Genomic DNA, 57,671 nt, shown 5'->3' on the forward strand with positions numbered 1-57,671 from the left:
CGCCGCGAGCGCCCCGCCCACGCCGCTGGGCGTCGGTGACCGTCTCTTCCCGCACCTGGGGAACCCGGGCTACGACGTGGCGTCGTACGACCTGGCCTTCACCTACACCGGCTCCAACCGCAAGCCGCTCCGGGCCGTGACCACGATCGACGCCTGGACCACCGAGGCGCTGGAGCGCGTGAACCTCGACTTCGCGCACGGCGAGGTGGAGTCCGTCGAGGTCGACGGCGAGCCCGCCGAGTTCGCCGCCGCCGGGGAGGACCTGGTGGTCACGCCGCGGGACCCGCTGGGGAAGGGCGACTGGACGCGGATCACCGTGCGGCACACCAGCGACCCCGTCTACGACGAGGGCCGCGAGGGCGGCTGGGTACGCACCGGGGACGGCCTGGCCATGGCCAACCAGGCCGACGTCGCCCACCTGGTCTTCCCGTGCAACGACCACCCCTCCGACAAGGCCATGTTCACCATCCGGGTCTCCGCCCCCGACGGCTACACGGCCGTCGCCAACGGGCTGCAGACCGGCGTGGACCGCGCGCGCGGGACGACGACCTGGACGTATCGCACCCGCCACCCCATGGCCACCGAGCTGGCGCAGGTCTCCATCGGCCGCTCCACCGTGCTGCACCGCACCGGCCCGCACGACCTGCCCGTCCGCGACGTCGTGCCCACCGCCCACCGCAAAGAGCTCGAACCGTGGCTGGAGAAGACGCCCGGGCAGATCGAGTGGATGGAGGGAAAGGTCGGGCGCTACCCGTTCGAGACGTACGGCGTGCTCATGGCCGACGCGACGACCGGCTTCGAGCTGGAGACGCAGACCCTCTCCCTCTTCGAGCGGCGGCTGTTCACCGAGCCCGCCTACCCCCGGTGGTACGTCGAGTCGATCATGGTGCATGAGCTGGCCCACCAGTGGTTCGGCGACAGCGTCACCCCGCGCACCTGGTCCGACCTGTGGCTCAACGAAGGACATGCCACCTGGTACGAGGCCCTCTACGCGGAGGAGAAGGCCGGCCGGCCGCTCCAGGCGCGGATGAAGGCCGCCTACGGCGCCTCCGACCGCTGGCGCGCGAGCGGCGGGCCCCCGGCCGCCCCGAAGGTGCCCGACCCCGGCAGCAAGATCAGCATCTTCCGTCCGAACGTCTACGACGGCGCCGCGCTCGTCCTGTACGCGCTGCGCCAGGAGATCGGCCGACCGGCGTTCGAGCGCCTGGAGCGGGCCTGGGTCACCCGGTACCAGGACGGCACGGCCGGCACCGACGACTTCGTGCGGCTGGCGTCGGAGATCTCCGGACGCGATCTGCGCGCCTTCCTGGAGGACTGGCTGTACGCCGAGAAGACGCCGCCGATGCCCGGACACCCGGACTGGAAGCCGGCCGCGCCGACGGCGGCCGGGAAATAGCCGGGGAATAACGCGGTGACGAGACGGGGCGTGCCGTGCGACCATCTTCAGGCGGACACGGCGCGGGCCGGGAATTCACCGGGGTACCCGTACGTTGTGACCAGTGACAAAAACCCCCATCGACGTAAGGATCCAATGACCTCCTCTTCTTCCCCTTCCCAGGACAACAAGCGCCTCGCGCACAGCTACCCCGAAGGTCTTCGGGCCGATGCCCTGATGGAAGAGGACGTCGCCTGGAGCCACGAGATCGACGGAGAGCGGGACGGCGACCAGTTCGACCGCTCCGAGCGCGCGGCTCTGCGCCGCGTCGTGGGCCTCTCCACCGAGCTCGAGGACGTCACCGAGGTCGAGTACCGACAGCTCCGCCTGGAGCGGGTCGTGCTCGTCGGGGTGTGGACCACGGGAACCCTGCAGGACGCGGAGAACTCCCTCGCGGAGCTCGCCGCCCTGGCCGAGACGGCCGGCGCCCTCGTCCTCGACGGTGTCTACCAGCGCCGTGACAAGCCGGACCCGGCCACCTTCATCGGTTCCGGCAAGGCCCTGGAGCTGCGCGACATCGTCATCGAGTCCGGCGCGGACACGGTGATCTGCGACGGTGAGCTCAGCCCCGGCCAGCTCATCGCCCTGGAGGACGTCGTCAAGGTCAAGGTCATCGACCGTACGGCCCTGATCCTCGACATCTTCGCCCAGCACGCCAAGTCCCGAGAGGGCAAGGCGCAGGTCGCGCTCGCGCAGATGCAGTACATGCTGCCGCGGCTGCGCGGCTGGGGTCAGTCGCTGTCCCGGCAGATGGGCGGCGGCAAGGGCGGCGGCCTCGCCACCCGTGGTCCCGGTGAGACCAAGATCGAGACGGACCGGCGGCGGATCCGCGAGAAGATGGCGAAGATGCGCCGGGAGATCGCGGAGATGAAGACCGGCCGCGACATCAAGCGCCAGGAGCGCAAGCGCCACAAGGTGCCGTCCGTGGCCATCGCGGGCTACACCAACGCCGGAAAGTCCTCGCTGCTCAACCGCCTCACGGGCGCCGGTGTCCTGGTCGAGAACGCCCTGTTCGCGACCCTGGACCCGACCGTCCGCCGGGCCGAGACCCCGAGCGGCCGGCTCTACACGCTGGCCGACACGGTCGGTTTCGTCCGGCATCTGCCCCACCACCTGGTCGAGGCGTTCCGCTCCACCATGGAGGAGGTCGGCGAGTCCGACCTGATCCTGCACGTGGTCGACGGTTCGCACCCGAACCCGGAGGAGCAGCTGGCGGCCGTGCGCGAGGTGATCCGGGACGTCGGCGCCACCGACGTACCCGAGATCGTCGTGATCAACAAGGCCGACGCGGCCGATCCGCTCACGCTCCAGCGGCTGATGCGGATCGAGAAGCACTCCATCGCCGTCTCGGCCCGTACCGGCCAGGGCATCGACGAGCTGCTCGCGCTGATCGACAGCGAGCTGCCCCGGCCCTCGGTCGAGATCGAGGCGCTGGTGCCGTACACCCACGGCAAGCTGGTCGCCCGTGCGCACGACGAGGGCGAGGTGATCTCCGAGGAGCACACCGCGGAGGGCACCCTGCTCAAGGTGCGGGTGCACGAGGAACTGGCGGCGGAACTCACGCCGTACGTTCCGGCGACGGTCGCCTGACCGGCGCAGGACGACGACAGACGAAAAGGCCCGCCTCCCCACCAGGGGAGGCGGGCCTTTCGCGTACCGCCCGGCGCCGCTACTGGGCGGCGTACTTCTCGCTCACCTCGTTGAACACACCCTCCGCGACCTCACCGAGGCGCGGGCCGGCCAGCCAGCCGCCGGTGATCGGGCCGATGGAGGTGTTGGACACCAGCGCCGGCTTGCCGTCCGAGCCCTTGGCGACCCAGCCGCCGCCGGAGGAACCGCCGGTCATGGTGCAGCCGATGCGGTACATCGTCGGGTCCTCGGCGGTCAGCGACAGCCGGCCGGGCTTGTCCTCGCACTGGTGCATCGTCTGGCCGTCGAACGGCGCGGCCGCCGGGTAGCCGGTCGCCGTGATGCTGTCCACGTCCGGCACCGCCGGGGCGTCGAAGTCGACGGGAAGCGCCGAACCGACCGTCTCCTCAAGGGACTTGCCGGTGCCGCCCTCCTCCGGCGTCACATGGATGACCGCGAAGTCGTACGAGGCACCGTCACCGCCGGTCGCGCCGCCCTGCTCGATCCACTGGTCGGAGGTCTGCACCCAGTCGCCCCACCAGACGCCGTACGGAGCGACCTGCTCCTTCGTGGCCTTCTCCAGCTCCGCCGCCGACAGACCGGAGTCGTTGTACGACGGCACGAACGCGATGTTGCGGTACCAGCCGCCGCTCTTGCCGGCGTGCACACAGTGGCCCGCCGTCCACACCATGTTGGACTTGCCGGGGTTGGCCGGGTCCTTCACGACCGTCGCCGAGCAGACCATCGTGCCCTGCGGGCCGTCGAAGAAGACCTTGCCCGCCTCGGGCACGCTCTCGTGGTACGGCGTCGAGACGGCCTGCGCCTCCACCGGTTCCGGCGTCGGGTCGGTCACGCCCTGGTCGTCGGAGATGTCGCTCTCGTCGACCTCCTGGTCCGGCTCCTCGGCGTCCCGCATCCGGTCCGGGTCCCACAGGTCCTGGATGATCGGGTTGACGAAGTCCTCGGCCTCGCGCAGCCAGTCGTCCTTGTTCCAGTCCTTCCAGGCGCCGTTGCGCCACTTGTCTATGTCGATCCCGTGCTCCTTCAGACGCTCCTTGAGGTCGTCCGGAAGCTTGATCTTGTCGTCGCCCGCCACGGCACTGGCCGACGGGTCGCCGTTCGCCGCCTCGTCGCCCGACTCGCAGGCGGTGGCGGTCAGCGTGAGCGCCGACACCAGCGCGACGGCGGCCAGAGCGGGGGAGGGCCCGCGCCGTGCGCTCCTCCCCTTGCGAGCGGTGAACGACGGCCGGATGGATCGCATGTGCTGACTCCCCCTGGTGTGGACGAACGTGGCGCAGCAGTCAGGACGCCGCGCATGCACGGCGTCCTGGAACGGCACCCCACACTATGCGGTCGCTGTGGGGGACTTCCGACGGAACGGCAACGGTTCGGATACAAGGCGTGTGACCTGGGCGGCTGTTGGGGCCGGGCCGTCTTCGGGGGAGGGCCGGCAGGCGGGCGGGGACGGGGATCTCGGGCCAACCCGTAACCCGTCCGCCGGTGTGCGGTTGGTAGCGGTGGGCGGGCGATTCGAACGGTGCCGGGGGAGCAGAACCAACGACCCCATGACCGCGCATCGGCGAGCCCGCCCCTGAACTCGGCCCACCCACAGGCGAGTACGAGTACCGGGTGGGGCGGGTGCCATGGAGCCAGGGGTGCCACACCGGGCGGCGGCCGGGGAGCGCGAGCGGACGTCTCGGCTCCGGACAGCGGGAGGACGGAGAACCGTGACCGTGACCGAGGAGACTCCGCGCAGCCGGACGGCGCGCGAATCGGCGGCGCGCACCTACGCGCACGCGCTGCCGATCGTCCCCGTACGCGCACGCGGACTGACCATCGAGGGCGCCGACGGCCGCCGCTACCTGGACTGCCTCTCGGGCTCCGGCACACTGCCCCTCGGCCACAACCATCCCGTCGTCCTCGAAGCCATCCGCCGGGTGCTCGACTCGGGCGCACCCCTGCAGGTCCCCGACCTGAGCACCCCGGTCGAGGAGGACTTCGTCGCCGAACTCCTGCGCACCCTGCCACCGGGCCTCGCCGACCACGCCCGCGTGCGGTTCTGCGGCCCCTCCAGGGCGAGCGCCTTGGCGGACGCCCACCGACTCGTGCGCGCGGCGACCGGTGGCGCCGAACTGCTCAACCTCGGCCCTACGCGGACCGGTGCCGCGTCGGCGCGGACGGGACCGGCGGACATGGCAGCGCATGACCCGGAAATGGCCTCCCGCTGGCCGCGGACGAGCCACCCGGCCGGGGTGATCGTCCCCTCCGTCCTGGACGACGACCGGGTCACCCCGACCCCCGACACCTGGACACGACACGTCCGCCGGCTCACCACTGCTCATGCCGTGCCCCTGATCGCCGACGAGACCGAGACCGGAGTCGGCCGCACCGGCACCTTCTGGGGCGTCGAGCACAGCGGCATCACCCCCGATGTGATGGTCCTGTCCAAGGCCATCGGCGGCAGCCTGCCCCTCTCCCTGGTCGTCCACCACACCGACCTCCACCCCGGCGCCCCCACAAGCACCGTTCGCGGCAACCAACTGGCGATGGCCGCCGGCAGGGCCACCCTCGCCTACGTCCGCGAGAACCACCTGGCCGAACGCGCGGCCACGCTGGGCCGACGGCTCCTGACTCAACTGGGCGAGGTCGCCCGGCACTTCCCGTTCATCGGTGACGTCCGGGGGCGGGGACTGCTGTTGGGGATCGGGTTCGTCGCGGTGGGTGCGGGGGCCGGAGCGAGGGATGAGGCGGGGGCGGGTGATGTGCCGGGGAGCGGGACGGGGACGGAGGTGAGGACGGGGGCGAAGGCGAGTACGGGGACGGAGGTGAGGACGGGGACGATGGCGAGTACGGGGGTGGAGGCGGGTACGGGGGCGAGGGCGGGTAAGGGGGCGAGGGATGTGCCTTGGACGGCAGCCGGGCCGGACGCCTCCGACCCCCGTCCTCCGGCCCAGCCCCTCCGCACCGCCGCCTCCGAACTCGCCGCCTCCGTTCAGCGCGAGTGTCTGCGCCGAGGTCTGATCGTCGGTCTCACCGGCAGCGACCTGAGCATCGTCCGACTGCTCCCGCCTCTCACCATCAGCGACGAGCAGGCAGCGGCCGTCATCGACCGGCTCTCCGACGCGGTGGAGGCGGCGGCCGGCGCCCACGCGCCGGCGTAACCCCGCTGCGCACCGGACGTCGTGCCCCCACCCCACCCAGGCATCCCCTCCGAGGTACCTCCGTGAACACCACACCCACCCCAGACTGCGCCTCCCGCCCCGCAACGCCGACCCCCCCCCCCTTTGGCGCCCACCCCCACCCCCTCAACGGCGCCTTCCACCGCCGAGCCCCCTCCCGCCCCGCAAGCCCCGACCGTCCCACGCCAGAACAGCCGGCCCCCCGAGACCACGACCCCGCGCCCCACGGCCCATGGCCGCCCCGATCCCCTGGAGCACCCCGACCCCCACGTCGCCGCCGAGGCCGCCGCCACCGAGAACCTCCTCCGCTGCTGGGTCCGCGAGGCTCGCCTCCCCGCACCGACGGACGACGTACTCCGCATCCCCCTCCCCGCCAGCGGCATCACCCTGCTGGCACCCGTGCTCTACTGGTCGCCGACCGGCTGGCACCGCTTCGGCCCACCGTGCCTCGCCGACGCCGACGCCGACGCCGACGCCGACGCCGACGCCGACGCAGGTGCCCCCGCCGACGCCGGCGCCCCTGACCGCGCCCCCACCCCCACCCCCACGGTCGACGCAGTCACCCTCGCCGCCCTCCTCGCCCGAGAGACCCACCGCACCCTCGGCACAACCGAACCGCCCCACGGATCGACGGTCGGCGAAGCCACCGACCTGGTCGCCCGCGTCGCCGACTCCGTCCGCCGAACCGCCACCTTCATCAGCGACCGCCGCGCACGCCCCACCGACGGCCCCGACCTCTTCCTCGCAGCCGAGCAGGCGCTTGTGCTGGGCCACCCCCTGCACCCCACCCCCAAGAGCCGCGAGGGACTCACGGAGTCCGAGGCGCACCTGTACTCACCGGAGTTGCGCGGCTCCTTCCGCCTCCACTGGATCGCCGTGTCCCCGTATCTCCTGGCCTCCGACTCGGCGTGGACGGAACGCGGCCGACCCGTCCCCGCCGCACAGCTCACCACCCGTCTCGCCGGCCCGGAACTGCCCCTGCCCGACGGTCATGCCGCACTCCCCCTGCACCCCTGGCAGATGCGGGAGATCCGCAACCGCCCGGCCGTCACGCCCCTGTTCGACGCCGGCCTCCTCACGGACCTCGGCCCGCACGGCGACCCATGGCAACCCACCTCCTCCGTTCGAACCGTTCACCGCACGGCCGCTCCAGCCATGCTCAAGCTGTCGCTGGCCCTGCGGATCACCAACTCCCGCCGGGAGAACCTGCGCAAGGAACTCCACCGGGGCGTCGAGGTCCACCGCCTGCTCCGCAGCGGCCTCGCCCGTCGATGGCAGGCAGTCCACCCCCACTTCGACATCGTCCGCGACCCGGCCTGGCTCGCCGTGGACGGGCCGGACGGCAACCCCGTGCCCGGTCTCGACGTGGTGATCCGCCACAACCCCTTCACCCCGTCGGACGACGTGACATGCGTCGCCGGACTGGTCGCTCCCCGCCCTTGGACGCGGACCCGCGCCGAGGACGGCGGGCCGGGGGCAGGTAACCCGGCCGCGGCCCGGTCGCGGCTCGCCGAGTTGGTCACCCGCCTCGCCGCCCGCACCGGCCGCCCCCGCGCCGCGGTCGCCGCCGAGTGGTTCCTGCGCTACCTCGAACAGGTCGTCCGGCCGGTCCTCTGGCTGGACGCAGAGGCGGGGATCGCGCTGGAGGCCCACCAGCAGAACACGCTGCTCCTGCTGGACGCCGACGGCTGGCCCGCGGGCGGCCGCTACCGCGACAACCAGGGCTACTACTTCCGCGAGTCCCGTCGCGACGAGCTCGACGCCCAGCTCCCCGGCATCGGTCAGCACAGCGACACCTTCGTCTCCGACGACGTCACCGACGAGCGCTTCGCCTACTACCTCGCCATCAACCAGGTGCTCGGTCTCGTGGGCGCGTTCGGATCGCAGCGGCTCGCGGACGAACGGCTGCTGCTCGCCGCGTTCCGCCGCTTCCTGGAGAACGTCGCCACCGGACCTGCCAGGCTGCGCACCTCCCTGCCGGCCCGGCTGCTCGACTCACCCGTGCTGCGCTGCAAGGGCAACCTGCTCACCCGGCTGCACGGCCTCGACGAGCTCGTCGGCCCGGTGGACACCCAGTCGGTCTACGTCACCATCGCCAACCCCCTTCGCTCCTGAGGTCTCCGTCGCCCACTGCCGCCATCAACTCCCTCCGCTTCTGAGGAACATGCCTCGCCCCACCTCCTGAGAGGAGCGTCGTCGTGCCTCCCACCGACCCGGGCGCCGACCCCGGCCCCACCTCCGTCACCGGCTTCGCCCCGAGGCCCGGCCCGGTCCTCGGGGAGGACGTCGAGGACACGCTGGACCTGCGCCTGCCCGACGGCTTCCTTGAGGGCGTCCAGGAGAACACCGGGTCGGGGGGTGTCCCCGAGGACAGGGCCGAGCCGGAGCGGGGCGTGGCCTGTTCCGTGCCGGACAGGCCGGACAGGCCGGACAGGGGAGACCTGCTGGACGGGGTCGCTGCGTGGGGTCCCACGCACACCCCGGCGGGCGTGTTCCAGCTGGTTCCTGTGCACTTGGAGCACGACCTGCCGCTCATCGTCCGCTGGATGAACGACCCGGCCGTCGCCGCCTTCTGGGAGTTGGCCGGCCCTCCGCAGGTGACCGAGGCACACCTGCGGGCCCAACTCGCCGGGGACGGACGCAGCGTGCCCTGTCTCGGCCTGCTGGACGGCAGCCCGATGAGCTACTGGGAGATCTACCGGGCGGACCTCGACCCGTTGGCCCGCCACTACCCCGCCCGACCGCACGACACCGGCATCCACCTCCTCATCGGCGGTGTCGCCGACCGCGGGCGAGGGCTCGGCAGCACGCTCCTCAGATCTGTCGCCGACCACGCCCTGGACAGCCGGCCCGCCTGCGCACGTGTCATCGCAGAACCCGACCTTCGCAACACCCCCTCCGTCGCCGCCTTCCTCACCGCAGGCTTCCGGTTCTCCGCCGAGGTCGACCTTCCCGGGAAACGGGCCGCCCTGATGGTCCGAGACCGCCACCTGCGTCACGTGCTGTAGCCGTGCGCCACAGCGTCGTCACTTTTGGTACACCGGCGGGGCCGAAGCGGTTCCCACCTCGCCGAGAAAAATCTCGACCACGCCGTCGCCACGACCCACCACCCCTGCCGACCCCCACCCACCCCAGCAGGCCGCCGACCCCCTCCACCCCGTCCCAGCCCGCGCCAGTCCCCCCTCCACCCACCCCACCCCAGCCCGCCTCCCCCTCGTCCCAGCCCCGCCCCGACCCACGCCACCCCCTCACCCACAAGAGACCCACAACCGTGATCCCACCCCCCTCACCCCCCACGATCACCCGTTTGTCAGTGCCGAGCCGTAGGGTGGTCGCGCTATGACGAAGCCCTCTCTCCCCGAACTCCTGCACGCCGCCGTCGCCGCCGTCGGTGGCACGGAGCGTCCCGGCCAGGTGGCCATGGCCGAAGCCGTCGCGGAAGCGATCGACGACGGCACGCATCTGCTCGTCCAGGCCGGCACCGGCACCGGAAAGTCGCTGGGCTACCTCGTGCCCGCGCTCGCGCACGGGGAGCGAGTCGTCGTCGCGACCGCCACGCTGGCCCTGCAGCGCCAGCTCGTGGAACGGGACCTGCCGCGCACGGTCGACGCGCTGCACCCGCTGCTGCGCCGCCGCCCCGAGTTCGCGATGCTCAAGGGCCGGTCGAACTACCTGTGCCTGCACCGGCTGCACGAGGGCATGCCGCAGGACGAGGAGGAGGGCCTTTTCGACCAGTTCGAGGCGGCCGCGCCCACCAGCAAGCTGGGCCAGGACCTGCTGCGGCTGCGCGACTGGTCGGACGAGACCGAGTCCGGCGACCGCGACGATCTGACGCCGGGTGTGTCGGACCGGGCGTGGGCCCAGGTGTCGGTCTCCTCGCGGGAATGCCTCGGCGCCACGAAATGCGCCTACGGCGCCGAGTGCTTCGCCGAGATGGCCCGCGAGCGCGCCAAGCTCGCGGAGGTCGTCGTCACCAACCACGCCCTGCTGGCCATCGACGCCATCGAGGGCGCTCCGGTCCTGCCCCAGCACGAGGTGCTGATCGTCGACGAGGCGCACGAGCTGGTCTCGCGCGTCACCGGCGTCGCGACCGGTGAGCTGACCCCCGGCCAGGTCAACCGCGCGGTGCGCCGCGCCGCGAAGCTGGTCAACGAGAAGGCCGCCGACCAGCTCCAGACGGCCGCGGAGGGCTTCGAGCGGCTGATGGAGCTGGCCCTGCCCGGACGTCTCGAGGAGATCCCGGAGGACCTCGGCTACGCGCTGATGGCGCTGCGTGACGCCTGCCGCACGGTGATCTCGGCGATGGGCGCGACGCGCGACAAGTCGGTCCAGGACGAGGACGCGGTCCGCAAGCAGGCGCTGGCCTCCGTGGAGAGCGTGCACGACGTCGCCGAGCGGATCACCAACGGCTCGGAGTGGGACGTCGTCTGGTACGAGCGGCACGACCGCTTCGGCGCCTCCCTGCGTGTGGCGCCGATGTCGGTCTCCGGTCTGCTGCGGGAGAAGCTGTTCACCGACCGCTCGGTGATCCTCGCCTCCGCCACGCTGAAGCTCGGCGGCGACTTCAACGGCGTAGGAGCCTCGCTCGGGCTCGCCCCCGAGGGCACCGAGGGCGAGGACGTGCCGCGGTGGAAGGGCGTCGACGTGGGCTCGCCGTTCGACTACCGCAAGCAGGGCATCCTGTACGTCGCCAAGCATCTGTCGCGCCCCGCGCGGGACGGCGAGCGCGGGGACATGCTCGACGAGCTGACGGAGCTGATCCAGGCGGCCGGTGGCCGCACACTGGGCCTGTTCTCCTCCATGCGGGCCGCCCAGCTGGCGGCCGAGGAGCTGCGCACCCGCATCCCGGAGTTCCCGATCCTGCTCCAGGGCGAGGAGACGCTGGGCGAACTGATCAAGAACTTCTCGGCCGACCCCAAGACCTGTCTGTTCGGCACGCTGTCGCTGTGGCAGGGCGTGGACGTGCCCGGCCCGAGCTGTCAGCTGGTGGTCATGGACAAGATCCCGTTCCCGCGTCCGGACGATCCGCTGATGAGCGCCCGCCAGAAGGCGGTGGAGGAAGCCGGTGGCAACGGCTTCATGGCGGTCGCCGCGACGCACGCGGCCCTGCTGATGGCCCAGGGCGCGGGTCGCCTCGTACGGGCCACGGGGGACCGGGGCGTGGTCGCCGTACTCGACCAGCGGCTGGCCACGGCGCGCTACGGCAGCTATCTGAAGGCGTCACTGCCCGACTTCTGGTACACGACGGACCGTAACCAGGTACGGAAGTCGCTGGCGGCCATCGACGCCGTGGCCAAGCAGGCGGAGGAGCGGTGATCGGGCGTTAGCCTGTCCCGGCGCCGGGACAGGCTAACGCCCGATCGGTGTGCGCCGGTCACCGGGGTGCGGACAGCACAGGGCCCCGGAACCGGCGCAGGGGTTCCGGGGCCCGGTCAGGGAGGCGGGTTGTCGGCGGGCCCGCCGGCCGGAGGGCTCAGACGCGGCGGAGGACGGCCACCACCTTGCCGAGGATGGTCGCGTCGTCACCGGGGATGGGCTCGTAGGCGGAGTTGTGGGGCAGCAGCCAGACGTGGCCGTCCTCGCGCTTGAAGCGCTTGACCGTGGCCTCGCCGTCGAGCATCGCGGCCACGATGTCGCCGTTCTCGGCGACGGGCTGGCGGCGGACCGTGACCCAGTCGCCGTCGCAGATCGCGGCCTCGATCATGGAGTCGCCGACGACCTTCAGGACGAACAGCTCACCGTCACCGACCAGCTGTCGCGGCAGGGGGAAGACGTCCTCGACGGACTCCTCGGCGAGGATCGGGCCACCGGCGGCGATCCGGCCGACGAGCGGCACATAGGACGCGGCGGGCTTGCCGGCGGTGTCCGTGGGCTGCACCGTGGCGGCCTGGTCGGAGCCGCGCACCTCGTACGCGCGCGGGCGGTGCGGGTCGCGGCGCAGGAAGCCCTTGCGCTCCAGGGCCATGAGCTGGTGCGCCACCGAGGAGGTGCTGGACAGGCCGACCGCCTGGCCGATCTCACGCATGGACGGCGGGTAGCCGCGGCGCTGTACGGAGTCCCTGATGACCTCGATCACCCGGCGCTGCCGGTCGGTGAGCCCCGAGCTGTCCGCCCGGATGCCTGGAGGTCGGCCCGGCAGGGAGCGCTTGTGCCCCTCGGGATTCATGGCTTCGTTCATCGCATGCACCGGCTCGAGTCGGCCCGGGGAGCGGTCCTGGGCGGTGATGGTGGCGCTGTCTGTGGTGGTGGTCACGTCGGCCCCTCTCGATTGTCTCCCTGCCCGGACAACGGTAGTTGCTTTCGAAAGGTTGCGCCAAACACACGTTCGAGTGAAAAACCGCGAATCGCCTGACGTGATCACGTGTCCGGGTGTATGGCTGACGTGGTCTTCAACGGGCAAAACGGTGTATTGCTGTACTCTTCACCGCTGAGGTCCGCCGCGCGTCACCGCTGAGCTCCGCCGCGCGGATGCCCAGTCTGCCATCCGTCGTCGCGGCGGCCGGCCGCCGGGCCTCTCCCTGTGCGGGAGTCTCACACGACCTCCCTGCGGCGCCCACGGTATCCCTCGCACCGCCCCCTCGGGCGTGGCGGCACGCCCGGACCGTGCTCCTCGGGGCCCGCGCCGCTGCCGACGGGCCGCGACACGCGGTTCGGCGTGCGTGTATGAGCCAATCCCCACATCTAGTGGTTGGATTGCGGCAGCAGCCCAGAAGTTGTGGTCCCCCGGGTCTTCGGGCCCCGAGGCATCGCCTATGCTGGTGGCTGCTTCGAGGGGCCCAAGGGGCTCCTGAGGCTATTGAGTCTGCTGTGAGGAGGGTTGGGAGTTCATGCACTGCCCCTTCTGCAGGCACCCCGACAGCCGCGTCGTCGACAGTCGTACGACCGACGACGGCACGTCGATCCGCAGGCGCCGCCAGTGCCCTGACTGCTCCCGTCGCTTCACGACCGTGGAGACGTGCTCGCTCATGGTGGTGAAGCGGTCCGGAGTCACCGAGCCCTTCAGCCGCACCAAGGTCATCAACGGCGTGCGCAAGGCATGCCAGGGACGGCCCGTCACCGAGGACGCGCTCGCCCAGCTCGGCCAGCGGGTCGAGGAGGCGGTGCGGGCCACCGGAAGCGCCGAGCTGACCACCCACGACGTGGGGCTGGCCATACTCGGTCCGCTTCAGGAGCTCGACCTCGTCGCCTACCTGCGGTTCGCCTCGGTCTACCGGGCGTTCGACTCGCTGGAGGACTTCGAGGCGGCCATCGCGGAGCTGAGGCAGACGACCGGCCCCGCCGCGGACGAAGAGGACCGCGAGGACGTCGTCGCGGGGAGCCAGGAAGACCAGCGCGGGAACGGGGAGACCGTCCAGGTCCCCGAGCCCGCGGGTGCCGCCGACTGACCGGCGGGCCGGACCGGACGCGGCAGTCCGGACCGGCCGGGTCGCGGCGGCCAGGAGAAGACCTGTTGCGGGCGGCACGCGGGTGCCCGCAGCACCAGACAGAACACCGTGCCACGGGAACATTCGGGGCACTTCAGGGCGTTTACGCCCGTACCAGGGAGGCGGCATGACAGAGACGGCGAGCGGTCCGGCACGAGGTTCCCGAGCGAAGGGCGCCAAGGCCACCAAGGGACTGCGTATCGAGCGCATCCACACCACCCCCGGCGTGCACCCGTACGACGAGGTCCAGTGGGAGCGCCGTGACGTCGTCATGACCAACTGGCGCGACGGCTCGGTCAATTTCGAGCAGCGTGGCGTCGAGTTCCCCGACTTCTGGTCGGTGAACGCGGTCAACATCGTCACCAGCAAGTACTTCCGAGGTGCCGTCGGCACCCCGCAGCGCGAGACCAGCCTCAAGCAGCTGATCGACCGCATCGTGAAGACGTACCGGAAGGCCGGTGAGGACTACAAGTACTTCTCCTCGCCCGCCGACGCCGAGATCTTCGAGCACGAGCTGGCCTACGCCCTCCTGCACCAGATCTTCAGCTTCAACAGCCCCGTCTGGTTCAACGTCGGCACGCCCCAGCCCCAGCAGGTCTCCGCCTGCTTCATCCTGTCCGTCGACGACTCCATGGAGTCGATCCTCGACTGGTACAAGGAAGAGGGCATGATCTTCAAGGGCGGCTCCGGCGCCGGCCTGAACCTCTCCCGCATCCGCTCCTCCAAGGAGCTGCTGTCCTCCGGCGGCAACGCCTCCGGTCCCGTCTCCTTCATGCGCGGCGCGGACGCCTCCGCAGGAACGATCAAGTCCGGCGGCGCCACCCGCCGCGCCGCCAAGATGGTCATCCTCGACGTCGACCACCCCGACATCGAGGACTTCATCGAGACCAAGGTCAAGGAAGAGGAGAAGATCCGCGCCCTGCGCGACGCGGGCTTCGACATGGACCTGGGCGGCGACGACATCACGTCCGTCCAGTACCAGAACGCCAACAACTCGGTCCGCGTGAACGACGAGTTCATGAAGGCGGTCGAGTCGGGCGGCAAGTTCGGCCTGCGCGCCCGTATGACCGGCGAGGTCATCGAGGAGGTCGACGCCAAGGCGCTCTTCCGCAAGATGGCCGAGGCCGCCTGGGCCTGCGCCGACCCGGGCATCCAGTACGACGACACGATCAACCACTGGCACACCTGCCCGGAGTCCGGCCGGATCAACGGCTCGAACCCCTGCAGCGAGTACATGCACCTGGACAACACGTCCTGCAACCTCGCCTCGCTGAACCTGATGAAGTTCCTCAAGGACGACGGCAAGGGCCACCAGTCCTTCGAGGCCGAGCGCTTCGCCAAGGTCGTCGAGCTGGTCATCACGGCGATGGACATCTCCATCTGCTTCGCGGACTTCCCAACCCAGAAGATCGGCGAGAACACCCGCGCGTTCCGCCAGCTCGGCATCGGCTACGCCAACCTCGGCGCCCTGCTGATGGCGACCGGCCACGCCTACGACTCCGACGGCGGCCGCGCCCTCGCCGGTGCCGTCACCTCGCTGATGACCGGTACGGCCTACCGCCGCTCCGCCGAGCTCGCCGCGGTCGTCGGACCGTACGACGGCTACGCCCGCAACGCCGACGCCCACAACCGCGTCATGAAGCAGCACGCCGACGCCAACGACAAGGCCGTCCGCATGGACGACCTGGACACCCCGGTCTGGGCCGCCGCCACGGAAGCCTGGAACGACGTCCTGCGCCTCGGCGAGAAGAACGGTTTCCGTAACTCCCAGGCGTCCGTCATCGCCCCGACCGGCACCATCGGTCTGGCCATGTCCTGCGACACCACCGGCCTTGAGCCCGACCTCGCCCTGGTCAAGTTCAAGAAGCTGGTCGGCGGCGGCTCGATGCAGATCGTCAACGGCACCGTTCCGCAGGCCCTGCGCCGCCTGGGCTACCAGGAGGAGCAGATCGAGGCGATCGTCGCCCACATCGCCGAGCACGGCAACGTGGTCGACGCCCCCGGCCTCAAGCACGAGCACTACGAGGTGTTCGACTGCGCCATGGGCGAGCGCGCCATCTCCCCGATGGGCCACGTCCGCATGATGGCCGCGATCCAGCCGTGGATCTCCGGCGCCCTGTCCAAGACGGTCAACATGCCGGAGACGGCGACCGTCGAGGAGGTCGAGGAGATCTACTTCGAGGCATGGAAGATGGGCATCAAGGCCCTCGCCATCTACCGCGACAACTGCAAGGTCGGCCAGCCCCTCTCCGCGAAGACCAAGGAGAAGGAGAAGACCGAGGAGAAGGCGGTCGAGCCGGCCAAGGTCGAGAAGGTCGTCGAGTACCGCCCGGTCCGCAAGCGCCTCCCGAAGGGACGTCCCGGCATCACCACGTCCTTCACCGTCGGCGGCGCCGAGGGCTACATGACCGCCAACTCCTACCCGGACGACGGTCTCGGCGAGGTCTTCCTGAAGATGTCCAAGCAGGGCTCGACCCTCGCGGGCATGATGGACGCCTTCTCCATCGCGGTCTCCGTCGGCCTCCAGTACGGCGTTCCGCTGGAGACCTACGTCTCGAAGTTCACCAACATGCGCTTCGAGCCGGCCGGCATGACCGACGACCCGGACGTGCGGATGGCGCAGTCGATCGTCGATTACATCTTCCGCCGCCTGGCGCTGGACTTCCTGCCCTTCGAGACCCGCTCCGCGCTCGGCATCCACTCCGCCGAGGAGCGCCAGCGCCACCTGGAGACCGGCTCCTACGAGCCGCTGGACGACGAGGACGTCGACGTCGAGGGCCTTGCCCAGTCGGCGCCGCGCGCCCAGGAGCTCAAGGCCGTCGCCACGCCCAAGGCCGAGACCGAGGCGGCCAAGCCCGCCCCGAAGCAGGCCCACACCAGCGCCGAGCTGGTGGAGATGCAGCTGGGCATCCAGGCCGACGCCCCGCTGTGCTTCTCCTGCGGCACTAAGATGCAGCGCGCCGGCTCCTGCTACATCTGCGAGGGCTGCGGCTCGACCAGCGGCTGCAGCTGAGACGGGACGGGATCGCGTCGGACACGGCGTCCGACGTAGTCCGCACACCTAGCTGACCAGCAGCTCACGAAGGGGACCGGCTCCGAGCCGGTCCCCTTCGTCGTGCCGCTGCCCGCCGCCGGGTCGAGGGCTTGCGGTCACCTCCCGCGTGGGATGCTCCGACCCATGATCAAGAGAATCGAGTCCACCGTCCGCCGATGAGCGAGACGCCCGGGACCCCACGGCCCGGCTCACCGACAACGCTGTTCGACCACGCGCTCCGGCTGCACCGGCTCACCCCGGACAAGCCCCTTCCGCGCAACGGGGAACCGTATCCCGACGACGACTCGCACCGTCGCCGTCGGCGACGCCCGAAGCCGCCCGAGGACCGGCACTCGGCCGGCAAGGACGTGGCGCTCCTCCTGGACGCGCATTTCGCGCGGCCCTCCGCCCTCCCCGGTGAACTGGCCGACGCCTTTCACGACGTCCGCATCCCCCTTCACCCCGACGAGCACATCGCCGCCGCGGCTCGGCGGGCGGACGGAGAACGCGTTCGCCGGACGGGTCGCTGGCTCGTCCGGCACGGGACCGATCGATGCTCGGTCACGGTGGGGGTCGCCCTGCTCGCTGTCGTGGGAACGCCCGACGACATCCCGTTGCTTCAGACGATCGGACTGCTCTCGCACCGCTTCGGACCCTTGGTGGCGCACACTCTCCAGAGGCAGCCCGCAGGAGCCGAGGCCCTGCTGTGGCTCGCCGAGCGCGTCACCGGCTGGGGACGCGTCTACGTCGTGGAAACCCTCTGCCGACTGGACGACCCGCCGATCCGGCCATGGCTGCTGCGCCGAGCCTGTGACGGCGACCTCCTCAACGGCTACTTCGCCGGCACGGTCGCCACGGTCGCCGAACTCCATGAGGCGCTCGCAGACCTCGGCACGGACAGCGAGATGGTCGACCACGTCGGTCGGCTCCTGCACCTGATGAGCGACTGCGACGGTATGGGGCTCACCCTCGCTCGCTACCCCCATGCGCCGGCGGTCCTGGAAGCTCACGCCCGCCATACCGGCGCGCTCCCCCCGACAATCGGGCGGTACTTCACGAACGCACTGCTCGCCGAACACCTGACCGCACGGCCACCCGAGGCCGCCGGGTGCACGGCGGAGCAGCAGCAGGCGCTCCGGGCGACGTACCTCTCGGTGCTCGACCGGGAGGAGTGGACCCGGACGGCACGTGCCGGTCTGGCCGCCGAGGACGACCGCATGCGGTGGCTCGCGGACCACCGGGCGCCGCAGCTGCGCCTGCGTGCGTTCCCCGACCGACGGCCGGACTGAGAGGGGCGCCGGCTTGCGGGACGGCCACGCGCGTGTGTGTGCCTCTCGTGGGTCAACGCGCGCGTGGGCGCGTTCGCCGTAGTCTCCGCGCATGCCTTCCTCACTGCGGTACGACGGTGACATCCGCGCGCTCACCGGCGCACCCCGCGCCGCCGCTCTTTTGACGCTCGTCGAGGACCTGCGGGCGCAGGACCCCCGGATCCGCGACGACGGCGCCTATGCGGCCGCCGCGCGCTGGATACCCGTACTCACGGACGACGAGCGGGGGGAGCTCGGGGAGCGGGTGACTGGGCACTTCGGCCATCCTGAAGTGCAGGCGCGTTCCTTCGCGCCGCTGGTGCTGGCGCGGATCGCCGAGACCGGCGGCTGGCGGGAGGAGTGGTGGCGTCCCTTCGCGGACTGGTACCCGGCCGAGCGGGACCTGCGCGGCCATGACGCCGAGCTGGGCTGGCTGCACGCGGCCGCGCACGGCGCCGACCTGCTGGCGGCGCTGGCCCGGCAGCCGGGGCAGGATCCCGCGCGGCTCGCCGACCTCGCGGTCGCGCGGTTGCTGGCACCCACGGAGCACGTCTTCGACGCCCAGGAGGACGACCGGCTGGCCTATGCCCTGGCGCAGGTCCTGAGCCACCCCGGCCTCGACGCGGAGACGTCCACCGCATGGCTCGGCCCGGTGGAACGGGCCTTCCGGACCGGCGCGCCGGGGCCGGTGCCGGCCTGGGCCTCCAACACCATGCGCACCCTGCGGATGCTGTACCTCCTCGCCGACCGCGGCGTGCGGACCCGTCACACCGACGAGCCACCGCGCACGCTCACCCACCGGGAGGCCGTCCTGGAGGGCCTTGCGGGGACCCTCGCCGTCGTGGCGCCGTACGCGGGATGAGGATCAGGGGCGGCCGGCCGCCCCCATGGTCCGCTCGAAGGTCGCCGGGTCGTCCTCGAAGCCGCGCACGCCGGGCTGGAAGTCCCAGTTGCCGGCCTCGTCGCGGACGAACTCCGCGACCGTCGCGGCGGTCGACTGCGCGACGGCGGCGAAGTCGTCCTGGGCGAGGTCCGTGTACCCCTCCCGGATCCGCAGGCCCGGATTGGCGACGCTCACGAACGTCCGCCGCGCCGGGCGCTGCTGGACGACGACACCGACCACCACGCGCGCGTAGCGGGCGTCCAGCCGGTCCAGCTCCAGGATCATGACCTCGTCCCAGCCGAAGCCCTTGCCGTCCTTGCTGTCCCGGTTGAGGTGGATGGTGCCGTCGGGGGAGCGGCTGTCGAAGTGCACGACGTAGGCGGGTTCGCCGTAGGGCGCGTCGCGCAGATAGGTCGCGGCCACGAGGTCCAGGTCCGTGGGCGGCTGCCCCGCCGGGCTCGGATCCCACTTCAGGGCCACCTCGACCTTGTGGATGCCCTTGATGAGGTCGTTCACCAGACTCCCCTTCCCCCTGCGTCCGTGGGCCAACTGTCATGCGTCTGAGGCCGGTTGCCATCCTGCCACGCGCGCGCGTGCCGATGCCGGGCGCCCGTCTGTCCGACGGCCGTCCCCGCCACGCTCCGTGGCCTTACCATGGCGCGGTGCTGGTCAAGTGGATTCGCTGCACCGTGGTGGACCGCCGCGGTTTCGAGCGGGGGCAGCGGAAATGGGCGGGGCTGCCCGGGGAGCCGGGTTTTCGCGGACAGGGCGGCGGCTGGAGCCGGATACGGCCGTCGGTCGCCCATGTCTTCGCGTTCTGGGAGAGCCGGGCCTTCTACGACTCCTTCATGGCGCGCTCGCACGACCGGCTGGCGGCGGCCCAGGTCGGCACCTTCAAGGACGCCCAGGTCAGGCTGTTCGAATACCGTTTCGATGTGAAGACCGGCTTCGAGCCGCGCTTCGCCGACGCGGACCTCATCAGGGTCGCCCTGTGCCGGGTCCACGAGAACCGGGTCGACAACTTCACCCTGATGCAGGAGAAGGTCTGGAACCCGGCCATGGCCGGCTCGCCCGGCATGATCCGCGGCCTGTTCGCCGAGGCGCCGGGGAACGAGTTCATGGTCCTGTCGATGTGGCGGTCCGCCGCCGAGCACGGCAAGTACCGCACCGAGCGGGTGGAGCGACTCGCCCTGCGTGCCCAGACCGAGGCCGACATAGCGGCCCTCACCGGCGACATCGTGGAGCTGGAGCCCACCTGGACGGTGTGATGCGCCCCCATGGGACACGTGCGCACGGTGGGTCCACTGATGTGCGCATCGTGTGAGCTACGCCGTATGGAGCCCGTACGGGTGCTCGGTTTCGGCCCGCTCGCTCTAGGGTTTCGGCATGGCACGACCACGGCGCATCGTCCTTGTCCGGCACGGCGAGTCGACCGGCAATGTCGACGACTCCGTGTACGAGCGAGAACCCGACCACGCGCTCGCGCTGACCGAGCGAGGCTGGCAGCAGGCCGAGGAGACCGGCAAGGACCTGCGGGAACTGTTCGGCCGCGAGCGGGTCAGCGTCTATGTCTCGCCCTACCGGCGGACGCACGAGACCCTGCGCGCCTTCCATCTGGACCCCGAGCTCATACGCGTCCGTGAGGAACCCCGGCTGCGCGAGCAGGACTGGGGAAACTGGCAGGACCGTGACGACGTACGGCTGCAGAAGGCATACCGGGACGCGTACGGTCACTTCTTCTACCGCTTCGCGCAGGGGGAGAGCGGAGCCGATGTCTACGACCGTGTCGGTGGCTTCCTGGAGAGCCTGTACCGCAGCTTCGAGGCGCCCGACCATCCGCCGAACGTGCTCATCGTGACCCACGGCCTGGCCATGCGGCTGTTCTGCATGCGCTGGTTCCACTGGACGGTCGCGGAATTCGAGTCGCTGTCCAATCCTGGGAACGGAGAGATGCGGATGCTCGTTCTCGGGGACAACGGCAAGTACACGCTGGACCGGCCATTCGAACGCTGGCGAGATCCGGAGTCGTACGGTGATCACTGGATAGAGTGGCAGGGCGATGACCGCTGATTCCTCTTCCTACGGGCCCCTTGAGCGCGCCCTGGCGAGCCTGCGCGGACTGGCGGTGGGAGACGCGCTGGGCTCACAGTTCTTCGTGCCGGTGAACTACCCGCTGCTCAAGCGGCGCGAGCTGCCGGCCGGACCGTGGCAGTGGACGGACGACACGGAGATGGCCTGCTCCGTGGTCGCCGTACTGGCCACCCACCACCGCATCGACCAGGACGCCCTGGCCCTGTCCTTCGCCGAGCATCACGACTTCGACCGGGGCTACGGGCCCGCCGTCAACCGGCTGCTGCGGCTGATCCGTGAGGGTGGCGACTGGCGCGAGCTGTCCGCCGCGCTCTTCAAGGGACAGGGGTCCTGGGGCAACGGCGCCGCGATGCGTGTCGCGCCTCTGGGCGCCTGGTACGCGGACGACCCCGAGCAGGCCACCCACCAGGCGGAGATCTCCGCCTACCCCACGCACCAGCACCGCGAGGCCGTCGTCGGCGCCATGGCGGTGGCCGCGGCCGCCGCGTTCGCCGCCGCGCCCAGCGGGCCGCCCAGCCCCGAGTCCCTTCTCGACGACGTCATCGCGCTCGTGCCGAAGAGCGCGGTCGGGGCCGGACTGCGCCGGGCCCGGGACATGCTCGACTACGGTGACGCCGCCACCGTCGCGGCCGTACTGGGCTGCGGGCGCCGCACCTCGGCCCATGACACCGTGCCGTTCGCGCTCTGGTCGGCCGCGCGCCGCCTCGGTGACTACGAGGAGGCGTTCTGGACGACGGCCCAGGTCGGCGGTGACGTGGACACCACCTGCGCGATCGTCGGCGGCGTGCTCGGCGCGGGGAAGGCGGGGGCTCCGCCCTCGGCATGGGTGGAGCGCACGGAGGCGTTGCCGGAGTGGGTCGCGGGCGCTCGGTAGGGGGCGTGGTTCCAGGACCGTGGCCGGGGCCGTGGCCGGGCCCGGCTCGGAGCTAGCCTCTGAGCTCGCCCCTGGGGCTGCACGATCAGCGCGGGCCGCGCCCGCCCGGATCGCGCCCGGCGTCCCTCCTCGCAGCGCTCAGGGCCCTCACGGGCCCTACGGGCGGAGCTCCCGGAGCCCTCCCGGCGAAGCTCACCGGAGTGCTCCCGGCCCGTAGCTCACCGGATGCACGGCGTCGCCCGCCCGCACCGTTCGTGCCGGGCGGGCGACGCCGTGCGGGGTCCGGGCCGGCAGCCAGGGACGTACCCCCGTGACGCCCGTGGGCGGGCTGCCCGGCCCGGACCGGTCTGCTTCCCGTCAACCGACCATCGGTCCGGGCTTGCCGGCGAGAGCATCCAGGTCGCTCTTGTCGAACCGGATCACGAACATGGCGGTGACCAGGGCGAGTGCGGCCATGGCGGCAGCCGGGATGAAGGCGCTGGAGATGCCGTGGGCGAGCACCTCGTGCCCCCAGGGCGCCGGCAGCTGGTGGGTCTGCGCGAACTCCGCCTTCTGCTGCGGTGTGCCGTTGGCCATGAAGTCCCGCATCTGGTCCTTCGCCTCGTCCGTGCTGGCCGAGCTGAACACGGTGGTGAGGATGGACAGGCCGAGCGAACCGCCCACCTGCTGCATGGCGTTGAGCAGACCGGACGCGGCGCCCGCCTCGTGCTGGGCGACCCCGGAGACCGAGGCCGCGGTCACCGAGACGAACATGAGGCCCATACCGAAGCCGAAGACCAGCATCGGACCGAGCACCCCGCCGACGTACGTGCTGTCCGGCTCGATGAAGATCTGCCAGATCAGGCCGAACACCACCAGCGCCGAGCCGATGACCATGAACGGCTTGGGGCCCACTTTGGGCAGCCCCTGCTGGGAGACCCCCGCTCCCACCGCGATGGCGACACTGATCGGCAGGAAGGCGAGGCCGGCCTCGATCGGGCTGTAGTCCAGCACGTTCTGCACGAACAGCACGATGTAGAAGAACATGCCGAACATCGCCGCGGCCACGCCCAGCATGATCACGTACGTGCCGGAGCGGTTGCGGTTGCTGAACATCTTCAGCGGGGTGATGGGCTCCTTGGCCTTGGTCTCGACGACGACGAAGGCCAGCAGCAGCACCAGGGCCGCGCCGAAGGAGGCCAGGGCCAGTCCGTCCCCCCAGCCGTCCTCAGCCGCGCGGATGAAGCCGTAGACGAGGGAGGCCATACCGAGGGTCGAGGTCAGCGCGCCCGCGATGTCGAAGCGGCCCGGGTGCCGCTCGGACTCGGCGATGTACAGCGGTGTCAGGACCGCGATCAGCACACCGATCGGCACGTTGACGAAGAGAACCCATCGCCAGTCGAGCCATTCGGTGAGCATGCCGCCGGCGAGCAGTCCGACGGCGCCGCCGCCCGCGGAGACCGCGGCGAAGACTCCGAAGGCCCGGTTGCGTTCCGGACCCTCGGGGAAGGTGGTGGTGATCAGTGCCAGTGCCGTGGGCGAGGCGATCGCACCACCCACACCCTGAAGGGCTCGTGCCGCCAGCAACTGCCAGGGCTCCTGGGCGAGTCCGCCCAGCAGCGAGGCGAAGGTGAACAGCAGGATGCCCGCCAGGAACACCCGGCGGCGGCCGAGGATGTCACCGGCGCGCGCGCCGAGCAGCAGCAGTCCGCCGAAGGTGAGCGTGTAGGAGCTGATCACCCAGGTGAGGTCGGTCGTGCTGAATTCGAGCGCATCTTGAATGTGCGGGAGTGCGATGTTCACAATCGTCGCATCGAGGACCACCATGAGCTGGCAGGCCGCGATGACGGTGAGTGCGATGCCGGGATGACCCTCCCGGCGTGGCGCACCTGGTTTCTGGTTCTTAGTCAACTGAGAGGTTGTCACTATGGGTCCCCCACAAGTGCGTTAGTGAACGATGACGTTCACTGTCACGACAACGGTAGTGAGCGCCTGCTAGTGAACGCAAGCGTTCACTGGGTCGCCTCGATGTGCTGTCTCCCCGGTCGCCCTCGGGTGGCGCCTCCCCGTTGCCACGGGCTCCCTCCCCGCAGCCCGCCCCCTCTTCCGTTCCCCTGGAGAAGACTCGATGGTTACCTCGCGCTGGACGGCCGCCCCCGCTCGGTCGGCCTCCCTCCGTCGGCGCGGCGAGGTGCTCGAACGCGCGATCCTCGAAGCCGCCCTGGATCAACTCAGCACCGTCGGCTGGAACGGCCTCACGATGGAGGGCGTCGCCGCAGGCGCCCAGACCGGCAAGGCCGCCGTGTACCGGCGCTGGCCCTCCAAGGAGGACCTGGTCGCCGACGCGCTCCAGGCGAGCCTGCCCCGGATGGAGAGCGTGCCCGACCGCGGGAGCGTGCGTGAGGACCTGCTGGACCTGTGCCGGCAGTCGCGCGACGCGATGTTCTCGCGCCCCGGCAACGCCCTGCGAGCAGTCATTCACGAGTGCGACCCCCAGCAGGTCGAGCGCTTCCACGGCCTGATCATCGGGGCGGTGGTGGAGCCGATGACCAGGGCCGTCCGCGAGATCGTCACCAGGGGGATAGAGCGGGGTGAGGTGCGGGCCGACGCCGCGAACGGCTACGTCTACGACGCCATTCCAGCGATGATGATGTACCGGACCAAGATGTGCACGAGCGAATGGAACGACCGGGATCTTGAGGAGCTCATCGACCACCTGATGCTGCCGCTGCTGCGTCCCGACGCCGGCTGACGACCGCTCCCGCTCCGCTCGGTGCCCCTGGCGGAAACCGGGGTGTCATGGAGGGTTCCGGGCGTCGTAGGCTAAGGGCGTCATGGCGTACGAACCACCTACTCACACCGTCGAGCGCTCCCTTCGAGCCACGACCGGAGCGAAGGTCATCGCCGGTGTCGACGAGGTGGGGCGCGGAGCCTGGGCCGGCCCCGTCACCGTCTGCGCGGCGATCACCGGTCTTCGCAGGCCCCCCGAGGGCCTCACCGACTCCAAACTGCTCTCCGTCAAGCGGCGGACCGAGCTCGCCGAGGAACTCCAGAAGTGGGTGACGTCCTACGCCCTGGGGCACGCCTCTCCCGAGGAGATCGACAGCCTGGGGATGACCGCCGCCCTGCGGACCGCCGCGGTGCGCGCGCTGAACGCCCTGCCGGTGGTCCCCGACGCGGTCATCCTCGACGGCAAGCACGACTATCTCGGCGCCCCGTGGAGAGTCCGCACGGTGATCAAGGGCGACCGCTCCTGTGTGGCCGTCGCCGCCGCTTCGGTGATCGCCAAGGTCCAGCGCGACAAAATGATGGCCGAACTGGGTATCGACCATGCACACTTCGGTTTTGCGGACAACGCCGGGTATCCGTCCCCGGTGCACAAGGCCGCATTGCAGGAATGGGGACCCACCCCCCATCACCGGCTGTCATGGGCGTATCTTGATGCGCTGCCCCAGTGGCGGCACCTCAAGAAGGCCCGCAGCTGGGCGGACGGAAGCGTTCCGGAAATCGAGGGTCAGCTCGGCTTCGATTTCTGACGGTTCTGCTCGCATGCACGTGCCACCCGCCGACGCGAGCCGCACCAACGTTTGATAAACATCAGCTCATGCCTCTCATCCCCGAGGAGCCTCAGATTCACGAGAGTGCCCAGGGTCCCCGCGCCACTCCGGCCAGCGGCCGCACCGCGCCGACCCCCCGCCCCGTACCCGGCCCCCGCCCCGTGGCGCCGCCGCGCCCCGGCCGCCCCGGGCCGCTCAGGCCCACGCCGCCGGCTCAGCGCACCCAGCGCGACGCGGCCGTGGCCAAGCCCGGACCGTCGGGCCCCGCAGCCTCCGGCAAGGCCCCGGCCACGCCGCAGATCCAGCTGATCCCGGCCTCCGCCGAAGGCGCGCTCGACGCCGCCGAGGAAGCCGTGGACCTGCTGCTGGACTCGGGCCGTGCCCCCGGTGACGTGCTGGTGATCACCACCGGCGAGCAGCACCCCTGGGCAGCGCACGAGCTGTCCTTCGGGGAGACCTCCTACTGGGCTCAGCACGACGCGGGTGACGACGTCTTCTACGCCGACGCCGCTGTCGCCGGCCGTGCCGCGTCCCGGCCGGTCGTCGTGGTCGCGATCAACGGCGGCACCGACGCCGTGGCCGCCCAGGCGCTGCCTCTGGCCCTCAACCGGGCCGGTGGCCTGCTGATCGTCTGTGGCGACCCGCAGCAGATCAACGCGGTTCTGGGCGCGGGCGTCTGAGCCTGGCCCGAGAGGTCCGGGGGGACGAGGTGCGGCCATGACGCCGCCGCCTCGGCGGTCACCGCCAGGGGGGCCGATACGCGGATGACCGGAGGCGCGCTCACGCGTGCCTCCGTTCTGTTGCGGGGCCACTACGCGGCCGACGCGCGGCCGGGCGCGGCCCTTACCGGGCCGAGCTGATCGACGTACCGTGTGCGGGCGCCCGGCGCGGATCGACGTACCTGCGCGGCAGCCACGTACCGGCGCGGATCGACGTACCGGCGCGACAGCCACGTACCGGCGCTGATCGACGTGCAGCCGCGACAGCACCGTACCGGCGCGGATCGACGTGTCGTTGCTGCATCCCCGTACAACCGCCGATCGGGGACCCCAGCACCGCAAGTCCCCGTAGCTCACCGAAGCGGCTCCCGGCCGCTGCGGCTCTCCCTCCTCGCCCTGCCCCTCAGCGCGCCGCCACATGGCGCAGGCTGCCGGATGCCGCACCGCCCGTGCGCGGCAGCGGTGGAGGCGGCGGGGGCACCTCCAGGGCGCCGATCGGCTCCGGTGCCGACTCCGCGTGGGGACGGCGGCCGCCACGGCCCTCGCCGAGCACCTGCCAGCCGTCGCGGGTCAGGGTGATGTACGCCCCGCAGCGCAGCCCGTGCAGCGTGCAGGCGTCGCGCAGACCCCACATCCAGGCGCCGTCCTCCTCGGTCCAGCGGGCGTCGCCCTCCCTGCAGTAGAGCAGGACGGCGGTGCGCACGGGCGTGCGGCGGCGCAGGTCGTGCGGGATGACCCGGCGCAGCTGGGCGAGCAGCGCGTTGCGGAACATCCAGCCGTCGGCCGGAGCCGACCGCCGGATGAACGAGGCGCTGGCCCGCAGCCGTTCGTCGGGATCGAGGACGGCCACGATCGCGGTCGCGGGCTCGGGACGGTGCCGGGCGTGCAGGCCGCTGACGACCTCCCGGGGATTGCGCAGCAGGGGGATCCCGGCGGCGGCCCACTCCGCGGGTTCGAGCACGCGAGTGGCGGAAGCGGTGGACAGGTCGGCGGACGTCGACGTCGATGCCGTGGGAGACGGAGCGAATCCGAAGGTCACGATCCTCCCTTCGGCTACGCGCCCACACTGCGGGCGGGGTCGGATTCGGGGGAGCGCGCACCGCAGCGAAGCCCTTCCGGATCACGGCCGAACCGTGCGGGGAGCGGACCTCAATTCTTCCTGCCGAACTTGGATGCGGCAACGAGCAATTGGGGCCACCGCCCTTTATCTGGCGATCCGTGTCTTATATCTCTACCCCGTGGGTCTCCCGGTGATGCCGGGATGACTGTGGCACGCCCGGCGCCTTCTGCGAAGGGCCGGCGCAAACCGCGGACGGACGACGGAAATCCGACCGCGCACAGGGCGCGCGCTCCGGTGAGAATCAAGTCCGCCGAAGGCGCCCCTCCAGTGGCTGCCTCACGGCGCCGTCAACGTCACGCTGAGTGAGTTGGCCGTCGGTGCTCGCCATCGGGTTGCATGGAGGCATGGACAACCGCGAGCTCCGAGCCGAAGCCGACGCCATCCTCGCCGAGCTCGTCGGCGCGCCGGAGGGCACCGCGCGGTTGCGCGAGGACCAGTGGCAGGCCGTGTCCGCCCTGGTGGAGGAGCGCAGGCGAGCCCTGGTGGTACAGCGCACCGGCTGGGGCAAGTCGGCGGTGTACTTCGTCGCCACCGCACTGCTGCGCCGACGCGGCTCCGGCCCCACCGTGATCGTTTCGCCCCTCCTGGCACTCATGCGCAACCAGGTGGAGGCGGCCGAGCGCGCCGGCATCCGGGCACGCACCATCAACTCGGCCAACCCCGAGGAGTGGGACACGATCTACGCCGAGGTCGAGCACGGCGAGACCGACGTCCTCCTCGTCAGCCCGGAACGCCTCAACTCGGTGGACTTCCGGGACCAGGTGCTGCCCAAACTCGCCGCCACGACCGGCCTGCTGGTCGTCGACGAGGCCCACTGCATCTCCGACTGGGGCCACGACTTCCGCCCCGACTACCGCCGGCTGCGCGCCATGCTCGCCGACCTGGCGCCCGGAGTGCCGGTCCTGGCCACCACGGCCACCGCCAACGCGCGCGTGACCGCCGATGTCGCCGAACAGCTGGGCACCGGCGCCGCCGAGGCCCTGGTGCTGCGCGGTTCGCTGGACCGGGAGAGCCTGCGGCTCGGTGTGGTCCGGCTGCCCGACGCCGCCCACCGGCTGGCCTGGCTCGCCGAACACCTGGACGAGCTGCCCGGCTCCGGGATCATCTACGCCCTGACCGTCGCCGCGGCCGAGGAGGCGACGGCCTTCCTGCGGCAGCGCGGCTTCCAGGTGGCCTCCTACACCGGTCGCACGGAGAACGCCGACCGGCTCCAGGCCGAGTCCGACCTCCAGCAGAACCGGGTCAAGGCCCTGGTGGCGACCTCCGCGCTCGGCATGGGCTTCGACAAGCCCGACCTCGGCTTCGTCGTCCACCTCGGCTCGCCGTCGTCCCCCATCGCCTACTACCAGCAGGTGGGCCGTGCCGGACGCGGGGTGGAACACGCCGACGTGCTCATGCTGCCCGGCAAGGAGGACGAGGCGATCTGGCGCTACTTCGCCGATACGGCCTTCCCGCCCGAGGCGCAGGTACGGCAGACCCTCGCGGCCCTCGCCGACGCCGGACGCCCGCTGTCCGTTCCCGCCCTGGAGGCGGCGGTGGACCTCCGCCGCACACGCCTGGAGACGATGCTCAAGGTCCTCGACGTGGACGGCGCGGTCAAGCGGGTCAAGGGCGGCTGGGAGAGCACCGGGCAGCCCTGGACGTACGACGCGCAGCGCTACGCCTGGGTGGCACGCCAGCGGGCGGCCGAACAGCAGGCCATGCGCGAGTACATCGACACCTCCCAGTGCCGCATGGAGTTCCTGCGGCGGCAGCTCGACGACGAGGGCGCGGCCCCGTGCGGCCGCTGCGACAACTGCGCCGGAGCCTGGATCGACACCTCGGTCTCCACCGAGGCACTGACGGGGGCCGCCAAGGAGCTCGACCGCCCCGGTGTGGAGATCGAGCCGCGCCGGATGTGGCCCACCGGGATGCCCGCCCTCGGCGTCGACCTCAAAGGCCGTATCCCCGCGGGCGAGCAGTGCTCCACCGGGCGCGCCCTGGGACGGCTGTCCGACATCGGCTGGGGCAACCGGCTGCGCCCGCTGCTGGCCGAGAACGCCCCCGACGGTCCCGTCCCGGACGACGTCCTACGCGCCGCGGTGGCCGTCCTCGCCGACTGGGCCCGCTCCCCGGGCGGCTGGGCGCCCGACGTCCCGGACGCCTCCGCGCGACCGGTGGGAGTCGTCGCCGTACCGTCCCTGACGCGCCCGCGGTTGGTCGGCTCCCTCGCCCGGGGAATCGCCGACGTCGGCCGCCTGCCGTACCTGGGCGAACTGGCGTACACCGGATCGAGCGGCGCGCACACGGCACGCCGCAGCAACTCCGCGCAACGCCTCAAGGCGCTCTCCGGAGCCCTTGCCGTCCCGGAGGACCTGGCGGCTGCCTTGGCGCACAATCCGGGACCGGTTCTGCTGATCGACGACTACACGGACTCCGGCTGGACCCTGGCCGTCGCCGCCCGGCTGCTGCGGAGGGCTGGGGCGGGGCGGGTCCTTCCGCTGGTGCTGGCGGCCGCGGGGTGAGGTGATCGGTCGGGGGCGGCTTCGTGGCTGAGGGGGCACCGGGGCCGGAGGGGCACCGAGGCCGGAGGGGGAGGCCAGAGGGGGCACAGGGGCCGGAGCCGGAGGGGGCACCGGGCGCCCGCCGCGGGCGCTGGGGGATGTCTCGTGCGGGTGCTGGTGGGTGTCTCGTGACGTGTCCCTGATCTGAGTTATCCACAGGGTCGAGCGGAGAGTTGGGATCCGCGAGATCGTCTGCGCATGACGAATCACGGCGAAACGACTGGTTCCTTCGGAAACGACGACATCACCGGGCGGGTCGGACACACCCGGCCCGACGCTCCGGCAGGGGGCACGGGCGGGAGCACCCCGCCCGCGGACCGCGCCCAGCCCGTCACGACCGCGGACCCAGGCTCCCACCAGATCACCCTGCGCGGCCCTGCCGAACTGGCCGACGCCCTTCCCTATCTCCTCGGCTACCGGCCCGAGGACAGCATCGTGATGGCCGCCCTGCACGACCGGGACGGGCGCGGCAGGTTCGGCGGCCGGGCCCGGCTCGGCATCCCGTCGAGCGAGGAGGACTGGCCCTCGGCGGCGAGGCAACTGGCGCACGGCCTCATCAAGGGCAGCGAGCGGCGCGGCGCCAAGCCCGAGCAGATCGTCGTCTACGTCTGCCAGGAGCCCCGCGCGGGCGAGACGGGCCGTCAGGTCATGGACCGACTGCGTCCGCTGGCCCGACACCTGCGCGTCGAGTCCGGCCTGCTGGACGTGCCGGTGATCGAGGCGCTGTGCATCTCCGGTGGCCGCTTCTGGTCGTACTGCTGCGACCAGGAGTCCTGCTGCCCGCCCGAGGGCCGGCCCATGGGGCTGCCCGGCACCTCGGTGCTGGCGGCCGCCGCGACCTACGCCGGCCTCCAGGTGCGCGGCACCCTGCGGGACCTCCACGCCAGGTTGCAGCCCTGGGAGACCGCGGCCGCGCTCCAGCAGGAGGTCGCCCTGGACACCGCGGGCATGGCCCTGGTCCCGAGGATCCTCGACACGGCGAGCCGCGCGACCGTGGCCGAGGAGACGCTGGACCTGGCCCGCCGGGTCATGCGCCGCCTCAAGGAGGCACCGCCGGTCTCCGGCACGCTCACCGCGGACCTGCGCGACGACGAACTGATCACCCATGACGAGGCCGCCACGTTGATCCTCGGCCTCCAGGACCGCCTCACCCGCGACCGCGCCGCCGAGTGGATGGAGGGCGACGAGGCCGCGCCCGCCCTCCGGCTCTGGCGAGCCCTTGCCAGGCGCTGCGTCGGCCCCTACGGCGAACACGCCGCGGCCCCTCTGGCCCTCGCCGGCTGGGTCGCCTGGTCGACCGGCGACGAACTGGAGGCCCGCGAAGCCCTCGCCATGGCCCTTGGTGCCGACCCCGGCTACCTCTTCGCCCGCCTCCTGCACCAGGCATGCAACGAGGGCCTCGACCCGGAGTCGCTCCGCCGCTGCCTCCGAGCGGAACGGGCGGATCGCGAGGGCTCGGATCGGGATCAGGCAGCCGCGGGTCGGGGGCAGGAAGCGTCGGGGCGCGGTGCTCAGGACTGCGGAACTGAGGAGGGCACGGCTGCGAAGAGTGGAGCAGAGAAGGGCGGGGCCGAGAAGGGCGGGGCCGAGAAGGGCGGAGCTTCTCCGGAAGGCGGGACTGAGGGGGATACGGCTCGGGATCGCGCCGAGGCGGATGCTGATGCCGACTCCGGTGCCGACTCCGGTGCCGGTGTCGGTGCCGGTGTCGGTGTCGGTGTGGGTGCCGACTCCAAGGTCTCGCCCGGTCGGGCGCCGGCGGCCCGCACAGCGCGCGGCACCCGAGTGTCCCGTCCGCGCGCAGCAGGGACGCGGGCTACTGGGACGAGGGCAACCGGGAAGCGAGGCGCGGCGCCAGGAACCGTACGAACCGACGGTGCCCGGCCTCGCCGCACCCCGGCCAAGGAGGCCGTGCGACGGCGGGGGACCTGTTCCTCCGCGCCGCCCCAGCCGGCGAACGACCCCGCGCAGGACGACTCGTGAGCCGGCACCGACGACAGGCCGACGGCCGGTACCGGGCCTTGGCCCGGTGGGTCAGGAGGGCCGTCGGCGGCGCCCGTTCCCGACTGTGCCGCCATTCGGCTACGGCACCCCGCGCGAGGCGTGACCAGAGGAAGCCCGCCGCCGTTCACCTGAGTGGCGGAACGCGGTGCCGATCAGGCCGTACCGCCGCCCCACCCGTTTCCTTCCGGAACCAGCCCCCGCCACCGGACCCGCCCGAGGCGAACCCCGCGCAGAGAAGCCGCCGCATGCATCAGCCGCCCCCGCCCTCCGCCGACGACGCCCGCTACACCACCCGTGGTCCCGCCCCAGCGGGAAGCCCCGTCCCACGACCGGCGGACCGCGCGGGCCGCTACACCCCGGCTGAGGAGACCGACGACCCTCGCATGCCCGCAGGTCGGGATGTGCCCTATGGCAGGGCGGCCGGGCGTGACGAGCCCTATGCCAGGACGGCCGGCACGCCTAACGGCAAGGCAACGGGTTGGGACGCACCCGACGGCAAGGCGCCCGGCTGGGATGCGCCCTACGCCAGGCTGCCCAGCCGCGACGCGCCCAGCCGAAACGCGCCCCACGGCAAGGCGCCCAGCCGAAACGCGCCCCACGACAAGGCACCCGGCCGGGACAAGCCCCGCACCCCCCTGCGGACATCACCCCCCTCCACCCCGCCCCCCGGCACCCTCCCCCCACCCCGCGTCCCGGCCGAACTGCCCCCCGCACACCGCGTGATGATGTGTGTCGCCCTGCCCGGCCTCACCGTCTCCACCGACCAGGGGCAGCTGACCGGCCAAGGGCTGGAAGGCGTCTACCACGCGGGCCGGCGCCTGCTGTCCCGCTGCCAGATCCGGGTGGCCGGACGCGAACCCCTGTCCGTCCAGGCCCGTATGACCGCGGCCGACAGCGTCCGCTTCGTGGGAACGCTCCGCACATCGCCGCACGCCGGCCCCGACCCGGACCTGGTGATCGAGCGGGTCCGTCACGCCGACGGCAGAGAGCGCATCACGGTGCACAGCGCGGCCCCCCGCCCCCTGAGGCTGCCGCTCGAAGTGGCACTCGGCACCGATCTCGCCGCCCTGGGCGCGATCGTCGCCGGTGGCGCCGGACCCGAACTCCCCGCCAGCGTCCACGCCTCGGGGCTGCGCTGGACCGGCCCCGGCGGCGGCTCGGCGATCACCGCGGACCCGCCACCCGCCGACGCCCTGGCCTCCGCCGGACTGCTGCGCTGGGAGCTGGCGATCCCTCCGGGCGGCAGCAGCGCCGTGGAACTACGGGTCCGTGCGGAAGCCGCCGGTGCCACCCGACCGGTGGGGCGTACGGCGACCAGCCCCCTCGCCGCCGCCCAGGCGACCGGCGACGACCCGCGGATCACGACGCTGCTGCGCACCAGCGTCGAGGACCTCCAGGCCCTTCTGCTCAGAGACCCCGTCCACCCCTCCGACACCTACGCGGCGGCCGGCGCTCCCTGGCGCTGCGGCCTCGCCCCGGCCGAGGCGCTGGCCGCCGCCCGCATGGCGCTGCCGCTCGGCACCCGGCTGGCCGCGGGCACCCTACGCAGCCTCGCTCGCACCCAGCTCGCCGGTTTCGGCCCCCAGTCGGGCATGATTCCGGGGCCGCGACGGGACGCGGGCGCGCACCTGCCCCCGAGCTGCACGGGCACCGAGGCGACACTGCTGTTCCCCACGCTGCTGGCCGAGGCCCGCCGATGGGGCCTGCCCGAACAGGAGACGGAGGAACTGCTGCCCGCGGCCGAACGCTGTCTGAGCTGGCTGCGCGGAACCGTCGGCGACGGCGTCTACCTGCCCGACCCGCAGCCCGGCGGTCCCGTGCGCTGCGAGACCCAGGCCCACGCCCACCGGGCCGCGCTCCTGGGCGCCGACCTCCTCGACGCCTGCGGCAGACCGGGCGGTGACGGGCTGAGGGAGTGGGCCCACAGGTTGCGCACGGCGTTCCGGGAGGAGTTCTGGCTGGAGGACCGGGGCGGAGGCCGCCCCGCGGCGGCCCGTGCCCCCGACGGACGCCTGATTCCCCACCTGGGCAGCTCCGCCGCCCACCTCCTGGACACCGGTCTCCTCGGCTCCGGCCGGCTCGCCGACGGACTGCTCGGCAAGGTGCAGACCGAGCAGCTGGCCCGGCTGCTGGGCGGTCCCGCCTGGGACGCGGGCTGGGGTCTGCGCACGCTCGGCGCGAAAGAGCCCGGCTACAACCCTTTCGGCCACCGCACCGGAGCCGTGCGCGTCCACGAGACGGCGGTGGCGGTCGCCGGCCTCGCCGCCGCGGGCTACGAGAAGGAAGCCGCCGCGCTGCTGCGGGGTCTGCTGGCCGCGGCCGAGGCGTTCGACCACCGACTGCCGGAGATGTACGCGGGGGAGCAGCGCACGGGCACGGGCGCTCCGCTTCCCCACCCGGCCGCCTGCCGCCCCGCCGCCACGGCCGCGGCCTCCGGTGTCCTGCTGCTGACCGCCCTCGCGGGCATCCGCCCCGACGCCCCCGCCCGCACGGTCACCCTGCGCCCCCTGCGCGGCGCCCCCCTCGGCGAGATCGGCCTCACCGGACTGAGGATCGCGGGCGCCCCCTTCTCCGTACGAGTGAGCAGACTCGGCCTCGCGATGGTCGAGGAGGCGGCCGACGGACTGCAACTGGGAGGGTGACGCGCGCAGGACGACCGGCTGCGTGACGCTTCTACGACAGCCGGGGCATGCCCACCCCACCACGCTGACCGGCCGTGTGACCTGGAACGACGGGTCTCCGGCACGGCCTGGCAGGCCGCGTCACCACAGGCCGCCACCCACCACCACCCGACCGTGACCCGCAGGCCCGCACGGAGACGATCAGTCGGCGACGAGGCCGAGGAAGGGAGTGTTTATCGTCAGGAAGACGACTATGATCGCGGCATGCCCTACGACCCGTCAGCCTTTCCGCCCTTCGCCGTGACCGTGGACCTGGTCGTGCTGACCGTGCGCCGCCATGCCCTGTGCGCGTTGGCGGTGCGCAGGGGAGAGCCGCCGTTCCAGGGACGGTGGGCACTGCCCGGCGGTTTCGTGCGGGCCGACGAGGATCTGGCGCAGGCCGCGGCACGGGAGCTGGTGGAGGAGACCGGCCTGCACGCCCACGACCCGTCCGAACCGGTCCAGGACAACGGCGCCCACCTGGAACAGCTCGCGACGTACGGCGACCCCAAGCGTGACCCCCGGATGCGTGTGGTGAGCGTCGCGCACCTCGCTCTCGCCCCCGACCTGCCCGCGCCGCGCGCCGGAGGCGACGCCAGCAACGCCCGCTGGGCCCCGGTCGAGGAACTGCTGGAGCAGGGCGGCTACGGCCGCGACGGCGAACCCGTGGCGCCGCTCGCCTTCGACCACGCGCAGATCCTGGCCGACGGAGTCGAGCGGGCCCGCTCCAAGATCGAGTACTCGTCGCTGGCGACGGCGTTCTGCCCGCCGGAGTTCACCGTCGGCGAGCTGCGCCGGGTCTACGAGGCGGTGTGGGGCGTGGCCCTCGATCCGCGCAACTTCCACCGCAAGGTGACGGGTACGCCGGGGTTCCTGGTGCCCACGGGTGGTACCACCACGCGCCAGGGCGGCCGCCCCGCCCAGCTCTTCCGGGCCGGAGGCGCCACACTGCTCAACCCGCCGATGCTGCGTCCCGAGGTGTGAGCCGACACCGGCCGACCTGAGGGGCGAGGGGCGCAGGAGGGCGACCACGTCGTCGCACCCCCACCAGCAGACCGCCCGATGCCCGAAAAACCGGACATAGCACGCTATCTTGCTGCGGGTGATCCAGGCCTTCGGACTGACCAGCAACTCCCGCAAGGACCTTCCGCCCGCCGTCGACGACGTCACGTTCGAAGCGCGCGCGGGCCGTCTCACCGCGCTGCTCGGGGCGCCGGGTTCGGGCAGGACGACCGCCCTCAGACTCATGCTTGAGCTCCAACAGGGCCGCGGCATCACCTACTTCAGAGGCAGACCCCTGCACCGCATCGCCCACCCCTCGCGCGAGGTCGGGGTGCTGCTGGGCGATGTGCCCGGCCACCCGGCCCGCACCGTGCGGGGGCACCTGCGCATGCTCTGCGCCGCGGCGGGCGTACCCGTGCGACGGGCCGACGAAGTGCTCGAAGTGGTGGGCCTCGTCAGCCTGCGCGACGAACGCCTCGGCACCCTCTCGCGCGCCATGGACCGCCGCCTCGGCCTCGGCTGCGCCCTGCTGTCCGACCCGCACACCCTGGTCCTGGACGAGCCGACCGACGGACTCTCCGCGCGCGAAAGCCGTTGGCTCTACGGAGTGCTGCGCGCCCACGCGGCCCAGGGCGGCACCGTCCTCCTCACCGTCACCGACCCCAAGGAGGCCGCCCGCACCGCCGACCGGATCGTCACGCTCGAGCAGGGCAGGGTCGTCGCCGACCAGGACGCCCAGGACTTCGCCCGGACCCGCCTGCGCCCCCGCGTCGCCGTCCGCACCCCGCACGCCGCCCGTCTCGCGGCCCTGCTCACCAAGGAGGCCCGCACCACGCGGCGCTCCGTCGAGGTCGTACGAGAAGGCGGCAACCGCCTCTTCGTGTACGGCAGCACCTGCGCCGACGTAGGCGAAACCGCCTTCCGGCACGGCATCCTCGTCCACCAACTCGCCGACGAGATCGGCGACATGGGGGCCCTCGCGGCCAGGGGCACCGAAGAGGCCGAGCCGACCGCGCTGGATCCCGCCCGTGCCACATCCGGCCCGGAGCGCATCACCCTCAGTGCCCAGCGCACCGCCACCGAAGCCGCCCCGGCAAGCCTCTCCGCCGCCGAGGCCCGACACCCGCAAGCGGAATCTCCGGACGGCAAGGGCGTCCAGCCGGAAGCCGCCCCCAGGAACGAGGAGGCCACCCAGGCAACATCAGCCACAGAGGCATCAGCTGACTCCCAAGCCACCCCATCCACCCCAGCCTCCGACACCGCGTCAACCGCCGAGTCAACCGCCTCGTCTCCCCCCGCCCCCCACCCCCTCCCCACCCTCCCCTCCCTCCCACCCCCCATCTCCGTCCGCTCCGCCCCCAGCCCCCTCCGCCCCCTGCGCTACGAACTGCGCAGGGCGACCGGCATCGGCACGGGATTCCTCACCGGCGCCGCCGTCCTGGTCGTCTCCGCGCTGACCGCCGTGATCGCGGCGCGGGTCGGGCACACACCGCAGGCGCGGCTGCTCGCCGCGTGGCCCCAGGAACTGCCGCTTCCGCCGGCGGCGCTCGGGGCGGGGCTGCTGGGGGCGCTGGCGTTCGGGGACGAGTTCCGCCACCCCGCGTTGGCGGCGGATCGCGGGACGGTGCCGCGGCGGCTCGGGCTGTTGGCCGCCAAGCTCCTCGTCTCCGCGGGGACCGCCCTGGTCCTGGCCGTGCTGACCGTGGGCTGCGATGCCGAGGTGCTCTATCTCGTATACGGACGGGAGCTCGCGAAGGTTCCCGCGGACTGGCTTTCGCTCTGTGTGAGTTGGGTGGGTCTGGTGGTCGGGTGTGCGTGGGCCGGTGTGCTGGCGGCCGGGATCTTCCGGTCGACGACGGCGGGGCTGGCGGCCGTCGTCGCGGTGCCCGTCGTGGTCGTACCGCTCGTACACAAGGTCCTGGAGGGACCGTCCGTGCGAACCGCCGCGGGGTTTCCGATGCGGCTGCGGGAGCTGCTGCTGTCGCAGTGGCCCTTCGGTGGAGAGCGCTATCTCGCCGGGCTGGCGCGGGTGATCGGTCAACCTGTGGGTGGTGCGCTGACGTTGTCGCTCACCGCGTTGTTCTGCGCGTATCTGCTCACGGCGGTGCGCAGCAGGGTGCGATGACGGGGTTCGGGGCGGTTCCGGACACAGGCTGCGCACAACTCCCCGCAGAACGCCCATTTCTTTCCGATAAGGCGTCAATTGCGACGCCGTGAGCGATCACCCTTTCGTGTGCTTTTCACCAAAGCCCTCAAGGGAGTTGAGGACAGCGCCGACAAAGGATCCGTGAGTACCCTTGCGCACACCATGATGACCCCCGCCCGCACCGCCGACGCCGGCCTCGCCGGTCCGGGCGAACTCGACCGCTACCCCTACGCGGAGGCTCCCGTCGCCGACCGTGTCGGGCCCCCCGCCTGGGAGGGCGCGGACCCCGAGCTGGGCCGCGTGGGCCGGCGCGCCGCGGGCAGCCGCGGACGCGGACTGCACGGCCAACTCGTCCAGCAGCTGGGTCAGATGATCGTCTCGGGCGACCTGGGCGCCGACCGCCCGCTGGTGCCCGAGGAGATCGGCCAGCGTTTCGAGGTGTCCCGCACCGTCGTCCGCGAGTCGCTGCGCGTCCTGGAGGCCAAGGGCCTGGTCAGCGCCCGCCCGAACGTGGGCACGCGCGTGCGTCCCGTCAGTGACTGGAACCTCCTCGATCCGGACATCATCGAATGGCGCGCCTTCGGGCCGCAGCGCGACGACCAGCGCCGCGAGCTCAGCGAGCTGCGCTGGACGATCGAGCCGCTGGCCGCGCGCCTGGCGGCCGGGCACGGCCGGGAGGAGGTCCAGCAGCGGCTGGCCGACATGGTCGAGATCATGGGGCACGCCATGGCGCAGGGCGACGCGCTGACCTTCTCGCGCGCCGACGCCGAGTTCCACTCGCTGCTGATCCAGGTCGCCGGCAACCGCATGCTGGAGCACCTCTCGGGGATCGTCTCGGCGGCCCTCCAGGTCTCCGGCGGTCCGGTCACGGGCTGTGACCGGCCGAACGAGGCATCGCTCGCGCACCACGGCCGGATCGTCGACGCCCTCGGCGCTGGCGACGGCGCCGCGGCCGAGGCGGCCATGCGGCAGCTGCTCACGGTCCATCCAGAGGTGGAGCGCGTCGTGCCCGCCCCGCGCGAGCACTGACCGCGCGCCACGGGCGGTCCCGGCCGGGGATGCCTCCCCCCTCCTGGGGCGTCGCCGGACGGCGGACCGCTCCCCGTCGGACCCCGCAGGACCCCCCGGTTCCTGCGGGGTCCGACGGCGCGAAGGCACGGGCCGCTGCCCGACTCGGTCCGGATCGCGCACGACACTGGCCTTGTTTGCCCACACCTGACCGCTTTTGAGTGCTTACGGGGTGTGACTCGGGCCACGCGGATTGGGCGTAACGCTCGGGGAAGCTGCGCGATGACCTAAGAGGTGACAGCCGCGGAGGGAATACGGACGCCATGAAAGGCGCTGTGCATCTTCCCGGCCCCCGCCCGCGCCGTCGGCCCATCCCCAAGCCGGCGGTCGGCTCCTGTCCGCCGTGGACGGGGCCGGAAGCCGTTTTCCAACGTTCCGAGAGGTTGTTCGTGTCGGCCAGCACATCCCGTACGCTCCCGCCGGAGATCGCCGAGTCCGTCTCTGTCATGGCGCTCATTGAGCGGGGAAAGGCTGAGGGGCAGATCGCCGGCGATGACGTGCGTCGGGCCTTCGAAGCTGACCAGATTCCGGCCACTCAGTGGAAGAACGTACTGCGCAGCCTCAACCAGATCCTCGAGGAAGAGGGTGTGACGCTGATGGTCAGTGCCGCAGAGCCCAAGCGCACCCGAAAGAGCGTCGCAGCGAAGAGTCCGGCCAAGCGCACCGCCACCAAGACGGTCGCGGCGAAGACGGTGACCACGAGGAAGGCCACCGCCACCACGGCCGCTGCCCCGGCTGCGCCTGCCGCGGACCCCGCCGTCGACCCCGCCGAGGAAGCCGCGCCCGCCAAGAAGGCAGCGGCGAAGAAGACCACCGCCAAGAAGGCGGCCGCCAAGAAGACCACCGCCAAGAAGACCGCGGCGAAGAAGACCACGGCCAAGAAGGACGACCCCGAGCTCATCGAGGAAGAGGTCCTGGAGGACGCCAAGGTCGGCGACGAGCCGGAGGGCACCGAGAGCGCCGGCTTCGTCCTCTCCGACGAGGACGAGGACGACGCGCCCGCGCAGCAGGTCGCCGCCGCCGGTGCCACCGCCGACCCGGTCAAGGACTACCTCAAGCAGATCGGCAAGGTCCCCCTGCTCAACGCCGAGCAGGAGGTCGAGCTCGCCAAGCGCATCGAGGCGGGCCTCTTCGCCGAGGACAAGCTGTCCAACGCCGACAAGCTGGCCCCCAAGCTCAAGCGCGAGCTGGAGATCATCGCCGAGGACGGCCGCCGCGCCAAGAACCACCTGCTGGAGGCCAACCTCCGCCTCGTGGTCTCCCTCGCCAAGCGCTACACCGGCCGCGGCATGCTCTTCCTGGACCTCATCCAGGAGGGCAACCTCGGTCTGATCCGCGCGGTCGAGAAGTTCGACTACACCAAGGGCTACAAGTTCTCCACGTACGCCACCTGGTGGATCCGTCAGGCGATCACCCGCGCCATGGCCGACCAGGCCCGCACCATCCGTATCCCGGTGCACATGGTCGAGGTCATCAACAAGCTCGCGCGCGTGCAGCGCCAGATGCTCCAGGACCTGGGCCGCGAGCCCACCCCGGAGGAGCTGGCCAAGGAGCTCGACATGACCCCGGAGAAGGTCATCGAGGTCCAGAAGTACGGCCGCGAGCCCATCTCGCTGCACACCCCGCTCGGCGAGGACGGCGACAGCGAGTTCGGTGACCTCATCGAGGACTCCGAGGCCGTCGTCCCGGCCGACGCGGTCAGCTTCACGCTCCTCCAGGAGCAGCTGCACTCCGTCCTCGACACCCTGTCCGAGCGCGAGGCGGGCGTCGTCTCCATGCGCTTCGGTCTCACCGACGGTCAGCCGAAGACCCTCGACGAGATCGGCAAGGTCTACGGCGTCACGCGTGAGCGCATCCGCCAGATCGAGTCCAAGACCATGTCGAAGCTGCGCCACCCGTCCCGTTCGCAGGTGCTGCGCGACTACCTCGACTAGGTCGCGGTCGTACGACGGTCAGGGCCCGGTTCCCGAGAGGGAGCCGGGCCCTTTGCTGTGGCGCGGGTGCGGCGCGCGTGACCCTGGAACACTCTGAGTGTCCGATGAAACACCTTGAGTGAGGAGCATGTATGCGTCGCCCCTTTGTCCGAGCCCTGGCCCGGCCGCTGGTCCTGGCGGCCGCGGTGACCGCCATACCGCTGATGTCCGCCGCCCCCACGGCCGCCCGTGGTGTGGTGGTGGGCGGATACCCCGTCGACATCTCCCAGGGTCCCTGGACGGTCGCGCTGTCCAGCCGTGACCGGTTCGGCGGTACGCGCGCGGGACAGTTCTGCGGCGGTGTGGCGGTCGGGCGGACCACCGTCCTGACCGCGGCCCACTGCCTGAGCCAGCAGGTCCTCGGGGGGCCACCGGAGCGCGTGCGCGATCTCAAGGTGATCACGGGGCGCACCGATCTCAGAACGCGGGACGGGCAGGAGATCGCGGTGCGGGAGGTCTGGGTGAACCCGGGCTACGACAGCGGCAGCAACGCCGGGGACTTCGCCGTGCTCAGACTCGCCGACTCGGTAGCGCAGGACGCGGTGGCCCCCATGGCGGGCGCGGGCGATCCCGCCTACACGCCGGGCACGGCCGCGAAGGTCTTCGGGTGGGGTGATGTCACGGGATCCGGCGACTACGCGTACAGCCTGCGCGCCGCCGATGTGCAGGTGCTGGCGGACCGGATGTGCAGCGAGGCGTATCCGGGCAGCGTGGAGGGCGCCTACCAGGCCGACAGCATGGTGTGCGCCGGTGAACCGGAGGGCGGGCCGGACGCCTGTCAGGGGGACAGCGGGGGACCGCTGGTCGCCCAGGGGCGCCTGATCGGGCTGGTGTCCTGGGGGAGCGGGTGCGGCCGGGCCGGCAGCCCTGGCGTCTACACGCGCGTGTCCGAGGTCGTCCGGACGCTGGGATGGGGTGACGAGGGGGCCGCGGGCACCGCTGGAGGCGCCTGAGGGGGCCTGGCCGCGTCACTGCGGCCCGCGCGGCAGGAGCGGCGGGTCACGCGGCTCACGAGCACGGGCGGCGGCCCCTGAGGACCAGGGGCCGCCGCCCGTCCACCGGTCTGGCCGGTGCTGGCTCGTCGTGGCCGCGAAAGGTCAGCGCTCTTCTTCGGAGGCGGTGTTGGGAACGGCCGTCAGCCGCTCCGTCTCGTCCTGTATCTCAGCGGCGATCTTCTTGAGTTCCGGCTCGAACTTGCGACCGTGGTGGGCGCAGAAGAGCAGTTCTCCGCCGCTCAGCAGGACGACGCGCAGGTATGCCTGGGCGCCGCAGCGGTCGCAGCGATCAGCGGCCGTCAGCGGGCTCGCGGGGGTCAGAACAGTAGTCACGTCGCCTCTTCTCTAGCTCGACGAGCTGTCGTACCAGGGTCAACATCCAACCAGCCCGGATTCGTTCCCGCTCGGGGCTTTCTCTGGAAAAAATCTTTCCGAGTGGTTGTCTGCTGCCGGTTGGCGGCGAATGTGCCGTAGTGCGTGTCTCTGTGTCGTACGGGTTCGCGCTGTCAGTCGTGGTCTGGTCGTGGTGTCCGGTCCTCCGGCTGGCTTGCCGGTTGTTCATGAGGACGTGCCCGGAGCCTAAATGGTTCATGCGCCGAAGGGAACGTGATATGTACTTCACCCCATCGAGGGATCGAACACCTATACGAGCCTGGACTAGTCTGTGTCCCGTGTGAGGGTGGCGTTACAACGGCTCTACCAGGGCTCGGTACCCTCTGTGCGGCAACCGAAGCCCCGCCCTTACCCAGAAGGGCACCACCTGAAATTCAGCGAGGAGCGAACCGCGTGACCGCCGAGACGTCCGTGCCGTCCACAGCGCTGCTGGCAGGAGCAGACCGGGACGGTTCCAACTACACCGCGCGGCACCTGCTCGTCCTCGAGGGCCTCGAGGCCGTACGCAAGCGCCCGGGCATGTACATCGGATCCACCGACAGCCGCGGTCTGATGCACTGCCTGTGGGAGATCATCGACAACTCCGTGGACGAGGCCCTCGGGGGCTACTGCGACCACATCGAGGTGATCCTCCACGACGACGCCTCGGTGGAGGTGCGTGACAACGGCCGGGGCATCCCGGTCGACGTCGAGCCCAAGACCGGCCTGTCCGGCGTCGAGGTTGTCATGACCAAGCTCCACGCGGGCGGCAAGTTCGGCGGCGGCTCCTACGCCGCCTCCGGCGGTCTGCACGGCGTCGGCGCCTCTGTGGTCAACGCCCTGTCCGCGCGCCTCGACGTCGAGGTCGACCGCGGCGGCCACACCCACGCCATCAGCTTCCGGCGCGGTGTGCCGGGCGTCTTCGCGGCGATCGGCCCGGACGCGAAGTTCGAGGCCAAGGGCGGACTGCGCAAGACCAAGAAGCTGCCCAAGACCCGTACCGGCACGCGCGTGCGCTACTGGGCCGACCGCCAGATCTTCCTCAAGGACGCCAAGCTCAACCTGGAGACCCTCCACCAGCGCGCCCGGCAGACCGCGTTCCTGGTGCCCGGCCTGACCATCGTCGTCCGCGACGAGTACGGCCTGGGCGAGGGCGGCAGCAAGGGCGAGGAGTCCTTCCGCTACGACGGCGGCATCAGCGAGTTCTGCGAGTACCTGGCCGCCGACAAGGGCATCTGCGACATCCTCCGCTTCACCGGCCAGGGCACCTTCAAGGAGACCGTCCCCGTCCTCGACGAGCACGGCCAGATGACGCCCACCGAGGTCACCCGCGAGCTCGGTGTCGACGTCGCCCTGCGCTGGGGGACCGGCTACGAGACGACCGTCAGGTCGTTCGTCAACATCATCGCCACTCCCAAGGGCGGCACCCATGTCGCCGGTTTCGAGCAGGCGATCACCAAGACGGTGAACGAGGTGCTGCGGGCCAAGAAGCTGCTGCGCGTCGCCGAGGACGACGTCGTCAAGGACGACGCCCTGGAGGGCCTGACCGCGGTCGTCACCGTCCGGCTCGCCGAGCCGCAGTTCGAGGGGCAGACCAAGGAGGTGCTCGGCACCTCGGCGGCCCGCCGCATCGTGAACAACGTGGTCTCCAAGGAGCTCAAGGCGTTCCTGACCGCCACCAAGCGGGACGCGGCCCAGCAGTCCCGGGTGGTCCTGGAGAAGGTCGTCGCCGCGGCCCGTACCCGTATCGCCGCACGTCAGCACAAGGACGCCCAGCGCCGTAAGACGGCCCTGGAGTCCTCGTCGCTGCCCGCGAAGCTGGCCGACTGCCGCAGCGACGACGTCGACCGCAGCGAGCTGTTCATCGTCGAGGGCGACTCCGCGCTGGGCACCGCCAAGCTCGCCCGGAACTCCGAGTTCCAGGCGCTGCTGCCGATCCGCGGCAAGATCCTCAACGTCCAGAAGTCGTCCGTCACCGACATGCTGAAGAACGCCGAGTGCGGCGCGATCATCCAGGTCATAGGAGCCGGCTCGGGCCGGACCTTCGACATCGACGCGGCCCGCTACGGCAAGATCATCATGATGACCGACGCCGATGTGGACGGCTCCCACATCCGCTGTCTGCTGCTGACGCTCTTCCAGCGCTACATGCGGCCCATGGTCGAGGCCGGCCGGGTCTTCGCCGCCGTGCCGCCGCTGCACCGGATCGAGCTCGTCCAGCCCAAGAAGGGCCAGGACAAGTACGTCTACACGTACTCGGACCGCGAGCTGCGCGACACCCTCATGGAGTTCCAGAGCAAGGGCATCCGCTACAAGGACTCCATCCAGCGCTACAAGGGTCTGGGCGAGATGGACGCCGACCAGCTGGCCGAGACCACCATGGACCCGCGCCACCGCACCCTGCGCCGGATCAACCTGTCCGACCTGGAGGCCGCCGAACAGGTCTTCGACCTGCTCATGGGCAACGACGTGGCGCCGCGCAAGGAGTTCATCTCCAGCTCGGCCGCGACGCTCGACCGCTCCCGTATCGACGCCTGACCGTCCCGCTCCCGCGCGGGGGACACGTCACCTGAAGGGGTGAACAGCCCGAGGAAGAAGAGCCGGGGATCTTCCCGTTCTGTCCATCCTTGGGCATGCACTCAACCAACGGCCGTCCCCGCGCGGGCGGGGACGGTCCCCGCAGAACGGCGGACCGTCACGAGGTCCGGGAACGGCCGCCCGCCGACGCCTCCGGGCCGGTGGGCTACGACGACCCCTGGTACGACGCGCTCGCCGCGGACTGGGGCGAGTCGGACGAGGCCGTGGGCGCCGTGCCCCACGCGCGCGTGGGAGACCGCGACGGGGCCCTCGCGGCGGCCGACGCGTACCTCGTGGTCCAGCGCAGCGCCGCCTTCCAGGAGGTGCGCAGCCGCTACCGCGGCTTCGTCGTCCCGGCTGTCATCGGCTTCCTCGTCTGGTACCTGGGCTACCTCGTGGCGGCCACGACCGCGCCCGGACTGATGGCCCGGCCGGTCGTCGGCGCGGTGAACGTGGCGATGCTCGCCGGGCTCGCGCAGTTCCTCACCACCTTCGCCCTCACCTGGGCCTACGCCCGCCACGCCCGGCTGCGCCGGGACCGTGCGGCACTCGAACTGCGCTGGGACACCCAGGAACTGACCCGCGGCGCCCGAGGCGGTGGCCTGTGACGGACGATCATCAGACCCTGGCACTGGTGCTGTTCAGCGCGTTCGTCGCCGTCACCCTCGGGATCACCACCTGGGTGAGCCGCGACCGGCACGGCTCCGCCGAGGAGTTCTACGTCGGCGGACGGCTCTTCTCGCCCATGGAGAATGGTTTTGCCATCGCCGGCGACTACATGTCGGCGGCCTCCTTCCTCGGCATCTCCGGACTGATCGCCCTGTACGGCTACGACGGACTGCTGTACTCGGTGGGCTTCCTGGTCGCCTGGCTCCTGGTCCTGCTGCTGGTCGCCGAACTGGTACGCAACTGCGGGCGCTTCACCCTCGCCGACGTGGTCGCCGCGCGCATGCGCGAGCGGCCGGTGCGGATCGCGGCGGGAACTTCCTCGGTCGTCGTGTCCGTTCTCTATCTGGTGGCGCAGATGGTGGGGGCGGGCAGCCTGGTCGCGCTGCTGCTGGGCGGTACGAGCGAGGCGGCGCAGGCATGGACGGTCGTCGGGGTCGGCGCGCTCATGGTGATCTATGTGTCGTGGGGAGGGATGCGGGCCACCACCTGGATCCAGATCGTCAAGGCGGTCCTGCTCATGGGCGGGGCGGTCGCCCTGACCGTGCTCGTCCTCGTGCGGTTCCACGGGGACTTCGACCACCTGCTGCGCAGCGCGGCCGAGCGCAGCGGGCACGGCGAGAAGTTCCTGGCACCCGGACTCAAGTACGGCGGGGACTGGACCGCGCGGTTCGACTTCATCAGCCTCGGCCTGGCCCTCGTGCTGGGCACGGCCGGGCTGCCGCACATCCTGTCGCGGTTCTACACCGTGCCCACCGCGCGGGCCGCCCGGCGGTCGGTGGTCTGGGCGATCGGGCTCATCGGCGGCTTCTACCTGATGACCATCGTGCTCGGCTTCGGCGCGGCCGCGATCGTCGGACCGGACGCCGTACGCGGCTCCAACGCGGCCGGCAACACCGCCGTACCGCTGCTCGCGCTCGATCTGGGCGGCGGTGCGGACTCCACGGGCGGAACGGTTCTCTTCGCGATCGTCGCCGCCGTCGCCTTCGCCACCATCCTCGCGGTCGTCGCCGGGATCACCCTCGCCTCGTCGGCGTCCGTGGCCCACGACCTCTATGCCTCCCTGCGGCGCCGGCACGCCGAGCCGCGCAGCGAGGTCGCGGTGGCCCGGATCGCCGCGGTGGGCGTCGGCGTGGTCGCGATCGCGCTGGGCCTGCTGGCCAGGGATCTGAACGTGGCGTTCCTCGTCGGCCTCGCCTTCGCCGTCGCCGCGTCCGCGAACCTGCCGGTGCTGCTCTACTCGCTGTTCTGGCGCGGCTTCACCACACGCGGTGCCGTCTGGTCGGTGTACGGCGGGCTGATCCCGGCCCTGCTGCTGGTGCTGCTGTCGCCCGTGGTGTCCGGCAGCCCCGGCGCGCTGTTCCCCGGCGTCGACTTCCAGGTCTTCCCGCTGGAGAACCCGGGTCTTGTGTCCATCCCGCTGGGCTTCCTCGCCGGCTGGGTCGGCACGGTCACCTCCGCGGAGGAGGCGGACGAGGCCAAGCACGCGGAGACCGAGGTGCGCTCGCTCACCGGGGCGGGGGCCGCGTAGCCGCCGTACCGGCGCGGGTCAGGACCGGGTCGCCCAGACGTACCGGTGCTCGGGGCGGCCCGCGTCGCCGTACTTCAGGGTCAGCGTGGCGCGGCCCGTGCGCTCCAGGAGCTTCAGATAGCGCTGGGCGGTCTGCCGGCTCACTCCCGTGCGCTCGGCGATCTCCTGGGCCGACAGCGGGCCGTCGGCGTGCATCAGCGCCTGACGCACCAGCTCGGCGGTGGTGGGGGAGTGGCCCTTGGGCAGATCGGGCTCCGTCGGCGCGGACAGCGCGCCGAAGATCCGGTCGACCTCGGCCTGCTCGGCCTCACCGCCGCCGTCCAGAGTGCGGCGCAGCTGGGCGTACGCCTCCAGCTTGCTGCGCAACCCCTGGAACGCGAACGGCTTGACCAGGTACTGCAACGCCCCCTGCCGCATGGCCTCCTGGACCGTGGAGACGTCCCGTGCCGCGGTCACCATGATCACGTCCGTGCGGTGCCCGCGCCGGCGCATCTCCCGGACGACCTCCAGGCCCGTCTCGTCCGGCAGATAGTGGTCCATGAGGACCAGGTCGAGGCGGGGCAGCTCCTCCAGCCGGCGCAGTGCCTCGGCCGCGCTGTGCGCCTCGCCCGCGACATGGAACCCCGGCACCTTCTCGACGTACGCGGCGTTCACGCGCGCCACCCTGGTGTCGTCGTCCACGACCAGGACCTCGATCATCGGGACTCCTCCTCGGCACCCGCCCGCTCGACGGACGGCACGGACACGGCGGCCTCCAGGTCCGGCTCGGCCAGCGCCTCGGGCAGCACGACGGTGAACTCCGCGCCCCCGCCGGGCGCCTCGCCCACGGTCGCGCTGCCGCCCTGGCGCTCGGCGAGCCTGCGCACCAGGGACAGCCCGAGGCCGCGCTCCCGGTGCGCCGGGCGCTCCTTGGTGGACCAGCCCTCCGTGAAGATCAGTTCCCGCCGCTCCGGCGGGACACCGGGACCTGTGTCGCGTACCTGGAGCACGACCGCGCGTCCCTCCGTGTGCAGTTCGACCTCCACGCGCGCGTGCGGGGTGCCCGCGGCGGCGTCCAGGGCGTTGTCCACCAGGTTGCCGACGACGGTGACCAGCCCACGGGGGTCCACCAGCCGGTCCGGGAGCCGGGTGCGGTCCGACACCCACAGGGCCACCCCGCGCTCGGCCGCGACGGTGGCCTTGCCGACCAGGACCGCGGCCAGCAGCGGATCGTGGATCCGCTCGGTGACCTGCTCGGCCGTGGCCCGGTGGTCGCCGACGACCTCGCCGACGAACTCCACGGCGTCGTCGTACATCTCCAGCTCCAGCAGACCCAGCAGGGTGTGCATACGGTTGGCGTGCTCGTGGTCCTGGGCGCGCAGGGCGTCGATCAGGCCACGCGTCGAGTCCAGCTCCCGGCCGAGCTGCTCCAGCTCGGTGCGGTCGCGCAGGGTGGCCACGGCGCCGCCGTCGTCGGTCGGCATGCGGTTGGCGACCAGCACGCGCGGACCGCTGACCGTCAGCAGATCGGTGCCGGTGACCCGGCCCGCCAGCACGTCGGCCGTACGTCCCGCCCCGAGCGCCTCGTCCGGGGAGCGGCCCACGGACTCCTCCCCGATGCCCAGCAGACGCTGCGCCTCGTCGTTCAGCAGCCGGATACGGCCGGCGCGGTCCAGGGCGACGACCCCTTCCCGGATGCCGTGCAGCATCGCCTCGCGCTCCGCGAGCAGCCCGGAGATGTCGGAGAAGGCCAGGTCCCGCGTCTGCCGCTGCACCCGGCGGGAGATGAGCCACGCGGCCAGGGCGCCGACGGCCAGAGCGCCGCCCGCGTAGGCGAACAGCCCCGGAATCGCGTGGATCAGCCGCGCCCGGACACTGTCGTACGCGATCCCGACCGAGACCGCCCCCACGATCTCGCCCTCGCTGTCGCGCAACGGCACCTTGCCGCGCGCGGAGCGGCCCAGGGTGCCCTCGTCGATCTCCATGACCTCATGGCCGGACAGGGCCTGACTGGGGTCGGTCGAGACCCGGCGGCCGACCTCCGAGGGCTCGGTGTGCGACCAGCGCACGCCGCGGCGGTCCATCACGACGATGTACTCGGCCCCCGTCGCCTCCCGGATCCGCTCGGCCTCGCGCTGCACGGGACCGTCGGCCGTCGGGGGCGTGCTCGCGACCTCCTCGGCGAGCTGCGGCTGCGCGGCCGTCGTCTGCGCGATGGCCAGGGCGCGGCGCATCGCCTGGTCGTCCAGCTGGTCGCTGAGCGGCGCGAGGAACAGGCCGGTGGCGAGCACCGCGACTCCCGCGGCGATCGCCACCTGCATGAGCAGCACCTGCGAGAACACCCGGCGCGGCAGGCCGAGCCGCAGGCGGCGTGCGGGGGGAGTGGAGCTCATACCCATGACGGTACGTGGACGGGGCCGGGCTGCCGCAATGGTGTGCGGTTGATCTCTTGATCAAGGCCGGTGTGTTGATCAATGTGTGGGTGCGGTGGTGCGGTGGTGCGGTGGTGCGGTGGTGCGGTGGTGCGGTGGTGCGGTGGTGCGGTGGTGCGGTCGTGCCGTGGCGCCCCAAGGCGGGCCGACGCCGGGCGGCGGCTCGCGGGCCTCAGCTCGCCAGTGCGGCCGTCGCCAGTTCGCGTACGGAGACCACGTCCATCCGCGCGGGCGCTCCGAGGATCGACGTCCCGCAGCTCTCCGGGCGGGGCGGAAGGGACGCGCCCTGGGCGACGGTCACCCGCCAGTGCCGTCCGTCGACGTGCCCGACGGTGATCTCCCAGCGCGGGGCCGCGCCGTCCGTCCGTACGACGGTCAGTGCCTCGGCCGCGTACTCGCCCACCGCCTCGCGCACGGCCAGCTCGGCGGCCTGTCCGGGGCGCTCCCAGGCGGAAGCCCCGCGGCAGCCGTCCACGACGATCCGGCCCTCGCGGACGCCGTGCAGGACCTCCCTGACGGTGTGGGCCTCGGCGCGGCCGTAGGCGTATCCGTACGGCAGGACCAGCACCGTGGGCGAGAAGCGGTGACCACCCAGATGGGTGACCTCCCAGACGCCGCCGACCCCGGAGGCGGTGAGCTCGGCCGCGAGCGGGCGGCCCAGCAGGGCGCAGCAGCGGTCGCGCTTGCCGTTGGTGCACACCAGGGCCAGGGGGCCGTCGGTGTGGGGCCGGCCGCTCAGGACCGCGTCGAAGGAGCTGTGGTCGCCCCGGCCGAGGGCGGCGAAGTCGAGGTCGAGCAGTTGGCGCGGGTCGTCGGTCGTGGCCTCGCGCAGCCACACCCTGCCGGGCACGGTGTGGGACACGTACACCCGGCGCCTGGCGGGGGTGTGGCCGTCGGCGTGGCGCCCGGAGCGGCGGATCAGGGCGATCCGCACGCCGGTGCCCTTCGCGGCGGCCTCAAGGGCACGCCCCAGGGCGGGGTCGAGATGGCTGGAGGTGAGCGCTCGGGCACCCCAGGGGCCGGGCTGTTCGAGCAACAGCCAGGTCTTGGCCGGGGCCGCGGTCCCGGAAACGGGCTCGTCGAAGTCCCGCGAGACGGTCGCACACGTACTCACAGAGGTGAGCCTAACCTGACTTGGCTCACTGTGACCTCCCGTCGCGGTCCGTGTCCCGATCGTGGCTCACGCAATGTCCTGATGCCAGTGGGACTGGTGGGGTTCGTCCTCCGCCTCTCCGGGAGGTCTGATCGACGGGGCCGCGCCCCGGCGACCAGCCCCCGCGGAGGGTTTCTCGTCCTCCGGGCTCCGCGCCCGCCCGTTGCCCCGTCCGCCTACTCCGGGAGCGGCTGCGGCGGCCTCGGGCCCGTGTAGAGCCCGCTCGGGCGCATCCGCAGCGGGCGCTCGCCGTACTCCTCCATCGCGTGGGCGATCCAGCCCGCGGTACGGGCCACCGCGAAGATCGTCTCGCCGGCGGTGGCGAGCATCCCGGAGGACACCGTGAGCACGGCGAGGGCGAGGTCCACGTTGGCGTGCAGCGGGGTGTGCCGGGCGGCGGTGGCCACGACGTCCCGGGCGGCGGCGAGCGCGGGTTCGGCGCCGGGGACGTCGGCGAGCAGGGCGAAGAGGGCGCTCGCGCGCGGGTCCTCGCCGGAGTAGAGCCGGTGGCCGAGGCCGGGCACCCGGCGCCCCGCGCGCAGTTCGTCGGCGACCACGGGGGCCGCGTCGCCCTGGTCGAGCACCTCCAGCAGCATGCGGTGGGCCAGCCCGCTGGCCGCGCCGTGCAACGGGCCCTCGATCACGCCGAGGCCCGCCGAGACCGCCGCGTAGGCGTGCGCGCGGGCCGAGGCGGCGACGCGGACCGCGAGCGTGGAGGCGGCCAGGTCGTGGTCGGCCAGCAGGCCGAGTGCGGTGTCCAGGACGCGCAGTGACGCCTCGTCGGGACGCCTGCCCGACAGCCGGGTCCACAGCCGCCGCGCCAACGGGCCGTCGTCGTGGCGGGCGCCCGTCACCGCGGGCAGGGCGGCGACGAGGGTCGGGATGAGGGTGCGCGCGGTGCCGAGCACGGCGTCCTCGGACAGGTCGAACCGCAGCGGGTCGGCGGTGGCCGCGGCGATCGCGGCGACCCGCAACCGATCGGCGGGCCCGGCGTGTTCGGGCAGCGCGTCGACCGCGCGGCGGGCCACGGACACCGAGGCCGCGGGGGCGGCGAAGGCGGTCCCCGGGCGCATCCGCCCGGTCCACAGCCACTCGGCGATCTCCTCGTAGGAGTGCCGCGCGGCCAGCTCGGTCGCGTCCACGCCCCGGAAGTAGTACCGGTCCTCCTCGATCAGCGTGATGCGCGTACGCACCGACAGCTCGCCCCCGGCCGGCGTACTCGCCGCGCTGTCCCGCCTGTTGCGCCGCGCGAGCGCCTGGACCTCCTCGGCGGCGAAGGTGCTGCCCCGGCCGCCCGGCGCGCGCCTGCTGCTGAGCTGTCCGCGGCTGACGTACGCGTACACGGTCTCGGGCTTCACGCCGAGCACCTCGGCGGCCTCCTTGGTGCTCAGCCGTCGCTCCGAGGGGCCGGCACCGGCTTGCTGATCGCGCATGGGGGTCACCGTATCCGCATCGCTGACAGGTTGATGATGCATTGATCGAATCAATATTGACAGGCAATGAGTCAACCATGGACAGTCGAATCAAGTCCAGGGAGGAAAACATGTCCGTCAACCGGTCCGCAGCACCCCTTGTCGACGTACCGCGAGGACTCTCCGGCGTCGTCGTCACCGAGACCCAGATCGGCGACGTACGGGGACGCGAGGGCTTCTACCACTACCGCCAGTACTCGGCCGTCGAACTCGCGCGGACCCGCGGCTTCGAGGACGTCTGGTATCTCCTGGTCCACGGTGAGCTCCCCGACGCCGAGCAGAGCGCCGCGTTCGCCGCCCGGACGGCCGCGCTGCGGCGTCTGCCGGATCAGGTGGCCGCCGCGCTGCCCGCCGTCGCCGCGGTCGGCGGACGCTCCGGACCGCTCGCCGGCCTGCGCACCGCGCTCTCGCTGCTGGGCGCCGCCCACGGCTTCCGTCCGGTGTACGACATCGACACCGCGCAGCGCCGCGAGGACGCCGTGACGGCGGCCGCCGCCGTCCCGACCCTGCTGACCGCACTGCACCGGCTGGGCGAGGGACTTGAGCCGGTCCCGCCGCGGGAGGACCTGTCCCACGCCGCCAACTACCTGTACATGTTGACGGGTGAGGAGCCGGACGCCCAGCGGACCAGGGCGATCGAGCAATACTTGATCTCAACTATTGATCACGGATTCAATGCATCAACCTTCACCGGACGTGTGATCGCGTCCACGGGAGCGGACGTCGCGGCCTGCCTCGTCGGGGCCGTCGGCGCCCTGTCCGGGCCGCTGCACGGCGGTGCTCCCAGCCGGGCGCTCGACACCCTGGACGCCATCGGCACCCCGGACCGCATCGACGGCTGGGTGCGTGAGCGTGTCCTCGCCGGCGACCGCATCATGGGCTTCGGGCACGCCGTCTACCGCACCGAGGACCCTCGCTCGCGGATGCTCCGCGAGATCGCGCAGGGCTTCGGGGGCGCGCGGGTGGACTTCGCCGTCCAGGTCGAGCGGGGCGTGGAGGCGGTGCTCGCCGAGCTGAAGCCCGGCCGGGAACTGCACACCAACGTCGAGTTCTACGCGGGCCTGGTCATGGAGCTGTGCGGTCTGCCGCGCGAGATGTTCACGCCGACCTTCGCCGCGGCGCGGGTGGTGGGCTGGAGCGCCAATATCGTGGAGCAGGCGGAGGACCCGAAGATCATCCGGCCGGTGGCGCGGTACGTGGGCCCGGTGCCGCCCGTCGCGGTGCCACCGGTGGCCGCCTGAGGCGTGCGTCCCCCGGAGGGACCGGTGGCGGGAACGCCGAACGGGCCGGGCCCGGCGCCGCGCGGGGGCGGTGCCGGGCCCGGAGGCCGGGAAGGCCGACCGCGCGTCCGCGAACCCTGTCCGGGCGTCGGGGCCGCCTGATCGGCTGCCGGGGGCGACCACGTCCCTCACGCGTCGGGAATGTCGGCCTTCGCGCGGACCAGGGTCTCCCTGCTGATGACCACGATGCGCTCGTAGTCGGCACGGGACGCGTCCGAGGGCAGCTCCGGGTCCAGCGAGTCCGTGGCGTCCGTGCCGATCACGGCGAAGTTGCCGTCGGACAACTCGAAGATGTCGGGGCAGTTGGCTCCGCTCACGCTGCCTCTGGCACGCGGGGATGCTCCGATCCGACGAATGATCTGACTCACTGTTGTTCCTCTGGTCTCGCGTCCGAAGAGCTTGCACAGGGCCGGCCGTGGAGCGAGGACGGCCCTGTGGGGCGCGGGACTCCATGCGGTGGTGCAAGCGGCATTACTGGGGGTCGCTTGATGCGTTCGGCACGAGTCAACCCCTGCGGCGACAAGACAACCGAGTGATTGATCCGTTCGTTATGCCCCGCGCGGGTGTGTTTTCCGGCGGGCAGCCCGGTTCACGCGTCCGGCGGTTCCCCCACCACCCACCACTCCTCCGTGTCGGCCTCCTCCAGCTGGGCGAGGAGGTCGTCCACCAGGCGCCCCAGCTCCGCCTCGTCCGAGTCGTCGGCGATGGTGGCCCGCTGGTGCCGGGTGGCGTACCAGTACTCGCGGACGACGGGGTTCTGCAGGATGCCGCGGACGTACCCGTGGAACTCCTCCCGTGTGATGTTGCCGATGCGGAGGTAGAACAGAGCGTTGGTGTAGAGGGCGTTGGCGAAGAGGTACTGGCGGCGCTGCTTCGGGGAGACCGGGGGCTCGTACAGGTCCAGCACCTCGGCCAGTTCCGGGTCGTCGATCGCCTTGCTCAGCAGTTCCCAGTGCAGGCGCTGCTGTTGGGCGAGGTCGGCGTGGTGCCGGGCGCGGGCGGACTGGTCCAGCTGGTCAAGACGTACCGCCAGAGCGTCCAGATGATCCAGTCGTGCCGTCAACGCCTCCAGACGGTCCAGACGTGCCGTCAGTGTGTCCAGCCGCTCGCCGCGCTTCACCAGCGCGGCCAGCGTGTGACGGTGGACGGCCAGTGTGACGAGCGCGCCCGTCATCAGGCCGAGACCGGCGGCGACCACGCTCCCCGGTCCGCGTGTCCCAAAACTCCGTGTGGCCATGTCAACCCCCGAATCGTGCGGCCGTCCGCCGGTCGTCGGGTGCGGGTCGACTGGGAGGAACCGGCGAGCGATGGGCGGCGCCAGAGAGGATCCTGCGGGTCGTACGGGGGCACGCACGGCCTTCGGCCCGTCCGGGTCCGTTCCCCGTCGTCCGGGCGGTACGGCCCCAGGCGTCCGGCGTACGGCCCCAGGCGTTCGGCGGTGCGGCCTCAGGCGTTCGGCGGTGCTGCCCCAGTCGTTCGGGGCGCGGCCCCGGCCCGTAGGGGCACGTGACCGTTCGTCCGGCCCGGCGGACGTGGCGCGTCCGTCGAGCCGGCCGGATGCGCAGGACATCCCTGGCCGTCTCCCAGGGTGCCGAGCGGCTCTGATCGGCAGGGAGGCGGAGAGGAGGCGCACGGAGGGAAGCGAGGGTCGCACGATCGTCCCTCGCACGCCCCGGCGCCTTGACCAACGTCTGCCCCGCAAATGCTGCTAACAATCGTTCACTTCGCCGCGTTTCCTTCGGCTCGTATCCTGGGTCGGCATTCAATTCTCGAGGGCGTGCACGGTCGCGATCCGGTGCGCGCGTGGGCGTGAGAGAGGTCGCACAGTGGGTTCCGGTCCGCGGCAGATCCCCGTCGTCGTACTCGCCGGATTCCTGGGGTCCGGCAAGACCACGCTGCTCAACCATCTGCTGCACCACAGCGGGGGCAGCCGGATCGGCGCGATCGTCAACGACTTCGGCGCCATCGAGATCGACGCCATGGCCGTCGCGGGCGCCCTGGGCGACTCCACCGTCTCCCTGGGCAACGGCTGCCTGTGCTGCGCGGTGGACGCGAGCGAACTCGACGTCTACCTGGAGCGGCTCGCCGCCCCGGCGGCCGGTGTCGACGTCATCGTGATCGAGGCCAGCGGGCTCGCCGAGCCGCAGGAACTGGTGCGGATGGTGCTGGCCAGCGAACTGCCGGAGATCGTGTACGGCGGCCTGGTCGAGGTCGTCGACGCCGCCGAGTTCGACGACACGCGCGCGCGGCACCCCGAGATCGACCGGCATCTCGCGCTCGCCGACGTCGTCGTGGTCAACAAGACCGACCGGGCCGGCGACGCGGAGCGCGTCCTCGGTCTCGTGCGCTCCCTCACCGACCGCGCGGCCGTCGTGCCCGCCTCCTACGGCCGTCTCGACCCGGAGTTCCTCTTCGACTGCCGGCCCAGCGAGGAGCGCATCGGACAGCTCTCCTTCGACGACCTCCACGAGCACCGCGGGGACGCCGGCCACGACGGCCATCTCCACGCCGCCTACGACACCGTGTCCTTCACGTCCGAGACGCCGATGGACCCGCGACGCCTGATGGCGTTCCTCGACAGCAGGCCCGAGGGGCTGTACCGGATCAAGGGGTACGTCGACTTCGGGCCGTACGACACCCGCAACCGCTACGGCGTGCATGCCGTCGGCCGGTTCCTGCGCTTCCAGCCGGAGCCGTGGCCGACCGCCGGGCCGCGGCTCACCCAGCTCGTCCTCATCGGCGCCGGGATCGACGCCCAGGCGCTCGGCAAGGAACTCCAGGCGTGCGTGAGCGAGGCCCCACACGCCGACGAACACGGCATGTGGGGCGTCCTGCGCTACGTACGCGATCCGGGAGACCAGGAGCCCGCCGCGCCCGATGAGGTCGATGAGGTCGACGACGAGCCCGCCCTGTGACCGGGGCCCCGGCGGAGAACCCACCCTCCGACCGGCGCCCAGCCAGGACCCGCCGCCTGCGCGAGCCCCAGCCGCAGGGCCCGCCCTCTGAACGGGCCCCAGCCGAAGGACTCGCCCCCTACACCGGCCCCGCCACCGCCGCCACCGGCTTCGCCAGGGACACGCCCGAGCCGTCACGGCGCGGATCGATCTCCGGCAGTTCGGCCGGCATGCCGTTCTTCTGCGCCGCCCGCGCGGGGGCCGCGCCCGCCCAGGCCAGGGACAGGCAGTCCTCGCCCTTGAGGAACCGCTGGCAGCGCACACCGCCGGTGGCCCGGCCCTTGCGCGGGTACTGGTCGAACGGCGTCACCTTGGCCGTCGTCTGCACGGAGTCGTCGAGCGTGCCGCGCGAGCCCGCGACCGTGAACACCACCGCGTCCGCCGCCGGGTCCACCGCAGTGAACGAGATGACCTTCGCGCCCTCGGCGAGCTTGATGCCCGCCATACCGCCCGCCGGACGGCCCTGCGGACGCACCTGGGATGCCTGGTAGCGCAGCAGCTGGGCGTCGTCGGTGATGAAGACCAGGTCCTCCTCGCCGGTGCGCAGCTCGACCGCGCCGACGATCCGGTCGCCCTCCTTGAGGGTGATGACCTCCAGCTCGTCCTTGTTCGACGGGTAGTCCGGGACCACGCGCTTGACCACACCCTGCTCGGTGCCGAGCGCCAGACCGGGCGAGGACTCGTCGAGCGTGGTCAGACAGACCACCGTCTCGTCGTCCTCCAGGGACACGAACTCCGCGAGCGGCGCGCCCCCCGACAGGTTCGGCGCGGCCGCGGTGTCCGGCAGCTGGGGCAGGTCGACCACGTTCAGCCGCAGCAGCCGGCCGCCCGAGGTGACCACACCGACCTCGCCGCGCGCGGTGGCCGGCACCGCCGAGACGATCACGTCGTGCTTGGTGCGCCGGCCGTCGGCGTCCTCCGCGAACGGCTCCGCGTTCGCCGTACGGGCCAGCAGACCCGTCGAGGACAGCAGCACCCGGCACGGGTCGTCGGCGACCTGGAGCGGCACGGTCGCGGCGGTGGAGCCGGCCGACTCCAGCAGGACCGTGCGCCGGTCGGTGCCGAACTTCTTGGCGACCGCGGCCAGTTCCGCCGAGACCAGCTTGCGCAGCTCCGCGTCCGACTCCAGGATCCGGGTCAGCTCCTCGATCTCCGCGTTGAGCCGGTCCTTCTCCGCCTCCAGCTCGATGCGGTCGTACTTGGTGAGTCGGCGCAGCGGCGTGTCGAGGATGTACTGGGTCTGGATCTCGCTCAGCGAGAAGCGCTCCATCAGGCGCTGCTTGGCCTCGGCGGAGTTCTCGCTGGAGCGGATCAGGCGGATCACCTCGTCGATGTCCACCAGGGCCGTCAGCAGGCCCTCGACCAGGTGCAGCCGGTCGCGGCGCTTGCCGCGGCGGAACTCGCTGCGGCGGCGCACGACCTCGAAGCGGTGGTCGAGGTAGACCTCCAGGAGCTCCTTCAGGCCCAGCGTGAGGGGCTGGCCGTCGACCAGTGCCACGTTGTTGATGCCGAAGGACTCCTCCATCGGCGTCAGCTTGTACAGCTGCTCCAGGATCGCCTCCGGCACGAAGCCGTTCTTGATCTCGATGACCAGGCGCAGACCGTGCTCGCGGTCGGTGAGGTCCTTGACGTCGGC

42 protein-coding genes (2 of these 42 cut by a window edge) are annotated in these 57,671 nt (G+C 71.9%); 29 read left to right on the plus strand and 13 right to left on the minus strand.

Features of this window, described 5'->3' with window-relative positions:
- Both ACSU6M_RS25375 and hflX read left to right on the plus strand, forming a co-directional pair.
- Positions 1–1,396, plus strand: partial view of a M1 family metallopeptidase gene (locus ACSU6M_RS25375; RefSeq protein WP_437072562.1) — the 3' portion only. 122 nt of this gene lie to the left of the window's left edge; 1,396 of the gene's 1,518 nt are visible here — the last part of the coding sequence; its start codon lies off the left edge, out of view; it ends in the stop codon at positions 1,394–1,396.
- Positions 1,397–1,531: 135 nt separating this feature from the next.
- The gene (gene hflX, locus ACSU6M_RS25380; RefSeq protein WP_437072563.1) at positions 1,532–3,025 is read left to right on the plus strand and encodes a GTPase HflX; all 1,494 of its coding nucleotides are present in this window, start codon (positions 1,532–1,534) and stop codon (positions 3,023–3,025) included.
- Positions 3,026–3,104: 79 nt separating this feature from the next.
- On the opposite strand, the gene ACSU6M_RS25385 is transcribed toward hflX, so the two are convergent.
- Positions 3,105–4,325 (minus strand): trypsin-like serine peptidase, encoded by a 1,221-nt coding sequence (locus tag ACSU6M_RS25385; RefSeq protein ID WP_437072564.1) that lies wholly within the window; start codon positions 4,323–4,325, stop codon positions 3,105–3,107.
- Positions 4,326–4,707: 382 nt separating this feature from the next.
- On the opposite strand from ACSU6M_RS25385, the gene ACSU6M_RS25390 reads away from it, so the two are divergent.
- From ACSU6M_RS25390 to ACSU6M_RS25405, 4 genes are all read left to right on the plus strand, one after another.
- A complete protein-coding gene (locus ACSU6M_RS25390) occupies positions 4,708–6,225 on the plus strand; it encodes an aminotransferase class III-fold pyridoxal phosphate-dependent enzyme (protein WP_437072566.1) in 1,518 nt (505 codons plus the stop codon).
- 123 nt (positions 6,226–6,348) lie between these two features.
- The gene (locus ACSU6M_RS25395; protein ID WP_437072568.1) at positions 6,349–8,358 is read left to right on the plus strand and encodes an IucA/IucC family protein; all 2,010 of its coding nucleotides are present in this window, start codon (positions 6,349–6,351) and stop codon (positions 8,356–8,358) included.
- Between the two features lie 83 nt (positions 8,359–8,441).
- Positions 8,442–9,251, plus strand: coding sequence for a GNAT family N-acetyltransferase (locus ACSU6M_RS25400; protein ID WP_437072569.1), 810 nt, complete (start codon positions 8,442–8,444; stop codon positions 9,249–9,251).
- Positions 9,252–9,582: 331 nt separating this feature from the next.
- Complete coding sequence (locus tag ACSU6M_RS25405) at positions 9,583–11,559, plus strand: ATP-dependent DNA helicase (RefSeq protein WP_437072570.1); 1,977 nt, start codon at positions 9,583–9,585, stop codon at positions 11,557–11,559.
- Positions 11,560–11,716: 157 nt separating this feature from the next.
- Here ACSU6M_RS25405 and lexA read toward each other — a convergent pair whose 3' ends face one another.
- Complete coding sequence (lexA, locus tag ACSU6M_RS25410) at positions 11,717–12,496, minus strand: transcriptional repressor LexA (RefSeq protein ID WP_437072571.1); 780 nt, start codon at positions 12,494–12,496, stop codon at positions 11,717–11,719.
- 574 nt (positions 12,497–13,070) lie between these two features.
- Between lexA and nrdR the strand changes: the two genes are divergently transcribed.
- From nrdR to ACSU6M_RS25430, 4 genes are all read left to right on the plus strand, one after another.
- Positions 13,071–13,628 carry a transcriptional regulator NrdR gene (nrdR, locus tag ACSU6M_RS25415; protein WP_437072572.1) on the plus strand — a complete coding sequence of 186 codons (558 nt, stop codon included), beginning with the start codon at positions 13,071–13,073 and terminating at the stop codon, positions 13,626–13,628.
- A 166-nt stretch (positions 13,629–13,794) separates the two neighbouring features.
- Positions 13,795–16,680 (plus strand): vitamin B12-dependent ribonucleotide reductase, encoded by a 2,886-nt coding sequence (locus tag ACSU6M_RS25420; RefSeq protein WP_437072574.1) that lies wholly within the window; start codon positions 13,795–13,797, stop codon positions 16,678–16,680.
- Between the two features lie 197 nt (positions 16,681–16,877).
- On the plus strand, positions 16,878–17,990 hold the full coding sequence (locus tag ACSU6M_RS25425) for a hypothetical protein (RefSeq protein WP_437072575.1): 1,113 nt from the start codon (positions 16,878–16,880) through the stop codon (positions 17,988–17,990).
- A 91-nt stretch (positions 17,991–18,081) separates the two neighbouring features.
- A complete protein-coding gene (locus ACSU6M_RS25430) occupies positions 18,082–18,870 on the plus strand; it encodes a DUF2785 domain-containing protein (RefSeq protein WP_437072577.1) in 789 nt (262 codons plus the stop codon).
- A gap of 3 nt (positions 18,871–18,873) precedes the next feature.
- On the opposite strand, the gene ACSU6M_RS25435 is transcribed toward ACSU6M_RS25430, so the two are convergent.
- The gene (locus tag ACSU6M_RS25435; protein WP_437072579.1) at positions 18,874–19,407 is read right to left on the minus strand and encodes a TerD family protein; all 534 of its coding nucleotides are present in this window, start codon (positions 19,405–19,407) and stop codon (positions 18,874–18,876) included.
- 146 nt (positions 19,408–19,553) lie between these two features.
- Between ACSU6M_RS25435 and ACSU6M_RS25440 the strand changes: the two genes are divergently transcribed.
- The 3 genes from ACSU6M_RS25440 to ACSU6M_RS25450 all read left to right on the plus strand — a co-directional run bounded on the left by ACSU6M_RS25440 (position 19,554) and on the right by ACSU6M_RS25450 (position 21,856).
- On the plus strand, positions 19,554–20,159 hold the full coding sequence (locus tag ACSU6M_RS25440; RefSeq protein WP_437072580.1) for a YdbC family protein: 606 nt from the start codon (positions 19,554–19,556) through the stop codon (positions 20,157–20,159).
- 118 nt (positions 20,160–20,277) lie between these two features.
- Positions 20,278–20,961 (plus strand): histidine phosphatase family protein, encoded by a 684-nt coding sequence (locus ACSU6M_RS25445; RefSeq protein ID WP_437072581.1) that lies wholly within the window; start codon positions 20,278–20,280, stop codon positions 20,959–20,961.
- A complete protein-coding gene (locus ACSU6M_RS25450; protein WP_437072583.1) occupies positions 20,951–21,856 on the plus strand; it encodes an ADP-ribosylglycohydrolase family protein in 906 nt (301 codons plus the stop codon). The genes ACSU6M_RS25445 and ACSU6M_RS25450 overlap by 11 nt, the downstream gene beginning before the upstream one ends.
- 357 nt (positions 21,857–22,213) lie before the next feature.
- Here ACSU6M_RS25450 and ACSU6M_RS25455 read toward each other — a convergent pair whose 3' ends face one another.
- Positions 22,214–23,761: an MFS transporter gene (locus tag ACSU6M_RS25455; protein WP_437072584.1), complete on the minus strand. Its 1,548-nt coding sequence runs from the start codon at positions 23,759–23,761 to the stop codon at positions 22,214–22,216.
- A 202-nt stretch (positions 23,762–23,963) separates the two neighbouring features.
- Here ACSU6M_RS25455 and ACSU6M_RS25460 point away from each other — a divergent pair, with 202 nt between their 5' ends.
- The 3 genes from ACSU6M_RS25460 (at position 23,964) to ACSU6M_RS25470 (ending at position 26,072) form a co-directional block, all read left to right on the plus strand.
- Positions 23,964–24,587: a TetR/AcrR family transcriptional regulator gene (locus ACSU6M_RS25460; RefSeq protein ID WP_437072586.1), complete on the plus strand. Its 624-nt coding sequence runs from the start codon at positions 23,964–23,966 to the stop codon at positions 24,585–24,587.
- Between the two features lie 82 nt (positions 24,588–24,669).
- On the plus strand, positions 24,670–25,371 hold the full coding sequence (locus tag ACSU6M_RS25465; RefSeq protein WP_437072588.1) for a ribonuclease HII: 702 nt from the start codon (positions 24,670–24,672) through the stop codon (positions 25,369–25,371).
- A gap of 68 nt (positions 25,372–25,439) precedes the next feature.
- Positions 25,440–26,072: a hypothetical protein gene (locus ACSU6M_RS25470; protein ID WP_437072589.1), complete on the plus strand. Its 633-nt coding sequence runs from the start codon at positions 25,440–25,442 to the stop codon at positions 26,070–26,072.
- Positions 26,073–26,514: 442 nt separating this feature from the next.
- On the opposite strand, the gene ACSU6M_RS25475 is transcribed toward ACSU6M_RS25470, so the two are convergent.
- Positions 26,515–27,150: a hypothetical protein gene (locus ACSU6M_RS25475; RefSeq protein ID WP_437072591.1), complete on the minus strand. Its 636-nt coding sequence runs from the start codon at positions 27,148–27,150 to the stop codon at positions 26,515–26,517.
- A gap of 425 nt (positions 27,151–27,575) precedes the next feature.
- Between ACSU6M_RS25475 and ACSU6M_RS25480 the strand changes: the two genes are divergently transcribed.
- The 8 genes from ACSU6M_RS25480 (at position 27,576) to ACSU6M_RS25515 (ending at position 41,577) form a co-directional block, all read left to right on the plus strand.
- Positions 27,576–29,735, plus strand: a complete 2,160-nt coding sequence (locus ACSU6M_RS25480) for a RecQ family ATP-dependent DNA helicase (protein ID WP_437072592.1) — start codon at positions 27,576–27,578, stop codon at positions 29,733–29,735.
- A gap of 237 nt (positions 29,736–29,972) precedes the next feature.
- On the plus strand, positions 29,973–31,754 hold the full coding sequence (locus tag ACSU6M_RS25485; protein WP_437072594.1) for a DUF4192 domain-containing protein: 1,782 nt from the start codon (positions 29,973–29,975) through the stop codon (positions 31,752–31,754).
- A 746-nt stretch (positions 31,755–32,500) separates the two neighbouring features.
- Positions 32,501–34,417, plus strand: coding sequence for a glycogen debranching N-terminal domain-containing protein (locus ACSU6M_RS25490; RefSeq protein WP_437075336.1), 1,917 nt, complete (start codon positions 32,501–32,503; stop codon positions 34,415–34,417).
- A 243-nt stretch (positions 34,418–34,660) separates the two neighbouring features.
- Positions 34,661–35,419: an NUDIX hydrolase gene (locus ACSU6M_RS25495; RefSeq protein ID WP_437072595.1), complete on the plus strand. Its 759-nt coding sequence runs from the start codon at positions 34,661–34,663 to the stop codon at positions 35,417–35,419.
- Positions 35,420–35,537: 118 nt separating this feature from the next.
- Positions 35,538–37,562, plus strand: coding sequence for an ATP-binding cassette domain-containing protein (locus ACSU6M_RS25500; RefSeq protein WP_437072596.1), 2,025 nt, complete (start codon positions 35,538–35,540; stop codon positions 37,560–37,562).
- 162 nt (positions 37,563–37,724) lie between these two features.
- Complete coding sequence (locus ACSU6M_RS25505; RefSeq protein ID WP_437072598.1) at positions 37,725–38,612, plus strand: FadR/GntR family transcriptional regulator; 888 nt, start codon at positions 37,725–37,727, stop codon at positions 38,610–38,612.
- A gap of 428 nt (positions 38,613–39,040) precedes the next feature.
- Positions 39,041–40,585 carry an RNA polymerase sigma factor gene (locus ACSU6M_RS25510; protein ID WP_437072599.1) on the plus strand — a complete coding sequence of 515 codons (1,545 nt, stop codon included), beginning with the start codon at positions 39,041–39,043 and terminating at the stop codon, positions 40,583–40,585.
- Between the two features lie 131 nt (positions 40,586–40,716).
- The gene (locus ACSU6M_RS25515; protein WP_437072600.1) at positions 40,717–41,577 is read left to right on the plus strand and encodes a S1 family peptidase; all 861 of its coding nucleotides are present in this window, start codon (positions 40,717–40,719) and stop codon (positions 41,575–41,577) included.
- 144 nt (positions 41,578–41,721) lie between these two features.
- Here the strand turns inward: ACSU6M_RS25515 and ACSU6M_RS25520 are convergent, their stop codons facing one another.
- Entirely contained in the window at positions 41,722–41,952 is a 231-nt protein-coding gene (locus ACSU6M_RS25520) for a DUF7455 domain-containing protein (protein ID WP_171114502.1), read from the minus strand.
- A 453-nt stretch (positions 41,953–42,405) separates the two neighbouring features.
- On the opposite strand from ACSU6M_RS25520, the gene ACSU6M_RS25525 reads away from it, so the two are divergent.
- The 3 genes from ACSU6M_RS25525 to ACSU6M_RS25535 all read left to right on the plus strand — a co-directional run bounded on the left by ACSU6M_RS25525 (position 42,406) and on the right by ACSU6M_RS25535 (position 46,765).
- Positions 42,406–44,529 carry a DNA gyrase/topoisomerase IV subunit B gene (locus tag ACSU6M_RS25525; protein WP_437072602.1) on the plus strand — a complete coding sequence of 708 codons (2,124 nt, stop codon included), beginning with the start codon at positions 42,406–42,408 and terminating at the stop codon, positions 44,527–44,529.
- A gap of 95 nt (positions 44,530–44,624) precedes the next feature.
- Complete coding sequence (locus tag ACSU6M_RS25530; protein ID WP_437072603.1) at positions 44,625–45,176, plus strand: DUF485 domain-containing protein; 552 nt, start codon at positions 44,625–44,627, stop codon at positions 45,174–45,176.
- Positions 45,173–46,765, plus strand: a complete 1,593-nt coding sequence (locus ACSU6M_RS25535; protein WP_437072604.1) for a solute symporter family protein — start codon at positions 45,173–45,175, stop codon at positions 46,763–46,765. The genes ACSU6M_RS25530 and ACSU6M_RS25535 overlap by 4 nt, the downstream gene beginning before the upstream one ends.
- An 18-nt stretch (positions 46,766–46,783) precedes the next feature.
- On the opposite strand, the gene ACSU6M_RS25540 is transcribed toward ACSU6M_RS25535, so the two are convergent.
- From ACSU6M_RS25540 to ACSU6M_RS25555, 4 genes are all read right to left on the minus strand, one after another.
- On the minus strand, positions 46,784–47,464 hold the full coding sequence (locus tag ACSU6M_RS25540) for a DUF7342 family protein (protein WP_437072605.1): 681 nt from the start codon (positions 47,462–47,464) through the stop codon (positions 46,784–46,786).
- The gene (locus ACSU6M_RS25545; RefSeq protein ID WP_437072607.1) at positions 47,461–49,137 is read right to left on the minus strand and encodes an ATP-binding protein; all 1,677 of its coding nucleotides are present in this window, start codon (positions 49,135–49,137) and stop codon (positions 47,461–47,463) included. The genes ACSU6M_RS25540 and ACSU6M_RS25545 overlap by 4 nt, the downstream gene beginning before the upstream one ends.
- Before the next feature lie 211 nt (positions 49,138–49,348).
- A complete protein-coding gene (locus tag ACSU6M_RS25550) occupies positions 49,349–50,290 on the minus strand; it encodes a sucrase ferredoxin (RefSeq protein WP_437072608.1) in 942 nt (313 codons plus the stop codon).
- A gap of 215 nt (positions 50,291–50,505) precedes the next feature.
- Entirely contained in the window at positions 50,506–51,762 is a 1,257-nt protein-coding gene (locus tag ACSU6M_RS25555) for a citrate/2-methylcitrate synthase (protein WP_437072609.1), read from the minus strand.
- 110 nt (positions 51,763–51,872) lie between these two features.
- On the opposite strand from ACSU6M_RS25555, the gene ACSU6M_RS25560 reads away from it, so the two are divergent.
- Positions 51,873–53,042 (plus strand): citrate synthase, encoded by a 1,170-nt coding sequence (locus tag ACSU6M_RS25560; RefSeq protein WP_437072611.1) that lies wholly within the window; start codon positions 51,873–51,875, stop codon positions 53,040–53,042.
- A gap of 167 nt (positions 53,043–53,209) precedes the next feature.
- Here the strand turns inward: ACSU6M_RS25560 and ACSU6M_RS25565 are convergent, their stop codons facing one another.
- Both ACSU6M_RS25565 and ACSU6M_RS25570 read right to left on the minus strand, forming a co-directional pair.
- A complete protein-coding gene (locus ACSU6M_RS25565; protein WP_437075338.1) occupies positions 53,210–53,437 on the minus strand; it encodes a hypothetical protein in 228 nt (75 codons plus the stop codon).
- Between the two features lie 233 nt (positions 53,438–53,670).
- Positions 53,671–54,318 carry a DUF6082 family protein gene (locus tag ACSU6M_RS25570; RefSeq protein ID WP_437072613.1) on the minus strand — a complete coding sequence of 216 codons (648 nt, stop codon included), beginning with the start codon at positions 54,316–54,318 and terminating at the stop codon, positions 53,671–53,673.
- 589 nt (positions 54,319–54,907) lie between these two features.
- Here ACSU6M_RS25570 and ACSU6M_RS25575 point away from each other — a divergent pair.
- Positions 54,908–55,996 (plus strand): CobW family GTP-binding protein, encoded by a 1,089-nt coding sequence (locus tag ACSU6M_RS25575; protein ID WP_437072614.1) that lies wholly within the window; start codon positions 54,908–54,910, stop codon positions 55,994–55,996.
- 118 nt (positions 55,997–56,114) lie between these two features.
- Here the strand turns inward: ACSU6M_RS25575 and ACSU6M_RS25580 are convergent, their stop codons facing one another.
- Positions 56,115–57,671: the 3' portion of a DNA gyrase/topoisomerase IV subunit A gene (locus ACSU6M_RS25580; RefSeq protein ID WP_437072616.1), read on the minus strand. Its footprint extends 900 nt past the window's final position; the window shows 1,557 of its 2,457 coding nt (coding positions 901–2,457); the start codon falls outside the window, past its right edge — the gene reads right to left on this strand; its stop codon occupies positions 56,115–56,117.

It is taken from the genome of Streptomyces sp. enrichment culture, assembly GCF_964272895.1.
In the GTDB taxonomy this organism is placed as follows: Bacteria; Actinomycetota; Actinomycetes; order Streptomycetales; family Streptomycetaceae; genus Streptomyces.

Excerpts from the sequence above, each read along its gene's own strand:
- hflX (WP_437072563.1), top strand. The coding sequence starts at position 1,532 with ATGACCTCCTCTTCTTCCCCTTCCCAGGACAACAAGCGCCTCGCGCAC.
- ACSU6M_RS25385 (WP_437072564.1), bottom strand. The coding sequence starts at position 4,325 with ATGCGATCCATCCGGCCGTCGTTCACCGCTCGCAAGGGGAGGAGCGCA.
- ACSU6M_RS25390 (WP_437072566.1), top strand. The coding sequence starts at position 4,708 with ATGGAGCCAGGGGTGCCACACCGGGCGGCGGCCGGGGAGCGCGAGCGG.
- ACSU6M_RS25405 (WP_437072570.1), top strand. The coding sequence starts at position 9,583 with ATGACGAAGCCCTCTCTCCCCGAACTCCTGCACGCCGCCGTCGCCGCC.
- nrdR (WP_437072572.1), top strand. The coding sequence starts at position 13,071 with ATGCACTGCCCCTTCTGCAGGCACCCCGACAGCCGCGTCGTCGACAGT.
- ACSU6M_RS25420 (WP_437072574.1), top strand. The coding sequence starts at position 13,795 with ATGACAGAGACGGCGAGCGGTCCGGCACGAGGTTCCCGAGCGAAGGGC.
- ACSU6M_RS25425 (WP_437072575.1), top strand. The coding sequence starts at position 16,878 with ATGAGCGAGACGCCCGGGACCCCACGGCCCGGCTCACCGACAACGCTG.
- ACSU6M_RS25430 (WP_437072577.1), top strand. The coding sequence starts at position 18,082 with ATGCCTTCCTCACTGCGGTACGACGGTGACATCCGCGCGCTCACCGGC.
- ACSU6M_RS25445 (WP_437072581.1), top strand. The coding sequence starts at position 20,278 with ATGGCACGACCACGGCGCATCGTCCTTGTCCGGCACGGCGAGTCGACC.
- ACSU6M_RS25450 (WP_437072583.1), top strand. The coding sequence starts at position 20,951 with ATGACCGCTGATTCCTCTTCCTACGGGCCCCTTGAGCGCGCCCTGGCG.
- ACSU6M_RS25460 (WP_437072586.1), top strand. The coding sequence starts at position 23,964 with ATGGTTACCTCGCGCTGGACGGCCGCCCCCGCTCGGTCGGCCTCCCTC.
- ACSU6M_RS25465 (WP_437072588.1), top strand. The coding sequence starts at position 24,670 with ATGGCGTACGAACCACCTACTCACACCGTCGAGCGCTCCCTTCGAGCC.
- ACSU6M_RS25470 (WP_437072589.1), top strand. The coding sequence starts at position 25,440 with ATGCCTCTCATCCCCGAGGAGCCTCAGATTCACGAGAGTGCCCAGGGT.
- ACSU6M_RS25480 (WP_437072592.1), top strand. The coding sequence starts at position 27,576 with ATGGACAACCGCGAGCTCCGAGCCGAAGCCGACGCCATCCTCGCCGAG.
- ACSU6M_RS25485 (WP_437072594.1), top strand. The coding sequence starts at position 29,973 with ATGACGAATCACGGCGAAACGACTGGTTCCTTCGGAAACGACGACATC.
- ACSU6M_RS25490 (WP_437075336.1), top strand. The coding sequence starts at position 32,501 with ATGTGTGTCGCCCTGCCCGGCCTCACCGTCTCCACCGACCAGGGGCAG.
- ACSU6M_RS25495 (WP_437072595.1), top strand. The coding sequence starts at position 34,661 with ATGCCCTACGACCCGTCAGCCTTTCCGCCCTTCGCCGTGACCGTGGAC.
- ACSU6M_RS25515 (WP_437072600.1), top strand. The coding sequence starts at position 40,717 with ATGCGTCGCCCCTTTGTCCGAGCCCTGGCCCGGCCGCTGGTCCTGGCG.
- ACSU6M_RS25530 (WP_437072603.1), top strand. The coding sequence starts at position 44,625 with ATGCACTCAACCAACGGCCGTCCCCGCGCGGGCGGGGACGGTCCCCGC.
- ACSU6M_RS25540 (WP_437072605.1), bottom strand. The coding sequence starts at position 47,464 with ATGATCGAGGTCCTGGTCGTGGACGACGACACCAGGGTGGCGCGCGTG.
- ACSU6M_RS25545 (WP_437072607.1), bottom strand. The coding sequence starts at position 49,137 with ATGAGCTCCACTCCCCCCGCACGCCGCCTGCGGCTCGGCCTGCCGCGC.
- ACSU6M_RS25555 (WP_437072609.1), bottom strand. The coding sequence starts at position 51,762 with ATGCGCGATCAGCAAGCCGGTGCCGGCCCCTCGGAGCGACGGCTGAGC.
- ACSU6M_RS25560 (WP_437072611.1), top strand. The coding sequence starts at position 51,873 with ATGTCCGTCAACCGGTCCGCAGCACCCCTTGTCGACGTACCGCGAGGA.
- ACSU6M_RS25570 (WP_437072613.1), bottom strand. The coding sequence starts at position 54,318 with ATGGCCACACGGAGTTTTGGGACACGCGGACCGGGGAGCGTGGTCGCC.